This is a genomic window from Streptomyces sp. NBC_00212 (assembly GCF_045206365.1).
GTDB lineage: Bacteria > Actinomycetota > Actinomycetes > Streptomycetales > Streptomycetaceae > Streptomyces.
Genome location: NZ_CP108115.1, coordinates 2,040,174 through 2,096,662 on the forward strand (window position 1 = coordinate 2,040,174; position 56,489 = coordinate 2,096,662).

Genomic DNA, 56,489 nt, shown 5'->3' on the forward strand with positions numbered 1-56,489 from the left:
TCCGCTGAGCGCCCACAGCAGGCGGTACCGCGAAGGGTCCGCCACCGCCTTCAGGACGGTGACCGCCCGGTCGGCCCGCTCCGCGTCCCAGCTCTCCATTTGCGCTCCCATGCAAATAGCGTAACGGAGCCGGGCCGCGCCCCCGCAGGCAAGCCGCAGCCCACACGGGAGCCAACCCCTCCCCTCCAGGTCGCCAAACCTTGTCAAAGCCCGCGATCCGCTCGTAACCGGAATCCGGCCATGGCCGGTTGTGCCGGGCATGAGTCTGCTGCGCAAGATCCGTGAGACCGGGCGGGTGGCGGAGGACGCCCCGCCGCGCCCCACTCCCGGCGACTTCCCCGCGCTCGCCGGATCGGCGCAGGTCCGCTGCGTGGACGCCGGGTCGTGCAACGGCTGCGAGATCGAGATCGCCGCGGCCTTCGGGCCGGTGTACGACGCCGAGCGGTACGGCGCCCACCTCGTGCCGTCCCCGCGGCACGCGGACGTCGTCCTGGTGACGGGCCCGGTCACGCGGAACATGAAGGTGCCGCTGCGCCGCACGGTGGCCGCGATGGCGGAGCCGAACGTCGTCGTGGCGGTCGGCGACTGCGCCCTCGACTGCGGGGAGTTCAGCGGGGGTTACGGGGTCGAGGGGGCCGTCGCCGATGTCGTGGACGTCGATCTCACGGTGCCCGGCTGCCCGCCCCGGCCGGAGCAGATCGTCGCGGCGCTGCGCACGGTGACGGGCCGGTGAGCGCGGCCAGCGGCACACTGACCGCCGGGGTGGGAGTCGCCGGTCTCGTCGCGGGCGTGACAGCGCTCGACGGCGGGCACTGGACCGCCGAGCTGCCCTGGCTGCTTCCGCTCGGCGGGGTGCGCCTGGCGGTGGACGCGCTGTCGGGCCTGTTCATGGCCGTCGCGGGCGCGGTGGTGCTCGCGGTCGCGGTGTACGCGGCCGGGTACGGGCGCGCGTCGCGGACCGCGAGCTGGGTCCTGCCGGGGTTCGGCGCGGTCCTTGTGCTCGTGCCGGCCGCCGGTTCCGTCTCCACGTTCCTGCTCCTGTGGGAGCTGATGGCGGTCGGCTCGCTGGTCCTGGTGCTCGGCGAGCACCGATGGGGGCACCTCCCTGTTCATGGGGGTCCCCCCTGTTCGAGCGAAGCCGAGAACTTGGGGGAGGAGTCGAGACCTTGGGGGAGGCGCGCGGTGCGCGAGGCGGGGGTCTGGTACGCGGTGCTGACCCAGCTCGGCTTCGTGGCCCTGCTCGCCGGACTCGCGCTGTTCGCCGCGCTGGCCGGCGGCCAGACCTTCCCCGAACTGCGCGCCGCGGCAGGCTCGTTGGGCCCGGTGTGGCGCGGCACGGTCTTCGCGCTGCTCGCCGTGGCGTTCACCTCGAAGGCCGGAATCGCCCCCCTGCACGCCTGGCTGCCCCGCGCCTACACCGAAGCGCCCGACCCCGTCTCGGCGCTGATGAGCGCGACGATGGTCAACCTCGGCGTGTACGGGATCATCCGTTTCGGGCTCGACCTGCTCGGCGGGGGCTCGCCCTGGTGGTGGCTCGGGCTGATGGGCGCGGGCGGGGTGTCCGCCGTGTACGGCATCCTCCAGGCCGCGATGGCACCCGACCTGAAGCGGCTGCTCGCGTACTCCTCCAGCGAGAACATGGGCCTGGTGCTCATCGGGGTCGGCGCGGGCGGCCTGTTCGCGGCCGACGGCGACCGGCGCCTGGCCGGCCTCGCCCTCGCGGCGGCCCTGCTCCACCTCGTCAACCACTCCGCTTTCAAGGGCCTGTTGTTCTGCGCGGCCGGCTCGGTGGTCCGCGCGACGGGCGTACGGGATCTGGACAAGTTGGGCGGGCTTCGCGCCCGGATGCCGGTCACGGCCGCGCTGTTCGCGGTCGGCGCGCTCGGCGCGGTGGCGCTGCCGCCCGGCAACGGGTTCGCCGGGGAGTGGCTGCTGCTCCAGTCGCTGATCCACGGGCTCGCGGTGCCGGGCATGGCGACGGCCGTGGTGCTGCCGCTCGCGGTCGCGGTGATCGCGCTGAGCGCCGGGCTCTCGGCGGCCGTCTTCGTGAAGGCGTTCGGCGTCGGGTTCTTCGCCCGGCCGCGCGGCGAGGCGGCGGCCGGAGCCCAGGAGAGCCCGCCCGCGATGCTCGCCGGAATGGGGCTGCTCGCCCTCGCCTGTGTCGGACTCGCCCTGTTTCCAGGGGAGTTGGGCCCCGCGCTCGACCGGGTCGTGACGGTCGCGGGCGCCGAGCCGACGGTCGGCGGGGGCGCCGGGGTGCGGCTGCGGACCTTCTCGGGGGCGCTCGCCCCGCTGTGGATCGCCGTGGCCCTGACGCTTGCCGCGCTGGGCACGGCCGCCCTCGTACGCCTGCTGGCACGGCGGCCCCGGCGCACCGGCGCCAGGCTGTGGGACTGCGGGGGCGGCGCGCCGACGGCCCGGATGACGTACACGGCGACATCGTTCGCCGAGCCTCTGCAACGGGTCTTCCAGCAGGTGCTCGCGCCCGAGCAGGACGTCAGCGTCACGCCCGTACGGGAATTCGCCTATCTGGAGGAGCGGGTGCGGTTCCGGCACCGGGTGCCCGACCGGATCGAGCACCGGCTCTACCGTCCGGTCCTCACAGCACTGTCCGCCGTCGGGCAGTCCGCGCGGCGCCTGGCCACCGGGTCGATCCACCTCTATCTCGGCTACGGCTTCTTCGGCCTGGTCTCGCTGCTCCTCGTCCTGGCGGTGGGCTGGTGAACGTCATCTCGGCGGCCGCGGTGGCCGTGCAGGTGGGCGGTGTCGCGGCCGGTGCGCCGCTGCTCACCGGGCTGATGCGACAGGTACGGGCGAGGCTGGAGGGACGGGCCGGGGCCGGTGTCGGCCAGCCCTGGCGGGATCTGCGCAAGCTCCTGCGCAAGGAGGCGGTGACCTCGCTCGGCACGGGCCCGGCGTTCCGCGCGGCCCCCGTGCTCCTGGTCGCGACGACCGCCGTGGTCGCCGCACTCGTACCACTGGCCTCGACCGACACGGTGGTGAGCGGGAGTTCGGACCTGATCGTGGTGGTGGCGCTGCTCGCCCTCGGCACGGTCACGCTCGCGCTTGCCGGGCTCGACAGCGGGACGGCGTTCGGCGGGATGGGCGCATCCCGCGAGATGACCCTTGCCGCGCTCGTCGAACCGACCATCCTGGTCTCGGTGTTCGCGCTGTCGCTGCCGACCGGCTCGACGAACCTCCCCGCGATCGTGTCGGGCGCGCTCCTGGACCCCGACCGGCTCGTCTCGCCCGCCGGGCTGCTCGCCACGGCCGCCCTCGCGGTGGCCGTACTCGCCGAGACCGGACGCCTGCCCGTCGACAACCCCTCCACCCACCTCGAACTGACCATGGTGCACGAGGCGATGGTCCTGGAGTACGCGGGCCCCGACCTGGCGCTCGTCGAGCTCGGCGCCCAGATGCGGCTCACCGTGCTGCTCGGCCTGCTCGCCTCGCTGTTCGCCCCCTGGGGCATCGCCACGACCGCCTCCGCGGGCGCGCTGGTGATCGGCCTCGCGGTGTGCGCGGGCAAGGTGGCGCTGCTCGGGGCCGCGCTCGCGGCGGCGGAGGTGTTCTGGGCGAAGCTCCGGCTCTTCCGGGTGCCCGAACTCCTCGCCGGTTCCTTCCTGTTGTCGCTGCTCGCGGTGACGGCTTCGTACTTTCTGAGCGGGGCGTGAGCCGGTGCTGAACGACACGCTGTTCACCAAGCTGCTCGACCTGTGCTGCGGGGCCTTCCTGCTCGCGGCGGTGGTCATGCTGTGGCGGCGCGAACTGGCCGCGGAGGTGCGGGCGTTCACCCTGCAAGGGGTGGCTCTCGCGGGCGTCGCGGCGCTGCTCGGGCTGCACGAGACGCGCTGGGACCTGGTCTCGGTGGCCGTCGGCATCGGACTGCTCCGGGCCGGGGCACTCCCCTATCTGCTGCGCCGCGCCCTCGCGGGCGGCGGCGTCCCCGAGGAGACACAGCCCCTGGTCAAGGGTGCGGGCTCGCTCCTGACCGCCGCCGCCCTCACCCTGCTCGCGTACGTGGTGGCCCGGCCGCTGGTGGCGCTGAACCCGAACCCGGTCACCCGGGCGCTGCCGGTGGGCCTCGCGGTCGTCCTGATCGGCTTCTTCGTCCTGGCCACCCGGCGGCACGCGGCCGCCCAGGTCATCGGGTTCCTGCTGCTCGACAACGGCATCACGGCGATCGCGTTCCTCGCAGCGTCCGGGGTGCCGCTGATCGTCGAACTCGGGGTGTCCTTCGACCTGTTGCTCGCGGTGCTCGTACTGCACATCCTCACGACGCGGATGCGGGACGTCTTCGGGTCGGCGGCGCGGATCGACGACCTCCAAGAGCTTCACGACTGAGCGCCGCCCCCGCCCCTTCCCTCAACCGGGGCGCCGCCCCGGACCCCGCTCCTCAAACTCCCCCAGGGCCCCAAGGGCCGGGGAGCGGCCCCCATGAGAGGCACACACATGCTGACCACCCTGCTGCTCGTCGCCCCCGTCGCGACTCCGCTCAGCGTCAGTGCCGGGCATGCGCTGCGTGCCCGGCGGGCCGACATCCGGGTCAGGATTCCGGCCGCCCGCACCGCGCCGGCCGACGTCCTCGTACCGGTCGGGGCGGGCGGGCCCGCCGAAGCCGTGCCGCTGGACACCCACCCACCCGAACCACCGACACCGACGCGGAGCCGCGGCTGGGCAGGGCTCGTCTCCCCCGCCGCGATGCTCGCCTGCGGGGCGGCGCTCGCCGCCCAAGTCCCCCGCACCGGGCCCGTGTCGGCCTTCGGGGAGGTGTTGCGGGCCGACGCGCTCACCGTGTGGATGCTGCTCGTCGTGGGAGCCGTGGCAGCCCTCGCCGTCGCGGCGGGGCCCGCGCACCTGGCCGGGGAGCGGGCGGCCGGACGGGCCGCCGACCGGACCGTGCACCGCTACCACCTCCTGGTGCACGCCTTCCTCGCCGCGATGTGCCTGGCCGTACTCGCCGGAAATCTGGGGGTGCTGTGGGTGGCGGTGGAGGCGACCACCGTGGTGACCGCGTTCCTCGTCGGCCACCGCCGCACCCGTACCTCCGTCGAGGCGGCCTGGAAGTACGTGGTGATCTGCTCGGCGGGGATCGCGCTCGCCTTCCTCGGCACCGTGCTCGTCTACTACGCCGCCCGCCGGGCCGGAATCCCCGAGACGGGCGCGCTCGACTGGCGGGTCCTGGTCGCCCACGCGGGCAGCCTCGACCCGAACGTCACCCGGCTCGGCATCGCCCTGGTCGTACTCGGCTACGGCGCCAAGGCCGGGCTCGTGCCGCTGCACGCCTGGCTTCCGGACGCGCACAGCCAGGCGCCCTCGCCGGTGTCGGCCCTGATGTCCGGGGTGCTGCTCGCCGTGTCGTTCTGCGCGGTGCTGCGGTACAAGGTGATCGGGGACCTGGTGCTCGGCACCGGCTTCGCGCGCGGGCTGCTCGCCGCCATCGCGCTGCTCACCCTCGCGCTGGCGGCCGGGCTGCTGCTCGCGCAGCGCGACTACAAGCGCATGCTGGCCTATTCGAGCATGGAGCACATGGGGCTCATCGCGCTGGGCGCCTCGTTCGGCGGGCCGCTCGCCCTGTCCGCCGTACTGCTGCACATCGCCGGGCACGGGCTCGCCAAGACGGTGGCGTTCTGCGCGTCCGGGCAACTGCTCCAGTTGCGCGGGACCTCGCGGATCGGCCGGATCCGAGGGCTGGTCGCGCTCTCGCCGGTGCTCGGCGGAGCGCTCGCGCTGTCCGTCGTGGCGCTGCTCGGGCTGCCGCCGTTCGCCCTGTTCGCCTCCGAGCTCGGCCTGGCACGCGCCGGGTTCGCGGCCGGCCTGGGGTGGCCGCTGGCCGTCGGCCTGCTCCTCGCGCTCGTCGCGTTCGCGGCGCTCGCCGCGCGCACCGCCAAGATGGTGCTCGGCCCGGCCCCGGCGGGCCTCACCGCGCCGGTGCGGATCGGCGCGGCCCGCGGGCTGCCCCTTGGCGGGGGCCTGCTGTGCTGCGCCGCGCTCGGCCTGACCGTACAACCGCTGCTGCCGCTGCTCACCGCGGCCGCGGACATCGCCGCGGGGGCCGCCCGGTGAACCGCAGGACCGAGGAGATCGGGGCGCCCGAACTCTCTTGTCAGGCACGGAAGTTGCTTGACTCGGGGCAGCGTCTCGCGCTGGTGGCGGCGCACCACGACGAGGGCGCCGTGCGCGTGGTGTACCTGTTCGTCTCGGGGCCGCCGGACACCCGTACCGAACTCCACGTACGCCTCGACCCGGACCACCCCTCGGTCCCGACCCTCGCCCAACTCTCCTTTCCCGCAGGGCGGTTCGAGCGCGAGATGCGGGATCTGCACGGCGTGGTGCCGCGCGAGCACCCGCTCCCGCACCGGCTCGTACGCCACTACCACTGGCCGCGCGGCTGGTACCCGATGCGGCCCGACGCCGGGGCCGCGCCGCCGTTCGGCGAGCAGGAGGGGCCGTATCCGTTCCTCGCGGTCGAGGGGGACGGGGTGTACGAGATCCCGGTGGGTCCCGTGCACGCCGGGCTCATCGAGCCGGGGCACTTCCGGTTCTCGGTGGTCGGCGAGACCATCATCCGGCTCAAAGCGCGGCTGTGGTTCGTGCACAAGGGCATCGAGAAGCTCTTCGAGGGGCGGGACGCGGCGGGCGGGCTGCGGCTGGCCGAGCGCGTCAGCGGGGACACCGCGATCGGGCACGGGCTCGCGTACTGTCTCGCGGTCGAGGAGGCGTACGGCGTCGAGGTGTCCGAGGAGGCCCGCCGCGCCCGGGCGCTGCTGCTCGAACTGGAGCGACTGCACAACCACGTCGCCGATCTCGGCGCACTCTGCAACGACGTCGGCCACTCCATCCTCAACTCCCATGCGCTGCGCATCCGCGAGCAGTTGCTGCGGCTGGCCGACGCGACGACGGGACACCGGCTGCTGCGCGGCGCGGTCGTGCCCGGCGGCGCCCGCCTGGCCTCGCTGCCGGACCCGGCGCAGCTGGCGCGGATCGCCGTCGACCTCGGGGAGACCACGGAGCTCGCCCTCGGCCACGCGACGGTGCGCGACCGGTTCACCGGCACGGCCGTGCTCAGCGCGCAGGCGGCGCGGGACCTGGGGTGTCTGGGCTATGTGGCGCGGGCGAGCGGCCTGAGCGCCGACGCCCGGTTCGGCCATCCCTTCACCACCGAGGGCCATCCGCGGGTGCCCGCGACGCAGGCCTCGGGCGATGTCCTCGCCCGGTTCCTGGTGCGGGCCGAGGAGGCGCAGGCCTCCCTCGAACTCGCGGCGCGGCTCGCAGCTGAGCTGCGGCCCGGCGACATGACGGTGCCGCTGCCGAGGCGCCCCGCGGGGTCGAGCGGAACCGGCATCGTGGAGGGCTGGCGCGGGGCGATCACCACACGAGTCGAACTCACGCCCGCCGGCACGCTGACCCGCGTGAAGCCGGTGGACCCGTCGTTCTTCAACTGGCCCGCCCTGCCGGTAGCCCTGGTGGACACGATCGTCCCGGACTTCCCCCTGGCCAACAAGAGCTTCAACCTGTCGTACGCGGGCAACGACCTTTGAGGGCCGCCGCGTGTCCGTTTCGTACAAGACTCCCGTCGGGGCCGCTGCCTACGGTGAGGCCATGACTCCACGACTCGACGCCATCGGCCTGGTAGCGGCCGACATGGCCGCATCGCTCGCCTTCTACCGCCGCCTGGGCCTCACCGTTCCGGCCGACGCGGACACCCAGCCGCATGTGGAGTGCACGCTCCCCGGTGGCACCCGGGTCCTGTGGGACACCGAGGACACCGTCCGCTCCTTCGACCCGGACTGGACGCGCCCCGAGGGCGGCGGCCGTACGGGACTGGCCTTCGCCTGCGACTCGCCCGCCGAGGTCGACGCGACGTACGAGGCGCTCACGGCGGCCGGGTACGACGGCCGCCTCAAGCCCTGGGACGCCTTCTGGGGGCAGCGCTACGCGGTCGTCCACGACCCGGACGGCGTGGAGGTCTCGCTGTTCGCCGCGCTCGCGTAGTCGGTCAGCGTCATCCCGGCCAGCGAGCGCATCTCGCGGGCGAGGTGGGCCTGGTCGGCGCAGCCGGCGCCGAGCGCGGCCTCGGCGTACGGCACGCCCTGGCGTACGAGGCCGAGGGCACGCTGGAGGCGCAGGATGCGGGCCAGGGTCTTGGGTCCGTAGCCGAAGACGTCGAGGCAGCGGCGGTGCAGCTGGCGGGCGCCGAGGCCGGCCTCGGCGGCGGTGGCCCACACGCTCCACCCGGCGGCCAGCCGGTCCGCCACCGCGCGGGTCAGCGGGTCGGGGCGGGGCGCCTTCGCAAGGGCCACGGCTTCGAGGGCGGCGGCCGGGTGGGCCGCCTCGCCGACCCGTTCGGCAAGCGAGCGCACCTCGGCGCCGGGCCAGATCCCGTCGAGGTCGACCCGGGTGTCACACAGTTCGTGCGCCGGGACGCCGAGGACTGCGGGCCCGGCGCCGGGGGCGAAGCGGATCCCGGCGTAGCGCGTGCCGGGGGCCGCGTCGGGCACGTAGGCGTGGGTGTCGGGGCCCGCCACCAGGAGGCGGCCCTCGCACCAGAGCAGATCCATGCAGCCGTCCGGAAGGACGGGCCGCGCGTCGTCGCCGGCCACGGTCCGGGTCCACACGAAGGCGCCGGACAGCCGGGAAGGCCGCTCTCGGTACATGCTTCGAGGGTAGTCCGGCCTCCCGGCGGTGGGCCCGTCAGTCGTGGTCGCGCGGGGACTTCTCGTGGTCGCGTGGGGGCTTCTCCTGGGGCTTGTCCTCGGGCTTCTTCGTGGTGTGCAGGCGGGACTTCACGTCGTCCGGCGGCAGGAACTTCGACCAGCGCTCGGGGAACTCGGAGGGCATCCCGGGGTCGCCCGCCTCGTCGCCGTCGTCGTCGCCGTCGTCGAAGAGCATCGGCTGGACCGGCTGTGCCCGGGCCACGAGCTGGGCGGCCTGTGCGGTGCGCACCCGGTCGCTGGACGCGCGGGCGGCGGCCGTCGCCACCGACGGCCAGACCCGGTCGATGGCCGCGTTGACGGCCGCGCCGACAAGCACCGCGAACGCCGAGATGCCGATCCACAGCAGCACCGCGATGGGCGCCGCGAGCGAGCCGTAGATGGTGGGGCCCTCGACCGTGCTGGTCAGGTAGATCCGCAGCAGGAACGAGCCGAGCACCCACATCGCGAGGGCCACCAGGGCGCCCGGCACGTCCTCGATCCACGGCGAGCGGACCGGCACCGAGACGTGGAAGAGGGTGGTCAGGAACGCGATGGACAACAGGATCATCGTCGGCCAGTACAGGAAGCTGATCACGTTCGTGCCCCAGGGGATCAGCTCCACCACCCGGTCCGGGCCGACCACCGCGAGCGGCAGCACGACCGCGCCGATCAGGAGCGCGACGATGTACAGGAGCAGCGAGAGCAGCCGGGTCTTGACGATGCCGCGGTGCCCGTCGAGCCCGTACATCACGGTGATGGTGTCGATGAAGACGTTGACCGCGCGCGAGCCCGACCACAGGGCGATGGCGAAGCCGATGGAGACGATGTCCGGGCGTTTGCCCTTGGTGACGTCTTCGAGGAGCGGCTGGGCGAACTCGTGCACACCCCGGTCGGACAGTACGGTTCCGGCCGCGTTCAGGATGTTCTGCTCGATGCTGGCGACGGTGTGGGTGCTGGTCCAGCCGTCCACGTAGCCGAGCAGCGCGATGACACTGAGCAGCAGCGGAGGCAGCGAGAGGAGCGTGAAGAACGCGGCCTCGGCGGCCAGGCCCAGGATGCGGTACTCGACGCAGGAGTTGACGGTGTCCTTGAGGAGCAGCCAGCCCAGTTTCCGCTTCGAGACGTTGCGGTAGAGGACGCGGGCCCGATGAAGGCGGCCGGATGTCCGCTCGGGTGTTTCATTTGCTGGCTGCACGTCCTTACCGTATCGGCATGGCAGCCACCACCCACACAGTGACCAACCAGGCTCCGCCCCTGGTGGGGTACGACGTCTTCACCGCCGACCGGGCCCTGTCCGAGGCGGTCGAGCGGCACACCGCGCCGGAACTCGTCGACGAGGTACGAGAGGAGCTCGCGGGCCTCGGACGGACCGCGGGATCGGCCCAGGCCCAGGAGTGGGGTGTGCTGGCGAACGAGAATCCGCCGAAGCTGCGCACCCACGACCGGTACGGCAACCGCATCGACGAGGTCGAGTTCCATCCCAGCTGGCACCGGCTGCTCGGCAAGGCGGTGTCCGCCGGGCTCACCGACGCCTGGGGGCGGCCCGCCGGGCACGTGCGGCGGGCCGCCGGCTTCCTGGTGTGGACGCAGGCCGAGGGCGGGCACGGATGCCCGGTCTCGATGACGCACGCGGCGGTGCCCGCGCTGCGCACCGACCCGGCGCTCGCCGCCGAGTGGGAGCCGCGGCTCACCTCGCACGTGTACGAGGAGGGGCTGCGGCCCGCCGCCGAGAAGGGCGGGGTGCTCTTCGGGATGGGCATGACGGAGAAGCAGGGCGGCAGCGACGTCCGGGCGAACACGACGTCCGCGGTGCCGCTTTCCGCCGACGGCGAGTACGTCCTGACCGGGCACAAGTGGTTCTGTTCGGCGCCGATGAGCGACGGGTTCCTGGTCCTTGCCCAGGCATCCCCCTCCAAAAAGGACAGCCTGACGTGCTTCCTGGTGCCGCGGGTTCTCGCCGACGGCACGCGCAACACGTTCGCGATCCAGCGGCTCAAGGACAAGCTGGGCAACAGGTCGAACGCGTCGAGCGAGGTCGAGTTCGACGGAACGTGGGCGCGCCGGGTCGGTGAGGAGGGGCGCGGGGTGCGCACCATCATCGAGATGGTGGCGGCGACCCGGCTCGACTGTGTGATCGGCTCGGCGGCGATCATGCGGCAGGCCGTGGCGCAGGCCGTCCACCACGCCTCGTACCGAAGTGCGTTCGGTGGGTTGCTCGTCGAGAAGCCGCTGATGCGCAACGTGCTCGCCGATCTGGCCCTGGAGTCGGAGGCGGCCACCACGCTGGCGCTGCGTCTCGCGGCCGCCTACGACGCCGATACGGAGGAGGAGCGGGCGTTTTTGCGGCTCGCGGTGCCGGCCGCCAAGTACTGGGTCACCAAGCGGTGCACGCCGGTGGCGGGCGAGGCGCTCGAATGCCTCGGCGGCAACGGGTACGTCGAGGAGTCCGGGATGCCGCGGCTGCTGCGGGAGGCTCCGCTGAACTCGATCTGGGAGGGCTCGGGCAACGTCCAGGCCCTGGACGTCCTGCGGGCGCTCCAGCGCGAGCCGCAGGCGATCAACGCGTTCCTCCAGGAGGTCGGCAAGGCACGCGGCGCGGACCACCGCCTCGACGCGGCGATCAAGGACCTGCTGACCGAACTCTCCGACCTGGACGGCATCGAGGCGCGGGCGCGGCGGCTTGTGGAGCGGATGGCGCTGGTGCTCCAGGGTTCGCTGCTCGTGCGCTGGGCGCCGGCACAGGTCGCGGACGCGTTCTGCGCGTCGCGGCTCGGCGGCGACTGGGGGGCGGCGTTCGGGACGCTGCCGCACTCGCTGGATCTGGCGTCGGTGGTGGAGCGGGCCCGCGCCGAGGTGTGAGCGGAGGGCCGCCGCGGCCGAAAAGGTCCGTCAGGGGTGGTGCTGCGCCGACACGGCACCACCCCCGCGCTCATGCGTCCGTGGAGGGAGCATGACGACCGGACTTCCGGTGCTCTCCCACCTTCGTACACGCGCACGGCCGTTCGCGAGCGTTGCAAAGGGTTGCAACCATGTGCGGCATATCGCCCCGCGCCAACTCCCGGACGGGCAGGATGAATTCAGGACACGCGGGGCTCAGTACGTGACGGACGCCGGTGTCGACAGCAGGAGGATTCCGTGGAGACCAACACGCTCGACGTGGCCCGGCTGGCCGCGATGGACTCCCGGGAGGCGACCCGGCTCCTGAAGAGCATGCGGGCGGCCGCCCTTGAGGGCCGGCGCACCAAGGTCGTGCCGCGTACGGACATCGGGGAGTCCTGGCGGCGGATGCTCAGCAGCGGGCTCGACCCGGACGGGGAGAACCGTGCCGGGCTGCTTCCGCTCGCCGAGGTCGAACGGCGCAGGCGGCACTCGCGGTTGACCGAGGTCCTTCCGGTGCTGCGGGACGCCCTGGTGTCGGTGGCGGACGCCGCACAGCACATCATGGTGGTCTCGGACGCCGAGGGGCGGCTGCTGTGGCGCGAGGGGCACCCCTCCGTCCTGAAGCTCGCCGACACCCTGGGCTTCGAGGTCGGCGCCGACTGGAGCGAGACGGCCGCCGGCACCAACGGGGTGGGCACCCCGCTCGTCACCGGCCGACCGGTGCAGGTGTTCTCGGCCGAGCACTTCGTGTCCGCCCACCACACCTGGACCTGCGCGGGCGCGCCCATCGTCGACCCGCGCGACGGGCGGCTGCTCGGCGTCGTCGACATCAGCGGGCCGCTCAGCACGATGCACCCGGCCACGCTGTCCTTCGTGACGTCGGTGACCCGGCTCGCCGCGGCGGAGTTGCGCAACCGGCACTTCGCCGCGCTTGAGCGGCTGCGTACGGTGGCCGCGCCGGTGCTCTGCCGGATCGGCGGGCGGGCCCTTGCCGTCGACGACAACGGCTGGGTGGCGGCGGTCACCGGCATGCCGCCCACCGACCGGCTCGCGCTGCCGAAGGCGCCGCGCTCGGGCCGGGTGTGGCTGCCCTCGCTCGGCATGTGCACGGTCGAGCCGCTGCCCGGCGGCCGGCTCGTCCAGGTCGACGGAGAGGGCGGCGGCGCGGGCCCCTCGACGGCCCGGCGGGTCGTGCTCGACCTCAGCCGGCCGCGGCGCTGCTCGGTGACCGTCTCGGGCGACGCGGGCAGCTGGACGCAGGAGCTCAGCCCCCGCCACGCGGAGCTGCTGTTCGTCCTGGCGCAGAACCGGGAGGGCCGCAGCGCGGCCCAGCTCGCGCAGGACATCTTCGAGGACCCGACGCGCACGGTGACCGTACGGGCCGAGATGTCACGGCTGCGCCGCCACCTCGCGGAGGTGCTCGCGCACCGCCCGTACCGCTTCAGCGAGGACGTGCGGGTGGAGGTGGTCGGGCCGGACCGCCCGGCGGACCTGCTCCCCCACTCCTCGTCCCCAGCGGTGAGACTGGCCCGGGGCCGCCACCCCTGACCTGCGTTGGAAGCATCGCGCGCCGCATGATTGCCTGAGCCGCATGAGTATCACCGTGACCACCTGGTCCCTTGAGCAGACCTCCCTCGCCGATCTGCGCCCGGCCGCCGAGCCGTCCGGCGACGTCACGATCGTGCGCGCCGAGGTCCCCTCGCCGGAGTTCAGCCGCTTCCTCTATACGGCGGTCGGCGGCGACATCAAGTGGATCGACCGCCTGGGCATGTCGTACGCCGAGTGGGAGCGGGCGCTCGCCGGGCCGGGCACGGAGACCTGGGTGGCCTACGACCGGGGCACCCCCGCGGGCTACGTGGAGCTGGAGGCCCAGCCCGGCGGCTCGGTCGAGATCGTCTACTTCGGTCTGATCCCCGCCTTCCGCGGCCGGCGGATCGGCGGCCACCTCCTGTCGTACGGGATCCGGCGGGCCTGGGACCTGGCCGAACGCTGGCCGGAACTGCCCGCCACCGAGCGGGTGCGGCTGCACACCTGCTCGCTGGACGGGGAGCACGCCATGGACAACTATCTGCGCCGCGGCTTCAAGCTCTTCGAGACCAAGGAGGAGCAGGCCGAGGACGTCGCCGCGCCGGGGCCCTGGCCGGGGGCGTTCTGAGGGGCGGGCGAACGGCCCTCGGGCAGCTTCAGGTGGCTTCGGACGGTTTCCCGGCGGGGGAACCGCCGCGTCCGCCCGTGACCCGGGACACAGCGTCCCACCATTCGGGACACCAATGTCCACATTATGGATAGTGGTGGACTGGGTCTAAAGTCCCGTGACACGCTTCCGTCATGTCTGGAACTGGAATTGCCTTGGTGAGTCGGCGGCACGTCGACCTCGGCCGCATGTCCAGCGCCATCTGTCCGGCACGCTGACGCCTCCAGCAACGCCGCGATCTCTTTCCTCTTTGTCCTGACTGCGCACCGCCGCGCCGAAGCGCGAGTGTGCAGGTCAGAGCCGCCCACCTGCAGTCCCGAAGGACATATGCCATGGCCGCCACCCCAGAAAACCCTGCCCCCGCGACGCCCCGCCGCAAGCCGGGCCGCCACCGTGGTGAAGGCCAGTGGGCCGTTGGCCATTTCACGCCCCTCAACGGGAACGAGCAGTTCAAGAAGGACGACGACGGTCTCAATGTGCGGACACGCATTGAGACGATCTACTCCAAGCGCGGCTTCGACTCGATCGACCCCAACGACCTGCGCGGCCGGATGCGCTGGTGGGGGCTCTACACCCAGCGCCGGCAGGGCATCGACGGCGGCAAGACCGCGATCCTGGAGCCGGAGGAGCTGGACGACGAGTACTTCATGCTGCGCGTCCGCATCGACGGCGGCCGGCTGACCACCGAGCAGCTGCGCGTGATCGGCGAGATCTCGCAGGAGTTCGCGCGCGGCACCGCCGACCTCACCGACCGGCAGAACATCCAGTACCACTGGATCCGCATCGAGGACGTCCCGGAGATCTGGAACCGGCTCGAAGCGGTCGGCCTGTCCACCACCGAGGCCTGCGGCGACACCCCGCGTGTCATCCTCGGCTCGCCGGTCGCCGGGATCGCCGCGGACGAGATCATCGACGGCACCCCGGCCATCGACGAGATCCAGCGCCGCTTCATCGGCAACCCGGCCTTCTCCAACCTGCCCCGCAAGTTCAAGTCGGCCGTCTCGGGCTCCCCCCAGCTGGACGTCGCGCACGAGATCAACGACATCGCGTTCGTCGGCGTGGAGCACCCCGAGCACGGGCCGGGCTTCGACCTGTGGGTCGGCGGCGGCCTCTCCACCAACCCCAAGCTCGGCGTGCGGCTCGGCGCCTGGGTGCCCCTGGACGAGGTGCCGGACGTCTTCGAGGGCGTCATCTCGATCTTCCGCGACTACGGCTACCGGCGCCTTCGCACCCGCGCCCGCCTGAAGTTCCTGGTCGCCGACTGGGGCCCGGAGAAGTTCCGCCAGGTCCTCCAGGACGAGTACCTCAAGCGCGAGCTGCTCGACGGCCCCGCGCCCGAGCAGCCCAGGGACGTCTGGCGCGACCACCTCGGGGTGCACCGCCAGAACGACGGCCGCTTCTACGTCGGCTTCGCGTCCCGCGTCGGACGCGTCGACGGCGCCACCCTGAGCAAGATCGCCGAGCTCGCCGAGACGCACGGCTCGGGCCGCCTTCGCACCACCGCCGAGCAGAAGCTGATCGTGCTCGACGTCGCGGAGGACCGCGTGGACTCGCTCGTGTCCGGTCTGGAGGCGCTCGGCCTCAAGGTCAACGCCTCGCCGTTCCGGCGCGGCACCATGGCCTGCACCGGCATCGAGTTCTGCAAGCTGGCCATCGTCGAGACGAAGGCGCGCGGCGCCTCGCTCATCGACGAACTGGAGCGCCGCATCCCGGAGTTCGACGAGCCCATCACCATCAACATCAACGGCTGCCCGAACTCCTGCGCCCGCATCCAGGTCGCCGACATCGGCCTCAAGGGCCAGCTGGTCCTGGACGGCGACGGCAACCAGGTCGAGGGCTTCCAGGTGCACCTGGGCGGCGCGCTCGGCCTGGAGGCCGGCTTCGGCCGCAAGGTCCGCGGTCTGAAGGTCACCTCGGCCGAGCTGCCCGACTACGTCGAACGCGTCCTCAAGCGCTTCCAGGCGGAGCGCACCGAGGGCGAGCGGTTCGCCGCCTGGACCGCCCGCGCGAGCGAAGAGGCACTGTCGTGAGCGGCGGCGAACGGCAGCGAGAGGAGCAGCCATGAGCGAGCGTGCGGCCCCCTTCCACTGCCCGTACTGCGGCGACGAGGACCTGCGTCCCAACGAAACCGGACACGGCGCGTGGGAATGCGCGGCGTGCAACCGGGCCTTCCAGTTGAAGTTCCTCGGGCTGCTCGCCCGCGGCGTTCAGCACAACGACCGTGGAGGGGAAGCGATATGACGGCCACTCAGACCGACGAGCGCACCGCCGAAGACCTCAAGGCGCTCGCCGAGCAGGCGGGCCGGGACCTCGAAGAGGCCTCCCCGCTGGAGATCCTGCGGTGGGCGGCCGACACCTTCGGCAAGCGGTTCTGCGTCACGTCCTCCATGGAGGACGCGGTCGTGGCCCACCTCGCCTCGCGCGCGATGCCCGGTGTGGACGTGGTGTTCCTCGACACCGGCTACCACTTCCCCGAGACCATCGGCACCCGCGACGCGGTCGCCGAGGTGATGGACGTCAACGTCATCACGCTGACCCCGCGCCAGAGCGTCGCCGAGCAGGACGCCGAGTACGGCCCGAAGCTGCACGACCGCGTCCCCGACCTGTGCTGCGCCCTGCGCAAGATCAAGCCCCTTGAACAGGGCCTGGGTTCGTACTCCGCGTGGGCCACCGGGCTGCGCCGCGACGAGTCGTTGACCCGGGCCAACACCCCGGTCGTCGGCTGGGACGAGAAGCGGCAGAAGGTCAAGGTGTCGCCGATCGCCCGCTGGACGCAGGACGACGTGGACGCCTACGTCGCGGAGCACGGTGTGATCACCAACCTCCTCCTCATGGACGGCTACCCCTCGATCGGCTGCGCGCCCTGCACCCGCCGGGTCGCCGAGGGCGAGGACGCGCGGGCCGGACGCTGGGCCGGACGCAACAAGACCGAGTGCGGGCTGCACGGATGACGGACCGTCAGAAGAATGATCAGGAGACTTCGATGAGCGTGACGGAGGCGGGAGCCACCATCTGGCTGACCGGTCTGCCGAGCGCCGGCAAGACCACCATCGCGTACGAGCTCGCGGGCCGCCTGCGCGAGGGCGGCCACCGCGTCGAGGTGCTCGACGGCGACGAGATCCGCGAGTTCCTCTCGGCGGGCCTCGGCTTCAGCCGCGAGGACCGGCACACCAACGTGCAGCGGATCGGCTTCGTCGCCGAACTGCTCGCCGCCAACGGCGTGAAGGCGCTCGTCCCGGTGATCGCCCCGTACGCCGACAGCCGCGAGGCCGTCCGCAAGCGCCACCAGAGCGAGGGCACCGCCTATCTGGAGGTGCACGTCGCGACGCCGGTGGAGGTCTGCTCCGTACGCGATGTGAAGGGTCTGTACGCCAAGCAGGCGGCGGGCGAGATCAGCGGCCTGACCGGCGTCGACGACCCGTACGAGGCGCCCGAGGCGCCGGATCTGCGGATCGAGTCGCACACCCAGACCGTGCACGAGTCCGCGGCCGCGCTGCATGCGCTGCTCACCGAGAGGGGCCTGGCATGACGTCGGCAATCACCGTGAGCGAGGGCACCGACACCCCCTACGCGCTCAGCCACCTGGACGCCCTGGAGTCCGAGGCGGTGCACATCTTCCGTGAGGTGGCGGGTGAGTTCGAGCGGCCGGTCATCCTTTTCTCCGGCGGCAAGGACTCCATCGTCATGCTGCACCTGGCGCTGAAGGCGTTCGCCCCGGCGGCCGTTCCCTTCACGCTGCTGCACGTCGACACCGGGCACAACTTCCCCGAGGTTCTCGCCTACCGCGACCGGGTAGTGGCCGAGCACGGCCTTCGCCTGCACGTCGCCTCGGTGCAGGACTACATCGACGCGGGCAAGCTGCGCGAGCGCCCGGACGGGACGCGCAACCCGCTCCAGACCCTCCCGCTGACCGAGGCCATCCAGGAGCACCGGTTCGACGCGGTGTTCGGCGGCGGCCGCCGTGACGAGGAGAAGGCCCGCGCCAAGGAGCGCGTGTTCTCGCTGCGCGACGAGTTCTCGCAGTGGGACCCGCGCCGCCAGCGCCCCGAGCTGTGGCAGCTCTACAACGGCCGGCACGCCCCCGGTGAGCACGTCCGGGTGTTCCCGCTGTCCAACTGGACCGAGCTGGACGTGTGGCAGTACATCGCCCGCGAGGACATCGACCTGCCCCAGATCTACTTCGCGCACGAGCGCGAGGTGTTCAAGCGGTCCGGGATGTGGCTGACCGCCGGCGAGTGGGGCGGCCCCAAGGCCGACGAGAGCGTCGAGACCCGTCTGGTGCGCTACCGCACGGTCGGCGACATGTCCTGCACCGGCGCCGTCGACTCCGACGCGACGACGCTGGACGCCGTCATCACCGAGATCGCCGCATCGAGGCTCACCGAGCGGGGCGCCACCCGCGCCGACGACAAGATGTCCGAGGCCGCGATGGAAGACCGCAAGCGCGAGGGGTACTTCTAGAATGTCCAACTCCGTTGACAACGCAGTGCAGTTGGCCGACCTGTCGGCCACCACCCTGTTGCGCTTCGCGACCGCCGGGTCCGTCGACGACGGCAAGTCCACCCTGGTGGGCCGGCTCCTGCACGACTCCAAGTCGGTCCTGACCGACCAGCTCGAAGCCGTCGAGGCGGCCTCGCTCAAGCGCGGTCAGGAGGCCCCCGACCTGGCGCTGCTCACCGACGGCCTGCGGGCCGAGCGCGAGCAGGGCATCACCATCGACGTGGCCTACCGCTACTTCGCGACCCCGCGGCGCCGGTTCATCCTGGCCGACACCCCCGGGCACGTGCAGTACACCCGCAACATGGTGACCGGCGCCTCCACCGCCGACCTCGCCGTGGTCCTGGTCGACGCCCGCAACGGCGTCATCGAGCAGACCCGCCGGCACGCCGCGGTCGCCGCCCTCCTGCGCGTCCCGCACGTCGTCCTCGCCGTCAACAAGATGGACCTGGTGGCGTACGAGGAGAAGGTCTTCGCGAAGATCGCCGAGGAATTCACCGCGTACGCGAGCGAGTTGGGCGTCCCGGAGATCACTGCCATCCCGATCTCGGCGCTTGCCGGGGACAACGTGGTGGAGCCCAGCGCCAACATGGACTGGTACGGCGGCCCCACCGTCCTGGAGCACCTGGAGACGGTCCCGGTCAGCCACGACCTGACCTCCTGCCACGCGCGCCTTCCCGTGCAGTACGTGATCCGGCCGCAGACCGCCGAGCTCCCGGACTACCGCGGATACGCGGGCCAGATCGCCGCCGGCACGTTCCGGGTCGGCGAGCCGGTGACCGTGCTTCCCTCCGGGCGCACCAGCAGGATCGTGGGGATCGACCTGCTCGGCGAGTCCGTCGACATCGCCTGGACTCCGCAGTCCGTCACCCTCCTCCTGGAGGACGACATCGACATCTCGCGCGGCGACCTGATCGTGCCGAGCGGGGACGCCCCCGCCACCACCCAGGACGTGGAGGCGACCGTCTGCCACGTGGCCGACCAGCCCCTGACGGTGGGTCAGCGGGTGCTGCTCAAGCACACCACCCGCACGGTCAAGGCGATCGTCAAGGAGATCCCGTCCCGGCTGACCCTGGACGACCTCTCCCAGCACCCCGAGCCGGGCCAGCTCGTCGCCAACGACATCGGCCAGGTCTTGGTGCGCACCGCCGAGCCGCTCGCGCTCGACTCGTACGCCGACTCGCGGCGCACGGGCTCGTTCCTGCTGATCGACCCGGCGGACGGCACCACGCTCGCGGCCGGCATGGCGGGCGAGTCGTTCGCCACCCACAAGGTGCTCAACACCGTTGCGGACGAAGCGGGTTGGGACTTCTGATGCCGGGACTCCTGATGCACAGTCACGACGTGTACTCGACCTTCGCGAAGGAGGGCGGCCGCGTGGGCAGCGGCGCCCTCGGCAGCGGCCAGGGCGGGGTCGCCCGATGTGCGCGATGACGTACGCGCACCGCTCGCGCGCCCGGATGCACCACCAGCACCGCCCGCACCGCCGAAGACCTGCCGACTTCCCGGCCGCGTCCCGGAGTTGAGACTCCGCCGGACGTAAGCACCGGGCCTCCGAGAGGACACCCTCCCGTGCCTGCCAGCTCCACTTTGCGGCGCAGCCTGACAGCCGCCGCCACCCTGCCCCTGCTGTTCGGGGCGCTCGCCGCCTGCGGCTACGGCTCCTCCGCGAACAAGGACGACGCCGGGAAGGCCGCGCCCGCCGCCGACGGCAAGAAGCTCTCCGCCGACTCCGTGAAGATCGGCTACTTCCCGAACCTGACCCACGCCACGCCGCTGATCGGCGTCCAGGAGGGGCTGTTCCAGAAGGAGCTGGGCGGCACGGCCGTCAAGACGGCCACCTTCAACGCGGGGCCCTCCGAGATCGAGGCGCTCAACGCGGGCTCGATCGACATCGGCTGGATCGGCCCCTCGCCGGCCATCAACGGCTTCACCAAGTCCAAGGGCCAGAGCCTGCGCATCATCGGCGGCTCGGCCTCCGGCGGTGTGAAGCTGGTGGTCAACCCGAACAAGATCAAGTCGGTGGACGAGCTCAAGGGCAAGAACATCGCGACCCCGCAGCTCGGCAACACCCAGGACGTGGCGTTCCTGAACTGGCTGGCCGACAAGGGCTGGAAGGTCGACGCGCAGAGCGGCAAGGGCGACGTCAACGTGGTCCGCACCGACAACAAGATCACCCCGGACGCGTACAAGTCCGGCTCGATCGACGGCGCTTGGGTGCCCGAGCCGACCGCGTCCAAGCTGGTGCAGGAGGGCGGCAAGGTCCTCGTGGACGAGTCCGACCTGTGGCCGGACCACCAGTTCGTGATCACCAACATCATCGTGTCGCAGAAGTTCCTCAAGGAGCACCCCGATGTCGTCGAGGCGGTCCTGCGCGGCTCGGTGAAGACCAACGAGTGGATCGTCACCCACCCCGACCAGGCGAAGGCCTCGGCGAACGCCGCGCTCAAGAAGCTCTCCGGCAAGGAGCTGCCGGCGGACATCATCGACCCGGCGTGGAAGTCCATCCAGACCCTGGACGACCCGCTGGCGGCCAGCCTCCAGGCGCAGGCCGACCACGCGGTGAAGGCCGGCCTCCTCAAGAAGCCCGACCTCAAGGGCATCTACGACCTGGACCCGCTCAACAAGGTCCTCAAGTCCCTGGGCAGGCCCGAGGTCGGCGACGCCGGCCTCGGCGTCAACTAGTCCCCGTATCAAGCTGGTTCACAGGTTTCCCAGGAGGTGACGACCATGGCCACCGCACTCGCCAAGGCCACGGACCGCACGGCGGCGGCGCACGAGTACGCCGCCCGGATCGGGCACGTCTCGAAGTCCTTCAACGGTCCCGCGGGACCGCAGCTCGTCCTCGACGACATCTCGCTCGATGTCGCGCCGGGCGAGTTCGTCACCCTCCTGGGCGCCTCCGGCTGCGGAAAGTCGACGCTCCTCAACCTGGTGGCGGGCCTGGACGCGCCGACCGCGGGCACCATCGAGACGCCCGGCGGGCGGCCCGCCCTGATGTTCCAGGAGCACGCCCTGTTCCCGTGGCTGACCGCGGGCAAGAACATCGAGCTCGCCCTGCGGCTGCGCGGGGTGCCCAAGAACGACCGGCGCGAGCGGGCCGAGGAGCTCCTGGCCCTGGTCCGCCTCCAGGGCGCGTACGGCAAGCGCGTGCACGAGCTGTCCGGCGGCATGCGCCAGCGCGTGGCGATGGCCCGCGCGATCGCCCAGGACTCCCAACTCCTCCTGATGGACGAGCCGTTCGCGGCGCTCGACGCGATCACCCGCGACGTCCTGCACGACGAGCTGACCCGCATCTGGCGGGAGACGAACCTGTCCGTGCTCTTCGTGACGCACAACGTGCGCGAGGCGGTCCGGCTCGCCCAGCGCGTGGTGCTGCTCTCCTCGCGGCCCGGCCGGGTGGCCCACGAGTGGACGGTCGACATCGACCAGCCGCGCCGCATCGAGGACGCCGAAGTGGCGGAGCTCTCCGTCGAGATCACTGAACAACTGCGTGGGGAGATCCGCCGCCATGGCCAGCACTGAGACCACTGACGTCAGGGACTCCCCCGACCTGGGCAGCCTCGAAGCGGGGCTCGACGCGCTCGAAACCGTCCAGACCCACCGCACCCCGGTGCGCGAGGTCCTGGTCAAGAAGGTGCTGCCGCCACTGACCGCGGTCGCCCTGGTCCTGGTGGTGTGGCAGGTCCTGGTCTCGGCGAAGGTCACCGACTCCTACAAGCTGCCCGCGCCGTCCGCCGTGTGGTCGAGCCTGACCGACATGTGGCTCCAGGGGACCCTGCTCGACGTCGTGTGGACCAGCGTCTCGCGCGGTCTGCTCGGCTTCCTGCTCGCCCTTGCCATCGGCACGCCGCTCGGCCTGCTCGTGTCCCGGGTCAAGTTCGTGCGGGCCGCGATCGGTCCGATCCTGTCCGGGCTCCAGTCGCTGCCGTCGGTGGCCTGGGTCCCGCCGGCCGTGCTCTGGCTCGGCCTGAACGACTCGATGATGTACGCGGTGATCCTGCTCGGCGCGGTCCCCTCGATCGCCAACGGCCTGGTCTCCGGCGTCGACCAGGTGCCGCCGCTGTATCTGCGGGCGGGCCGCACGCTGGGCGCGACCGGGGTGCGCGGCGCCTGGCACATCCTGATGCCGGCCGCGCTGCCCGGCTACCTCGCCGGCCTGAAGCAGGGCTGGGCGTTCTCCTGGCGTTCGCTGATGGCCGCCGAGATCATCGCCTCCTCGCCCGATCTCGGGCTCGGGCTCGGCCAGTTGCTGGAGAACGGCCGCAACAACTCGGACATGCCCGGCATCTTTCTCGCGATCATCCTGATCCTGCTCGTCGGCATCGCCATCGACCTGCTGATCTTCAGCCCGCTGGAGCGCAGGGTGCTGCGCGGCCGCGGTCTGCTCGTGAAGGGCTGAGCCGCCCGTGCACCGCCCGGTCCTCCTCGTCATAGCCCACGGCAGCCGCGACCCCCGGCACGCCGCGACCGTCCACGCCCTGGTGCGGCGGGTGCGGTCGCTGCGACCGGGGGTGCGCGTGGAGCTCGGATTCCTGGACTTCAACGCGCCGTCGGTCCCGCAGATCCTGGACCGCCTCGCGCTGGAAGGCGTACGGGACGTAGTGTCCCTCCCTCTCCTCCTGACCCGCGCCTTCCACGCCAAGGCGGACATCCCGGCGGTCCTCGGCCGGGCCCCGGCCCGCCTGAACATCCGCCTGGCCGACGTCCTCGGCCCCTCTCCCCTGCTGCTCGACACCTTGCAGCGGCGGCTGTACGAGGCGGGCCTCACCCCCGCCGACAAGCGCTCGACCGGGGTCGTCCTGGCCTCGGCGGGCTCCACCGACCCGGAGGCGATCGCAGTGATCGCTGAAATTGCGCGGGAGCTGCGGCACACCGGTTGGTGCGCCGTGCGGCCTGCGTTCGCCTCCGCGGCCCTGCCCCGCACGGAAGACGCCGTACGGGAACTGCGAGCCCTGGGCGTGCGCCGGGTGGCCGTCGCCCCGTACGTCATCGCCCCCGGCTTCCTGCCGGACCGGATCGCCCGGGGCGCGGCGGAGGCGGACGTCCTGGCGGAAGTGCTGGGCGCGGCACCGGAGTTGGCGCGGTTGCTGCTGTCCCGCTACGACGAGGCGAAGACCCGCCCTCGCAGCCCCGCGCTGACGGCTTGAGCCCGGCTCGCGGGTGCCGCGTTACTGGCTCAGCCTTCCGCCGTGTTGCAGGACGCGCACTCGACGTTGAACGGCTTGCCTGTCCGAGCATCGACCGTGAGGGTCACCCCGAACCCGTGCGGGCAGAAACGACGGGGGCACCTTCCGGGACGCCTTTCAACCCGAAGACGCCGCCAGCTCGCCAGTACCTGGCTGTACCGAGGGTCGTCCCACGTGCGGGGCACTCCGCACAACAGAGCCCCCTTCGGGCTGGCGAGGGCTCTCCACCATGATCCGGGTCAGCGGCTGCGCCGAGCCCGTACCGCGTCGGTGTACAGCTCCGTCGTCAGGTCGTCGGCCCCGATCCCCAGGTCCGCCAGGACTGAGCGGACGTCGTCCAGTGCGGCCGTCACGTCGGTCTCGTCAACGAGGGTCTCCACCTCGATGAACGTGCCGTCGAGCTCCGGGACCCGGACCAGGGTGGCGAGCATCTGCCGGCCGTAGGCCTTGAAGTCGTAGTTCCTGCACCGCTTCTCGAACGCGATGACCGGCACATAGCCGAGCTGGCGGAGCATGGCGTGCACGGCCTCCGCATCACTGACGCGGGTCTCGTACTCGGGCTTGGACCCCGACGCCTCATCGACCTTGGCAGCCTTGAACGTCAGGACGGTGCGAATGCCGTCCGCCCCGCGCACAGTTCGCACCCGCAGCTCCTGGTCCTTCTCCCCAAGGCCGCCCGCCCGGTCGTCGTAGTAGGTGTCGCGGTACACCTCGGCCCGGCCGGTGGCTCGCTCATCGAGACGGCGCAGCACCGCCTCGGGAGCATGGACGCGCGCCTTCAACTCGGCCTCGATCACCAGCGATCCCCTTTCACGCCGTGCGCTCGGCTCCATCGATGATCGCCTCGACCATGCGCCGGAAGCCGCGGTACAGCGGTCCGTGCGGCGTCTCCATCACCTTGTAGCACGCCGACTCATGGCCTTCCCAGCCTGCGTCGAAGGCACCCACGAACATCGTCGTATCAGTGCGGATGACGCGCCAGGTCGGAAGCATGCGGTACCGATACACCTGCACATCGCAGGTGCCTGTAAGCTCCCGCAGCCTCGCCTCGGCCAGGCGTACCCCGCTCGCCAGGGACTCGACCGATTCCCCGACCTCCGCCGCTCGTTGGGCGATCGCGACCGACTCGGGGTCGAGGAGCAACAGGCGCACCCGCAGGCCGTGACCACCCTGTTCGCGAGGAAGGCAAGCCCGCAGGAGCGAGTCGTTCAGTCCGATCAGGCCGAGTCCTCGAACCGCCAGCACATCCAACTCCCTTGCAGTGCCGGCTTGTTGACGGATCTCTTCACTGGCTGAGGCCTGCGAGGCGTACACGCGGACGACCTCAGGGAATGCGGCCAGGTCAAAGGCCGCGCCGCCCGAACGCCTCTCCCTGCTGGCCGCCGACCGAGGAGGTGGCGGGCGTCGTCGGGCATGTCCAGGCCGTCGGCGATCCGCTCGTACACGTCCAGGCGGGACACCTCGCGGCGGCCGTTGATGATTTCGTTCACGCGCCCCTGCGCCATGTCGATGGCCGCGCCGATCCTCGCCTGACTGGCCCCTGAGTACTGCTGTACGCACCGGAATACCGCACCCATGTCCCGACGACGCAGCGCCTGCCGCAGTTCGGCCGTCTCCCAGGCCCAGCCGGGAAGTTCGATCGCTGTCGGTAGTCCGGCCACCCTCCACCTCCCCTATCCGCAGGTGGGATACCAATCCATCTCACGGTGAGATTACCGCTCGGGTATCGAGATGCCTGCCGCTTCCCCGAGATCCTTGCCGCTCGAAGCAGCCCACTGCGGAGGCACCCATGAGCACCCTCGGAACCCCCCTTGCCCACCCCCTCACCGAGGCAGAGAGAGCGATCTCCGGCTGGCTCGCAGGCAGCCTCAACAGGCCCCAGGAGGCGTGGAATCAGTGGAAGGGCGGGCCCATCGCCCTACTGGCGCTCGGGCGCCAGTTCTCCGCCGTCCGCCTGGCCGAGGAGCTGGTGTACGCCATGGCTGTCGGCCAGGGGGCGACCGCGGTCCTGCGTGCGTGCCTGCGCGGGCCCGTCATCCACGACCCACGCGGGCGCCGGTTCTACGCGCTGGTCCCGCCGTCACCGTCACCCCCGAGCCTTGGCCCGTACGCCAGGCACCTCGGCCTCGGCCACTACCTCGGCGTGCCCCGCATCGGGGACAACGAGCCGGACGGGACCCACGCGAGCTACTGGGCCATCCCCATGTCCTCCCCCGGCGCCCTGTGCGATGCGATCCGGCTCGACGAAGTGATCGAGGCGGGCACGACCGCACTCGACAGCCAGGCCGAGTCATGACCGCGAAGCAGGCGCCGAGCACCTATGTGACTCCCGAGTGCCGAGAAGCCCGCAACCTCTGCTGGCCGGTCGGACACACGCACTGCCCCGGCCCATTGGAGGTGCGCCGTTGGCAGGGTGAGGCACCCCTTGAAGTGCTGAAATGCGCCTGCCCCTGCCACCCCAAGAATTCCCGAGCCAGCCGGCCCCTCAAGGTGCCGCCATGACCGATACACGGCCCGTCGCTCCTGCGCATCCGCTTGCGTCCGCTTCACGACTGGGTCAGAGATCCAGCCGCGACCCCCGGCCCCACCCCCGCCGCCGTGACGGCCGCGACCGTGAACGTGTAGCGCTTCCCCGGCACAAGACCCCCCACCACCCGGAACATCCCCTTCGCCGTCGGCTGGGTGACCAGGGCGTCCCGCCCGGTGACCTCCACGACCCGCCCGTCCGACACGGTGATCCGGTAGCCGATGACCTTGGCGTCGCCCATGGCTGCGGGCGGCGTCCACGCCACTGTCACCGCCCCGGCGCCGGCCCGCACCTTGACCCCGGTCGGCGCCCCCGGCAACACGACGGCCGTGCTCGGCGCGAGCGGCGCCGAGGCGAGCGACGGGGCGCTCTCGCCGTGGGCGTTGCGTGCGGTGACGGTCACCCTGAACGGCCCTTCCGACATCGCGAGTTGGGCAATGCGCACATACGCCTGGCGCGCGAAGTCCGCCGCCGAAATGTCAGCCCGCGCGGCTTCGGTTCCGTCGGGGCGCAGGGCCTTCGCGGTGTAGCCGGTCAGTGGTGAACCGCCGTCCACATAGGCCGGGTTGAAGGTCACGTACAACGCGTCCGCGCCCGCCGTGCTCGTGCCCACGCGCGCCGGGGCCTCGGGCATGGAGACCGCCTGGCTCGTACGGTCGAGGACCGAGCGGTACGCGGGCTCGATCCCGGCGTTGGCGAGGATGTCCGGGGGCACGTCGGCGAGGCCCGCCATGATGCGGTTGCCCGTGGTCACCAGGCCCTTGCTGTTGCCGTCGGCGGTGCCCTCCTCCCACCAGTTGTCCTTGATCAGCGTCGGGTCGCTGTTGCCGAGCTTGTCGCGGTAGTCGGTGTGACGGCTGGCCACATTGGCGTACGCGGCGCCGTACAGGACGTTGCCCTGGACGGTCTCGTACGTGCAGCCGTTGTCGGTGTAGACGCTCTTGCCCAGGCCCCACTGGTCGTGGATGACGTTGCCGGTGACCTTCTCGCCGTCGGCCATCGACGTGCCGGTCAGGCCCTGGGTGTAGACGCCTCCGCCGTCGTCGAGGAGCTGCATGTAGTCGAAGATCAGGTTGTCGCGCACCGCGTTGTCGTGGCTCGGGTTGGGGGTCGCGGGCGAGCCGATCTTGTCGGGCCAGCCGCCCCAGCCCATCGAGATCGCGCTGTAGCCGAGGTGGTCGAGCTGGTTGTGCGCGATGGTGTTGTGCTGGGTGTAGCCGTTGAGGATGCCGACCCCGCCGTGGAACTCCCTTGGCAGCGCGTAGAGATGATTGTCCGTCACCTGGATGTCGGAGGCGACGGGCTTCCCGTCCACGCCGCCGATCTCCATCCCGTTGCCGGAGATGTCGGTGAACACGCTTGATCTGACCGTGGAGTTGGTCGTGCCCGTGCCCAGTTCGAGACCTGCGGCGCCGAGATGCGCAAAGGTGCTGTCGCTGATGTCGATGCCGCGCGCGTACGAGAAGGACACGTTGCCCGGCATCTTCGTCCAGGAGGCGAAGGGGCAGGTGCCGCCCGGGGTGAAGCCGCACAGGCCCTGGGTCGCCCAGCCCTTGGCGCCGGTGATGGTGTAGCCGGCCTGGATCTCGGAGAAGCCCTCGGGGCCGGACGGCGTCAGCCAGGTCGCGTAGCTGAACTGGAGACCCTGGAAGGCGACATCGTGCAGCGGCGCCTTCGCGGTGCCGTGCCCGTCGAGCAGCTTCTCGGCGGAGGCCGCCTCGATGTCGGCGCTCCTCGGGTCCTCGCCCTGGCGCGGCAGGTAGTACACGGTGTTCGCGGCGCGGTCGAGGTACCACTCGCCGGGCTGGTCGAGGAGTTCGTAGGCGTTCTCGACGTAGGAGGCCTCGCCGTTGTTGGTGAGCTTGCCGGGGCCGACCATGCTCACCGTGCGGCCGGGCCGGTCGGGGAACTCGACGCGCTTGTTGGAGTTGTCCCAGCACGGCTGGGCCATGGTGATCGCGGTGCCCTTGGCGGCGGCGACCTTGCAGCGGGGTTCGGTCCACTGGCCGAGTCCGTTGCGCTCGACGTTCCAGAGGGCCTCGCCGCTGGTGTACACGAACTCGGCGTCGGAGGGACGGCGCCAGCGCGCGATGGCGTCGGAGGTCGCGGTGTAGCCGGTGGACGTGGCGGCGAGGCCGACCGGCACCTCGCCCCTGGCACGCTGGCCGCGCACGCCGTCGACGTACAACTGCCGTGTGTCGCCGAGCCCTTGGGGTGCGGGTGCGGACCACAGCCCTGGGCGTCCGGACACCGGCTGCCAGCCCTCGACCTTGCGGCCGCCGCTGATGACGGTCGCCCCGGCGCCCGCACCCTGCCAGATGATGCGGTGGCCGTTCCGGCCGGAGTCGCGGGCGTCGAGTTCGAGCGGCTGGTCCATGCGGTACGTACCGGCCGCGAGGTGGACCGTGAGGTCGGCACTCTGGTGCGCCGCCCTGCCGCGCGCCACGTCGCGGGCGCGCGGCAGGCCGCGCACGGGGTGCTGGGCGGTGCCGTCGGCCAAATCGCTCCCGGTGGGGGACACATACACATCGGCCGAGGACGCGTGCGGCGAGCGTGCCGCAGCCGACGGCGCGAGGCCCGGGACGCCCAGGGCCAGGGCGGCCGCGAGTGCGAGGATCGGGGCGGCTCTTCGGGGCGCCGTCCGCGGCGCGCTCCGGGATGCGGGCATGTTCCCTCCCAGTGGGAGCTCATGGGACCGGCCCCCTGAGCCACTGGAAAGGTAGGAGCATTGACGCACCACGGTCAACACATCGAGCCGGATTCCTCGGGATTCCTCGCCAACTCTCCCTAGTCATCGGATCACTTGAGTGTGCATTGCCGTCAGGCGACCCAGTGCGGATCGCGGCCGGAGGCGGCCAGGGCGCGCTCGAAGGCGGCGGCCGCGGACGGCAGGTCAACCGGGTCGGCGAAGCCCTGGTACTGGCGGTAGAGCTCGGCGTTGTCCTCGACGACCTTCAGGACGAACGCGGCGGACTCCTCGGAGATCCGCACCTCCTGCCCAGTGGCGCGCGCGACGTCCCAGCCGTGGACCACCATCTCCTTGACGACCATCGAGGCGATGTGCGCAGCGGCCAGCGCGGTCCCGCCCAGATCGACCTCGCCCTCCCAGACGGCCGGGTCGGCCCACGCGGCGACGGCCCGGTCGAGCTGGGCGGCGTACCGCTCGGGCCAGTCGGCGTCGGCGGTGAAGTCGCACGCGGCGAGCTCGTCCGGGAGCGGCTTGCGCAACGCCCGGTGCTCCAGGCCGTGCGAGGTGTACAGGACCCAGTGGTTGACCAGCGCCCGCACGTCCCACTCCCCGCAGGGAGTGGGCCCGGCGAGCTGCCCGGGAGTGACGCCGCGCGCGATGCGGGCGGCCTCTGCTGCGCATTCGGTCATGACACGGTGTTCGTTCTTCATGCGCCCAGCCTGCCGTCGCAGCCCTCCCCCGGTATTGAAGAAACGCGACAAGATCGCTGACCTCAGTCGAAGCGGAGGGAGCCCGTCCGGGTCCGCTTCAGCTCGAAGAAGTCGGGGTACGCGGCGATCGTGCGCACGCTGTCGAAGAGCTGGGCCGCCTCCTCGCCGCGCGGGATCGAGCTGAGCACCGGGCCGAAGTAGACCTTGCCGTCGAAGTGCATGGTCGGCGTGCCGACGTAGCCGTCCTCCGCCGGGTCCTTGCCCGCGTCGTGGCTGCGGCGCACGGCCTCGTCGTGCGCCGGGTCGTGGGCGGCTTCGGCGAGCGCGGCGGGCAGGCCGAGCTCCGCGAGCGACTGGGCGATCACCTCGTTGAAGTCCTGGTTCTTGTCCTGGTGGATGCGGGTGCCGAAAGCGGTGTACAGATCGCGCAGCACGCCGTCGCCGTGCGCCTCGGCCGCCGCGACGGCGACCCGGACGGGGCCGATCGAGCGGTCGACCAAGTCCCGGTACCAGTCGGGCAGTTCATTGCCGACGTTGTGGAAGTAGAGGCTCATCGGCCTGAATCTCAGCTCGATGTCGCGGTGCCGCTCGACCTCCAGCATCCAGCGGGAGGTGATCCAGGCGAAGGGGCAGGCGGGGTCGAAGTAGAAGTCGACGGTGGTGCGCTGCGCGAGGTCTGTCGTGGTGTCCGTCATGGGTCGAGCGTAGCCCGGCAATGGCCCCCACCACTGGTCCAATCATGCCTGCGATCACTGGGCCATTTTGACGCCGGACGGCTCGGCCCTTCCCCTGGCCGTCGCCCGGAACCCGCCCTGTCGGCCGGAGCGCGGCGGGCGGTCGTATACGGTCCGGCCATGATCTCTGAGACCTTCGTACTCGGCGGCGACCGGCCCCTGCGGCGGCTCGGCTTCGGCACCGCGCAGCTCACCGGGCCCGGCTACTGGGGCCCGCGCGGCGAACGGGCGGACGCCCTCGCCGTGCTGCGCCGGGCGGTGGACCGGGGTGTCACGCTGATCGACACGGCCGACAACTACGGCCCGGACCTCGCCGAGGAACTCGTCGCGGAGGCGCTCCACCCCTACCGGGCCGATGTGGTGATCGCGACCAAGGGCGGAGTCGTACGGACCAGCGACAGTGCCTGGCACATCGCGGGGCGGCCCGAGCAGTTGCGGGCGATGTGCGAGGCGAGCCTGCGCCGGCTGCGGGTGGAGACCATCGACCTGTACCAGTTGCACCGACTCGACCCCGACGTCCCCATGGCCGAACAGCTGGGCGCGCTCGACGAGTTGAGGCGGGAGGGCAAGATCCGGCACATCGGTCTGGACAGCGTCTCGGCCGAGCAGGTGGAGCAGGCGCTCCGGCTGACCGGCATCGCCTCCGTGCAGAACCGCTTCAACCTCCTCGACCGGGAGTCGGCGGCGGTCCTCGCCCTGTGCGAGGCGCACGGCCTGGCGTTTCTGCCCTGGTTGCCGCTGGCCAACGGCGCACTCACCGGCGAGGCGGCGGCCGACCTCGACCGGATCGCCCGGCAGCACGGCGCGACCAGGGGCCAGATCGCCCTGGCTTGGCTGCTGCACCGCTCCCCTGCCCTGTGCCCGACGCCGGGCACCGGCTCACTTGCGCATCTGGAGGAGAACCTGAATGCGCCCCAACTCGACTTGTCCGACGCCGAGTTGAACACATTGGACGCGCTTCAGGCGTCCTGAGCCGACTAACTCCCCTGGTGGAGGCGGCCGTGAACGGGCTCGCCTGACGGAAGGGGAGCAGCCGTCCGTCCTCGGTGCGACGCCACAGCGGACTGCGACGGGTGGGCATGGCGCCTCAGGCGTCGGCCGCCTCCGTCATCCGCACCAGCGCCTTGACGGTGTTCCAGTTGCGGGAGGTCGCGTCGATGCCCTTGAGCAGTCCGGGCCGGGACAGGGCGGCGCCGAGCTGCGACTTGCCGAGGCCGTCGGGCGCGTACAGATAGAGCACCTGGTCGCCGAGCCGGAACTCCTCGGGGAGGAAGGCTGCCTGGTCGATGGAGGCGAAGCGGTCGGCGGTGACGGGCGGGCCCGCGAAGAAGGTGGCGTGCAGCTGCTTGCCCTCAAGATCGTCGGCCGGGAAGGGACAGCCGTCGAGGACGGACCGCAGATAGGGGCCGCTGCGCACCATGCAGGCGACGCGGAAGCCGAAGTGCTTCTCGATGGCGGCCTCCAGGCCGGCCGCAAGCGCGTCCTGATCGCGGGAGGTGCTACTGAAGACGGCGTTTCCGCTGTTGAGGTACGTCTTCACATCGCCGTGGCCCAACTCGCCGAGGATTTTCCGGAGGTCGGCCATGGGAACTTTTTTGTTCCCGCCCACATTGATGCCGCGCAGCAGTGCGGCGTACGTCGTCGTCATGGGGTCACCCTAAAGCGGCCCCCGCGCCCCGTGGGGGACGGGCGCGGGGGTCGCCGTTCGGTGCTGCTGAACGGTGTCTACTCGACGATCTTCAGCAGCTTGTTCGGGGTGCCGGGGCTCGCGTTGGAGATCTTGTCGGCCGTGGCGCCCTTGGTGAGGGCGTCGGAGACCTGGGCCGGGGTGGCGTCCTTGTGGCCGGCCAGGTAGACGGCCGCGGCGCCGACGACGTGCGGGGTCGCCATGGACGTACCGGAGATGGTGTTGGTGGCCGTGTCGCTGGTGTTCCAGTCGGAGGTGATGTCCGAGCCGGGGGCGTAGAGGTCGACCACCGAACCGAAGTTGGAGAAGTCGGACTGCTTGTCGTCCTTGGTGGAGGAGGCGACGGTGATGGCTTCCTTCACGTGGGCCGGCGAACTGTTGCCCGCGTCGGCGGACTCGTTGCCGGCCGCGATGCCGAAGGTGACGCCGGAGGCGATCGCCTTCTGGACGGCCTCGTCCAGCGCCGGGTCGGCGGTGCCGCCGAGGCTCATGTTGGCGACCGAGGGGCCCTTGTGGTTCTTGGTGACCCAGTCGATGCCCGCGACGACCTGTTCGGTGCTGCCGGAGCCCTGGTTGTCGAGGACGCGCACGGCGACGATCTTCGCCTTCTTGGCCACGCCGTGCTCGGCACCCGCGATGGTGCCCGCCACGTGCGTGCCGTGGCCGTTGCCGTCGTCCGCGTTGTCGTTGTTGTCGACCGCGTTGAAGCCGTAGGAGGCCCGCCCGCCGAAGTCCTTGTGGGAGATGCGGACTCCGGTGTCGATCACATACGCGGTGACGCCGTCCCCGGCGCTGTCCGGGTAGGTGTACTTCCCGTCGCCCTTGGTGTCGGCCTGGTCGATCCGGTCAAGGCCCCAGGACGGCGGGTTCGCCTGCTCCGCGTTGATGTGGAACTTCTTGTTCTGTACGACCTTGCCGACGGACGGGTCGGCGGCGAGCCGCTTGGCCTCGGTCTCCGAAAGCCCGCTGGCGGAGAAGCCGTTGAGGGAGGAGGAGTAGTCGCGCTGGAGCTTGCCGCCGTACTCCTCGGCGAGCTTGCGCTTGGAGTCGGACGTGGCCGACTTGTCGAGCAGGACGATGTAGCTTCCGTCCACCGCGTTCTGGGCGTGCAGTCCGTAGACCGTGCCTTCGGCGGGGGCGGCTCCGGCGAACGGAGAGTTCAGTGCGGTCACTCCGGCCGCCGCAACGACGGCGGTTATGGCTGCGGTGAGCTTGATCTTCTTGCTCGCGCGCTTGTGAGTTGCCATGAAGAGGGGTCTCCTCGTCACTATTTGTGGGGGGTTTGCCTACCGGACGGAAACTTTCCGGGGCTGGTTCGAAACCCTTGCCGATTGACGCGCGCAGATCAAGGACTTCATGCAGCTGTGACTTACCCAACAAGCTTTCGTAATCAGATACCGGCCAGGAACGGGCAACTCGGGCTTCGTGAAGGGGCGATGAACACTCTGTGTGAACACGTCGACCTTTCCCTGGGCCCAACTCCCTTTACGTGTAAGGGGCTTCGGTACGCCTCGCCGGGGATGCCTCCACACCACAGGGATGAGTCCGGACCCGACGGGCTCACCTGAGAGCACGACGAGACGGCCGGATCGCACCCCTAACGTCGAAGGGTGGTCCGACGGCGCCGGGTCGTCGGCCACTGCCCAGGCGGCTGCCTGGCCTCACGCACGACGAGGCCGTCGAACCGCCGCCGGCCGAGACCGCCCCGGCCCGTTCGGGGGACGGGCCGGGGCAACCCGCAGGGCTCCCCTTTCAGAACTCACCGCTGATAGCGCGCGAGCACCCGGTTCCCGTCCTGGACCAGGCGTTTCTTCAACTCGGCCGCGTCGATCGCCCCGCTGTAGTACTCCTGCAGGGCGGGCGCGGCCACCTTGTCCTTCCATTCCGGGTAGCCCCGCACGGACTGCGCGGGGGCCGAGCGCAGATGCGGGGCGAGCGCCGCGCCGGTCGCCCAGCCGTCCTTGGCGGTGTGCAGGGCCGGGTCCTTGAGCGCCTCGGTTCCCGTCGGCAGCATCCAGTCGCCCTTGGCCAGCCGCACCATGTTCGCCGGGCTCAGCATGAAGTCGATGAACTGGGCGGCCTCCTTCTTGTGCGGGCTGTCCTGGGCGACCGACAGGGTCTGCGGGCTGACGCCCTGGTCCAGGCCCGCGCTGCCCGCCGGCGCCGGAAGTACCGTCCACTCGAAGCCGGGCGGGGCCTGCTGCACGATCTGCTGGCGGTAGGAGAACCCGAGCGGCACCATCGCGTACTTGCCGCCGAAGAACCCGGGCAGGGTGTCCGAACCACCCATGCCGAGGGTGCTGCGCGCCCCGCTCTTGTCGGTGTTGACCTGGTCATGAATGGTGTCGGGGACGACCGCGTCGCCGGCCGCGAACTCCACCTTCGCCTTGCCGTCGGCGCCTCGCGCGAAGAGCCGGCCGCCCGCGGAGAGCCCCAGGTTGAGGGTGACCGAGACGGGCTCCTTGAGCGGCCAGGCCACGCCGAACTTTCCGCCACCGCTCAGCCTCTTCGTCACCTGCCTGAACTCGGCCCAGCTCCAAGGCTGTTCGGCCGTGGGGATCCGAACCCCCGAGGACGTGAGGATCTTCGTGTTGGCGATCAGAACCCTCGGCTCCTGGAGGAACGGCACCCCGTACACCCCCTTGTCGAAGGTGGCCGTCTCCCAGCTCTGCGCCGGGATGTCGTCCTTGAGCCGCCGCGGGAGCAGACCGCCCAGGTCCGCCAGGTAGCCGCCGTACGCGAAGTCGGCCAGGTCGTCCGAGGCGTCGTGGATCACATCGGGCGCCTCGCCGCCCTCGAACGCGGTGAGCAGCTGGTCGTGGACCGTGTCCCAACTGCCCTGCACGTACTGGACCTGAATGCCTGGATGTGTCGCGTTCCACTCCTTGACCAGGGCCTTCGTCGCATCCACGGACTCCTTCTGCCAGGCCAGGGACTGGAAGCGGAGCCTGATGACTCCCCCGCTTCCCGAGTCGCCGTCCGAGCACCCGGCGAGCAGCGGCACGAGGAGGGCCAGCACGGCGGCCAGCGTCAACAGCCGTACGGATCCGGCCTGTTCACGAGCCCGCATCAGCTCTTCACCGCCCCGGTGAGCATGCCGCCGGTGATCCGCTTCTGGATGATCGCGAAGATCACCAGGGAGGGCAGGGTGGCGAGGAAGGCAGCTGCCGCGAGCGGGCCGAGGTCGGCCACTCCCTCCGCGCCGAGGAAGTGGGTGAGGACGACGGGCAGGGTCTGTTTCTCGGGGGTCTTCAGCAGAACGAGCGCGAAGAAGAATTCGTTCCACGCCGTGATGAAGGCGAAGAGCGCGGTCGCCACGATCCCGGGGGCGAGGAGGGGCGCGGTGACCGAGACGAGGATGCGCAGCCGCCCCGCACCGTCGACGGCGGCGGCCTCCTCCAACTCGGGTGGCACGGCGCGTACGTAGCCGTTCAGCATCCAGAGCGCGAACGGCAGCGACCAGACCACGTACACCATGACCAGACCGCCCACCGAGTTGATCGCGTGCAGGCTCTTGAGGACCAGGAACAGCGGAATGATCAGCAGCACGAACGGGAACGCCTGACTGATCACCACCCAGCCCGTGGCGGCGGCCGCGAGCCGGCCCCGGTGGCGGGCCATGACGTACGCCATCGGCGTCGCGATCACCACCGCGATGAGGGAGGCGGAGAGGGCCGCGATCAGGCTGTTCAGCCCCGCGTGGAGCAGGGGTTGTTCGTCGAAGGCCTGGCGGAAGTTGGCGAGCGTGGGGTGCCGGGGAATCCAGGTGGGGTGGAGCGAGCCCAGCTCGCGCGGTGGCTTGAAGGCGGTCGAGATCAGCCACAGGAACGGGAAGGCCAGGAAGACGAGATAGGCGAGCAGCGCCAGGTACTGTCCTGCGCGCCCCAACCTCCTTGTGCGCGCGGTCACTTGCCGTCTCCTTCCCTGAGACGGCCCACCAGGAAGACGGCGAGGCATACGGCGATCACGGCGACCATCACGCAGCCCATGGCCGCCGCGTACCCGAACTGACCGTAACGGAAGGCCTCTTCGTAGGCGAAGAGCATCGGCAGCCGGGTGCGGCCGCCCGGCCCGCCGTTGGTCAGCACGTAGACCAGGGCGAACGAATTGAAATTCCAGATGAAGTTGAGCGCCGTGATCGCGAGGGCCACCGGTTTCAGGGCGGGCCAGGTGACGGTGGTGAAGCGGCGCCAGGCGCCGGCCCCGTCGATGGCGGCGGCCTCGTGCAGTTCCCTCGGGGTGTTCTGCAGCCCGGCGAGGAGGGCGACCGTCGTCTGCGGCATGCCCGCCCAGACGCCGACGACGATTACGGCGGGCAGGGCGGTGGCGAGGCCGGTCAGCCAGTCCCGGCCGTCCCCGAGCCCCAGGTTGCGGACGGTTTCGTTGAGGATGCCCGCGTCGGGCTGGTAGACGAGGCGCCACATGATGCCGACCACGACCTCCGGCATGGCCCAGGGGATGATCGCGAGCGCCCGGGCCAGCCAGCGCAGCCGGAGTTTCTGGTTGAGGAGCAGCGCGAGCCCGAGGGCGAGCAGGAACTGGGGCACGGTGACGCCGACCGCCCACAGCAGCCCGATCCTGAACGACTCCCAGAACAGGCCGTCGTGCGCCAGGTCCCGGAAGTTGAGCAGCCCGACCCACTGGGTGGCGGCGGTGCGGCCCGACTGGGCGTCGGTGAAGGCCAGCGCGATGCCGTAGAGCAGCGGGCCCACGCTGAGCACCAGAATGGGGATGAGCGCCGGGAGCACCAGGAACCAGGCCCCGCCCGCGCCTGCGGCCCCGCCCCTGCGTCTGTTCGTCGGCTTTCGGGTGGCTGACCGTGCGCTGACGGTCGTCGATGTCACTGTTTCGACCCCTTTGTCCAGTAATGCCGAACAGCCTCCGTCATCGTGCTGACGGTCCGTCCGTTCGTCAAGACGACCTCCGTGAATGCGAGACTTGGCCGGTAGGAAACGATCACCGGGAGACGATCATGGACGAGGCACGGGCACGCGAACTCCTTGCCGGAGCGGCACTGAGCGACCCCGACGGGCTCGCCGGAGTTGCCGACGCCGAGCTCCTTGCCCTGGGCGAGAACGCGGTCTTCGCTCTGCCCGGCGCCGCACACGCCATGGCGGACGGCCTGGTCGTCAAGGTCGGCCGCGACGCCACCGACCACCCGGAGCTCCTTGAGCGCGCCGAGCGCGAGGTGGCCGTCGCGACCTGGCTCGCCGAGACCGGGGTGCCCGCGGTGCGGGCCGCCGAGCCGAAGCCGAGGCTGGTCGAGGGCCACCCGGTGACCGTGTGGCACCGGCTGCCCCCAGCCGAACGCCCCGCGGGCCCGACCGATCTGGCCGATCTCCTGCGCCGCGTCCACGCCCTGGAGGCGCCCGCCTTCCCGCTGCCCCGCCGTGAACTCCTCGGCGGTGTCGAGCGCTGGCTACGCCTGGCCGGCGACGCGATCGACCCGGCCGACGCCGCATATCTGCGGGCCCGCCGGGACGGCTTCGCGGAAGCGGCCGCGTCGCTCACTCCACATCTGCCGCTCGGTCCCATCCATGGCGACGCCCTCCCCCGCAATGTCTACATCGGCCCCGAAGGGCCGGTCCTGGTCGACCTGGAGACCTTCTCCGCCGACTTCCGTGAGCACGACCTGGTCGTCATGGCCCTGTCCCGCGACCGGTACGGGCTGCCCGCCGAGCAGTACGACGCGTTCGTCACCGCCTACGGCTGGGACGTGCGCGCATGGGACGGCTGCGCGGTCCTGCGCGGCGCCCGCGAGACGGCCAGCTGCGCCTGGGTCGCCCAGCACGCCCCGACCAACCCCAAGGCGCTCGACGAGTTCCGCCGCCGAGTCGCCTCGCTGCGCGACGACGACCCCGAAGTGCGCTGGTACCCGTTCTGACCGCCGGACCTCAACCCCGGGCCGGGGCGGCCAGTTCGCGCAGCGGCCAAGAGCCGTCGATCACCGCGTCCGCCGTGCCCTTCTTGCGCAGGAACTGCTGGAAGTCGGCCGCCCACTCCGCGTACCAGCCGATCTGACGGTCATGCAGTTCCGCGAGGTCGAGCCGCGCCACCTGAGGGTGGCGCTCGGCTATCGCCACGGCCACCCGGGCCGCCGCCAGCGCATCCGCCCCCGCGTCGTGCGCCGCCTCCAGGACCACTCCGTACTCGACACACACCGCTTCGAGGGTGCGCTTCCCCTTGCGGTAGCGGTCCACGGAGCGGTCGATCGTATACGGATCGACGACGGGCCCTATGGCGGCGCCGTCCAGCCGGTCGCTGAGCGAGGGCAGTTGGTGGCGGCGCAGTTCGGCGGCGAGCAGCGTCAGGTCGAAGGCCGCGTTATAGGCGATCACGGGCACGCCCCGGCGCCAGTGGCCGGCCAGGGTCTCGGCGATCTCGTCGGCCACCTCGGCGGCGGGCCGGCCCTCGGCCGTGGCCCGCTCACTGCTGATCCCGTGGACCGCGGACGCCTGCGCCGGGATCCGTATCCCCGGATCCGCCAGCCAGCTACGCTGCCCCACCACGTCGGCGCCCCGCAGTTCGACGATCGCGGCCGTCACGATGCGCGCCTCGCGCGGCTCGGTGCCGGTCGTCTCCAGGTCGAAGCCGACCAGCGGCTCCAGGTGCCAGCTCATGCTGCCCCTCCTTCGTGGTGCTTTCCCCCAGTTGACGACCACCCTCGCACGCGGCACTGACAATCGGCCGGGCGGCCGGAATCCACCCGGGAAAGCTCACCACAATTCAGGACACAGGGCGCGAATCAACCCAGACCGACTCGAACTCCTCGCGGTACGTCTCGAAGAGCCCGTGCTCCACGTCCTGCCCGGGCCGCACCACGCCCCGCCGCCCACCGCCGCGCAGCACGAGCACCGGCGCTTCCATCCCCCGCGCGCGGCGCAGGTAGGACTGGACGACCGCGACGCCGTCCGCACCGTCGCCGTCCACCAGGTAGGCGGTGAAGCGCGGCGTCTCGTCGAAGACCTGGATCTCGAAGGCCCCCGGGTCGCGCAGCCGGGCCCGCACCCGCCGCATGTGCAGGATGTTCATCTCCACCGAGCGGCTCAACTCGCCCTTCTTCAGACCGAGTTCACGCTCGCGGCGCTTGACCGCGCTGCTCGCCGGGTTGAGGAAGAGCAGCCGGACGCGGCAGCCCGACTCGGCGAGCCGCACCAGGCGCCGGCCCGAGTAGTTCTGCACCAGGAGGTTGAGGCCGATGCCTATCGCGTCCAGGCGGCGGGCCCCGCCGAAGAGGTCCTCGGCGGGCAGCTGGCGTTGCAGACGCACCCGGTCGGAGTGGACGGAGACGACATCCGCGTACCGGTCGCCGACCAGGTCCTCCACCGCGTCGATGGGCAGGCGGTGCGCGCCCGGCGCTCCGCCGGCGCCGCCGAGCACGTCCAGGAGCCGCGCCGAGGCCCGCTCCGCCTGGGCGAGCACGGCCTCGTTCAGCGCCCGGTTGCGCGAGACGACGTTGCGGGCCACTTCCAGCTCGTCCAGGGCGAGTTCGACATCGCGCCGGTCGTCCACGTAGGGCTCGAAGCAGGGCCAGTGCTGCACCATCAGCTCCCGCAGCTGCGGGAGGGTGAGGAAGCTGAGCACGTTGTCGTCGGCGGGGTCGAGCAGATAGCCCTTGCGGCGCGAGACCTCGCGCACCGCGACGGCCCGCTGCACCCACTCCTGACCCGCGGGGCCTGCCGCGGCGACCACCCAGTCGTCGCCGTGGACCGGCTCGTAGATCGGCCGCAGCACGGCCGCCACCACGGCACGCAGCCGCTGCTCCACCAGGTTCAGCCAGATATAGGCGCGCCCGGCCCGCTGCGCGCGCGTACGCACCTCGCTCCAGGCGTCCGCGCCCCAGTCCAGCTCCGCCCCGATCTCCATCGGACGTGCGAGGGAGACCGCTCCGGGCGGGATGTCGCCGGACTCCCCCTCATGACCCGTGTCACCAGGGGGCAGCTCAAGACCTCCCGAGCTCACCCACGCACCGCCTTCCGCCCCCCGGCAACCCCAGCGGGTCCGGCCCGCCCTGTACGCCCTTCAACGATCAAGGAAGGGTACTCCGGGAGCAGGAGGCGCTGCAGCCCGATGGCGAGTCGAGTTTCCCAACTGGGCCGAGGATACGGCCTGTTCTGCTGGGCACTATCTGTCGGGGTGAGCTGATTCATAGCGCTTGCGCCGCGTCGCCCGGAGCCGGGTCACCCATTGGCGCACGCGGACGTCCTGGGTGACCGTCGTCTTTTCGGGGAGGATCTGGCCGAACAGCCCCTCAGCACCCCGAGCGGAAGTGGAAGAGTCTTGCCCATGCAGGTATGGCCGGGACAGGCTTACCCACTCGGTGCCACGTACGACGGCGCCGGGACCAATTTCGCGGTCTTCTCCGAGGCCGCCAGTCGGATCGAGTTGTGTCTGCTGCACGACGACGGCTCGGAGACGGCCGTCGAGCTGCGCGAGTCCGACGCGTTCGTACGCCACGCCTATCTGCCCGGCGTGCTGCCGGGCCAGCGGTACGGCTTCCGGGTGCACGGACCGTACGAGCCGCAGAAGGGGCATCGCTGCAATTCGGCGAAGCTGCTGCTCGACCCGTACGCGCGCGCCATAAGCGGGCACGTCGAGTGGAACGAGGCGGTCTACGGCTACCACTTCGGGCGCCCCGACAGCCGCAACGACCTGGATTCGGCGCCGCACACGATGGCCTCGGTGGTGGTCAATCCGTTCTTCGACTGGGGCGACGACCGGCCGCCCCGCACCGAGTACCACCACACCGTGTTCTACGAGGCTCATGTCAAGGGCCTCACCATGCTGCATCCGGAGCTGCCTCCGGACCAGCGCGGCACCTATGCGGCGCTCGCGCACCCGGCCGTCATCGAGCACCTCACCCAACTGGGCGTCACGGCCCTTGAGTTGATGCCGGTGCACCAGTTCGTCAACGACCACCGGCTCGCGGACGCCGGGATGTCGAACTACTGGGGCTACAACACCATCGGCTTCTTCGCCCCGCACAACGCATACGCCTCGTGGGGCGACCGCGGCCAGCAGGTCCTGGAGTTCAAGCAGGCCGTGCGGGCGCTGCACGAGGCGGGCATCGAGGTCATCCTCGACGTCGTCTACAACCACACGGCGGAGGGCAATCACCTGGGTCCGACCCTGTCCTTCCGGGGCCTGGACAACACGCAGTACTACAGGCTCGCCGACGACCTCCGTTACTACGAGGACACCACAGGGACCGGCAACAGCCTCCTCATGAGGTCGCCGCACGTCCTGCAGCTGATCATGGATTCGCTGCGCTACTGGGTGACCGAGATGCATGTGGACGGCTTCCGCTTCGACCTCGCCGCGACGCTGGCCCGCCAGTTCCACGAGGTGGACCGGCTCTCGTCCTTCTTCGACCTGGTCCAGCAGGACCCGGTGGTCAGCCAGGTCAAGCTGATCGCCGAGCCGTGGGACGTGGGCGAGGGCGGCTACCAGGTCGGCAACTTCCCCCCGCTGTGGACGGAGTGGAACGGCAAGTACCGCGACACCGTACGGGACTTGTGGCGCGGCGAACCGCAGACCCTGGCCGAATTCGCCGGGCGGCTGACCGGCTCGTCGGACCTGTACCAGGACGACGGGAGGCGGCCGCTGGCCTCCATCAACTTCCACACCTGCCACGACGGCTTCACCCTCAACGACCTCGTCTCCTACAACGACAAGCGCAACGACGCCAACGGCGAGGGCAACCGGGACGGCGAGAGCCACAACCGGTCCTGGAACTGCGGCGCGGAGGGCTCCACCGACGACGACGAGGTCAACGAGCTGCGCGCCCGCCAGATGCGGAACTTCATCGCCACCCTGATGCTGTCCCAGGGCGTGCCGATGCTCAGCCACGGCGACGAGTTCGCCCGCAGCCAGGGCGGCAACAACAACGCGTACTGCCAGGACAACGAGCTGTCCTGGGTGCACTGGCCGGATCCCGGCGACGACCCGGACGGCACGCTCCTCTCGTTCACCCGGGCCATGGTGGGGCTGCGCCGGGACCACCCGGTCTTCCGGCGCAGGCGCTTCTTCCACGGCCGCCCGGTGCAGGGCACGCACGACGAGCTCTCCGACATCGCCTGGTTCACCCCCGAGGGCGAGGAAATGGCCGACCGGGACTGGCAGTCGGCGAGCGCGAAGGCACTGTCGGTCTTCCTCAACGGCAACGCGATCTCGGAGCCGGGACCGCGGGGCGAACGGATCGGCGACGATTCGTTCCTGCTGATGTTCAACGCCAGCGCGGAGGCGATCGACTTCGTCGTGCCGGTCAATCACGGCCGGCAGTGGCAGGTGGTCGTGGACACCGCGCGGCCCGAGGGGGTGCCGCCGGGCGAGGGTCCGAAGGCGGCGGCGGGCGAGCGGGTCGGGCTCATCGGCCGGAGCATGACCGTGCTGCGGCGGCCCGCGTAGCGCGCCCACGGGGCCCCTCAACCGCCCTGACCTGCGCCGGAGTTCGATTGTCAGTGGGCTCCGGCACAGTGGGGGCCATGAACGCGACCACTGTCCGGTCAGCTGTCGACGCAGCTGTCGACCGGAGTCCTCGGGGCCGCCGCGACGCCGGTGACGGCATCCGCGGTGGCCGCCTGTGCCCGCCGTCCGCCGAGCCCGCGCACGGACCACGAGCACACCGCGCAGAGCGCCCCAGCCACCACCATCACGGCGAACGCGGCGACCGCGCCGTGGTCCTGCGCGAGCCGTCCCGACAGCGCGAGCGCGAGCGCCTGGCCGCCGACGACACCGCTGGTCAAGAACGCCATCGACTCGGCGAGCCGGTCCCTGGGCACCAGGCGCTCGGTCAGCCCGAACACGGTGATCAGATGGGGCGCGTACGCCACCCCGAGGACGATCACTGTGGCGTACAGGCCGACCAGTGTGTTGACGAAGAGCATCGGTACGGAGAGCACGACCAGCGCCGCGGTGGCGATCCGCCACCGGACCGGCAGCGCGAGCCGCTCCGGCACGGCCACCATGGCGAGCCCGGCGGCCGCGCTCATCACGCCCATGGCCGCGTACACGAGCCCGGTCTGCGAGGGCCGGCCGAGCTGCTCGGTCAGGGCCGTGATGCCCGCCTGCGAGGCGCCGAACATGGCGCCCTGGAGGGCCATCGTGGCGCGCAGCGCGTACACCGCGCCGGGCAGCCGGGTGCGGGCGGCCCCGGTGCGCCGTGCGGCGGTCACCTGACGCGCCGTCGGGTGCAGCGCGAAGGCCGTGCCGCAGACGGCGAGCAGGGCCGCGGCCGTCAGCAGTGCGGCGGCCGGGTGGGCGAGGGCGGCGGCCAGGCCCACGAAGGCCGGGCCGAGCACGAAAGAGATCTCGTCCAGGGTGCCTTCGAAGGAGAGCGCGCCGGCCACGGTCCGCTCGTCGGCGCCGGCCCGGTGCGCGAGGGCCACGGTCCGGCTCCGGGCGAGCGGCCCGACCTGCGGGACGCTCGCCCCGGCCAGGGCGCCGAGCAGGGCCAGCCAGCCGGTCGCGAGGTGAGAGAGAGCGGCAAGCACCAGGCCGGTCACGGCGCCGGCATTGGCGAGCGCCGCCGCGAGCACCACGACGCGCTGTCCGTACCGGTCGGCGGCGCGCCCCAGGAGCGGGCCCGCGACGGTCTGCCCGGCGGCCAGCGCGCCTCCGGCGAGCCCGGCGGTCGCCAGGCTGCCGCTGGTCTCGGCGACCAGCAGGACGCTGCCCAGCTGGCACATGGCGGTCGGCAGCCGTCCGAGGAAGGAGATCACTGGCAGTACGGGCCCCGTCAGGGCGAGCACCTTGCGGTAAGTCTGAGCGGATCCGGCCATCAGGCGAAGCTAACGCGGCCGACCGGGGCATACGCATGGGCCGAAGGCACAGAAGCCGCCCGCCGGGGTACGTACGTTCATATGACGCCGCCCATCGCGACTTACCGGCTCCAGCTCCAGCCCGGGTTCCCGTTCGCCGCCGCCGAGGAGGCGCTGCCCTACCTGGCGGAGCTCGGAGTCTCGCACCTCCATCTGTCACCGGTCCTCGAAGCCGTGCCCGGCTCGACGCACGGATATGACGTCACCGACCACGCGAAGGTACGCGAGGAACTGGGCGGCGAGTCCGGGCTGCGCCAACTGGGCGCAAGGGCAGGAGAGTTGGGGCTCGGCCTGATCCTCGACATCGTGCCGAACCACATGTCGGCGGCCGCGCGCCACAACCGGCAGCTGTGGGACGTGCTGCGCGCCGGCCCCTCCTCGCCGTACGCCTCATGGTTCGACATCGACTGGGCGGCGGGCGACGGCCGGGTCCTGCTGCCGGTGCTCGCCGGCCCGCTGGGCGCGGAGCTGGACCGTCTGACGGTGGACGGCGGCGTACTGCGCTACGGCGAGGAGTGCTTCCCACTGCGTGCGGGCACGGCGGGCCTGCCTCTGCCGGAGCTGCTCGACGCGCAGTTCTATCGGCTCGGCTGGTGGCGGCTTGCCAGGACCGAGCTCAACTACCGGCGCTTCTTCACGATCGCGGAGCTGATCGGCCTCCGGGTGGAGGACGAGAGCGTCTTCGACGCGACACACGCCAAGATTCTGGAGCTGGTCCACGACGGCGTGGTGGACGGGCTGCGGGTCGACCATCCGGACGGTCTCGCGGACCCCGAGGCCTATCTGCGCCGGTTGAACGAGGCTACGGACGGCCGCTGGACGGTCGTCGAGAAGATCCTCACCGGCGACGAGCGGCTGCCGGCGGGGTGGGCGGTCGCCGGGACGACCGGCTACGACGCGCTGCGCCACATCGACGGCCTGTTCACCGATCCGGCAGGTGTGGATCAACTCCTTTCCATATATGGAGAGTTCACCGGGATGAGCGGTGACCGGGGCGGGCGCTGGGGGCCGACGGTGCGGCGCGCGGCGTACCGGGTGCTGACCCATGAGCTGGTGGCCGAGACCGAGTACCTGGTGCGCCTGGCGCAGCGGATCTGCTCGACGGGCGGCCCCGAGCTGCGCGACCACGCCCCGTGGGCGCTGCGGCTCGCCCTGCGGGAGCTCCTTGTCCGCGTCCCGGTCTACCGCCCCTACCGGTTCGGGGCGGAGCTGGCGCTTTCCGCCCCGGCGGCCCTGGAGGCGAAGGCGGCCTTCCCCGTCGCGGAGGAGTCCGCCGCGGTGGACCTGGTGCGGGACCTGGCCCTCGGCCGGCTCGGCGACAGCCCGGAGCGGGACCGGTTCCGTACGCGCTTCGCGCAGACGTCGTCGGCGCTGCACGCCAAGTCCGTCGAGGACACGGCCTTCTACCGGTACACGCCGCTGCTCTCGGTGAACGAGGTGGGCGGGGATCCGGGGCGGCCTTCGGTGGAGCCGGACGAGTTCCACGCGTTCTGCGCCCGGCTCGCCCGCGACTGGCCGAGCACCGGCACCGTCCTGTCCACGCACGACACCAAGCGCAGCGCGGAGGTGCGGTCTCGTATCGCGGTGCTTTCCGAGTGTCCGCAGCGGTGGGCGGCGCTGCTCGACCGGGTCGCCGGGGTGCGGGCGCCCGATCCGCATCTCGCCTGGGTGACGTGGCAGACCTCGCTCGGGCTCGGCGGGCTGCCGGAGCCGGACCGGCTGGCGGCGGCTCTGCTCAAGGCGGTGCGGGAGGCCGGTCTGCACACGGGCTGGACGGAACAGGACCCGGGCTACGAGAAGGCGGTGAGCGACTTCGTCGAGGCCGGGCCTGGCGGTCAACTCGCCTCAGTCGTAAGGCAGTTCACGCAGGAAGTCGAGGCCGCAGGGCGGGCCAACAGCCTCGGGGCCGCGCTGCTGCATCTGACGATGCCGGGGGTGCCGGATCTCTACCAGGGGACGGAGGCCGAGTACGCGGCGCTGGTGGACCCGGACAACCGGCGCCCGGTCCGGTTCGACCGGGCCGCTCTGGCCGACCCCGGCGACAAGCTCGGGGTGACCCTGGCGGCGTTGCGGCTGCGGCGCGAACTCCCCGAAACATTCGGCGAATCCGGCACCTACGGGGAGCTGGCCGCACACGGCCCGCGCGCCGGTCACTGCGTGGCGTTCTGCCGCTCGGGCGAGGTGGTGACGGCGGTGACCCGGCTCTCGCTGCGGCTCGCCGAGGCGGGCGGCTGGGCGGGGACGGAGCTGCGGCTTCCGGAGGGCCGATGGGCCGATGTCCTCAGCCCGGGGCGGCAGTTCAGCGGGGCGGTGGCGCTGGGCGAGCTGTTCGCACCGTTCCCGGTCGCCCTGCTCAGGCGGGCCGTACGAGGAGGCGGTGAGGGGACCGGGTGAGCAGTCCGCTCTCGGCCGGCGTGAAGGCGTCGGCCCTGCGCAGCCCGGGCATGGCGGTGAGCAGGGCGTTCACGGCGCACTCCGCCTGGAGCTCGGCGACCCGGGCGGCCGGGCAGTCGGCGGGTCCGAGCGCGAGCCCGCCGGTCGCGGTGCGGTGCAGATCGAAGCGGTCGGGGTCGGGGAACCGGTCGGGGTCCCGGTTGGCGGCCCCGACGAGCAGCGCGACGGAGGCCCCGGCCGGGACAGTGCCGCCGGATATCGCCAGGTCACGGACGGCTCGGCGCAGCACCACATGGACGGGAGGATTGCGCCGAAGCGATTCGTCCCAGGCCTGCCCGATCAGCGCCGGAACCGCCTTCACCAGGTCCAACTGCTCAGGATTGTCCAGGAGGTTGGCCATGAGCGAGGCGAGCGCCCGGCCGGTGAGCGCGGCCTGGTCCGCGCTGCGCGCCGCGAGCAGGGCGACGCCGGTGCCGCCCCGGCGACGGCCGAGGTCGGTCGCGGCGGGGGCCTCGGCCCGACTGCGGTCCGGGACGGCGCCGGAGCGGCCCGTCACCGCCCCGTAGGAGAGTCCGGTCGCCGCGGCGATCGTGCCGGTGGGCAGCCAACGGCAGAACTCCTCGACCAGATCGGCCTCCTCGCGCCCGGCGAGCCGGCGGGCCAGCACGTACGCGGTGCGGGCGCACACCTCGCGCAGCAGCGCGAACGCGCTCTCGGGCGCCGCGTACTCCTGGGCGCAGCGCACCGTGCCCGGTCCGCAGCAGGGCCCCCCGCGGGGTCCGACGAGGCCGGGGTCGCCGAGCGCGGGGGCGACGTCCGCGTACCGGCTGACCAACCAGGCCCCGAGCCTGCCGTCCCACAGCAGGGGGTGCTCCTCGCGCAGGGTCCGGTAGAAGGCGTACGGGTCACGGCAGGCGACGGACCCGAGCAGCGAGAGCGTCTCGGGTGACGAGGCGAGGGCGGGGGCGAGGGCCGAGGCCGCTGCGGGCGAGGAGAGGAGGGCCGGGGCCAGTGCCGCCTCGGGTGAGAGCGCGAGGGTCGCGGTCGGCGCGGCCTCGGGAGGCTCGACGGTCGTCATGGCGCGCCTCCCCGGTCGGCGCCCGGCGGGCGCGCGGTCGTGCGGCTTCGAGAGGTCCCGCCGGGCGCCGCCGGGCCCGGTGACTGCTCTCAGCGGACCACCTCCGCCGGGCAGTCGCGATCGGCGTTGGGCCGTACGGGTGAGATGTCGCCGGTGCCGTACGGCGCTGACCTGCGCAGCAGCTCGGTGAAGTCGGCCGCGGCGCCGGCCGGCTCGACCCGCGAGAACACGGTCAGGGCGCGCTTCCAAGTGGGGTCGACGGAGAGCAGCACGCAGTCCTCGCCGATCCCGCCGCGTACGACGTGGGTGGGCACGGCGACCACGCCGACCCCGGCCGCCGCCATCCGTACCGCCGTCGAGGTGTGTTCGGTGCGCACGACGGTGCGCGGGGTGAAGCCGGCCCGCTCGCAGACCAGGTCGAGGAAGGGGCGGCCCTCGATGACGGGCTCCATCGCGCACCGCACCCAGGCGTGGTCGGCGAGCTCTTCGAGGCGCACCGTGGAGCGGCTCGCCAGCGGATCGTCGAAGGCGACGACGAGCCCGATCTCCTCCTCGCCGACGGGGATGACGGACCCCTCCCAGTGCTTGGGTGGCGGGCCGACCGCCAGGTCGGCGGCGCCGCGTTCGAGCGACTCCTCAAGGGCCTCGGTGGTGGCGTACTCGTGGAGGAGCAGCCGCACGCCGGGGTGGGTGCGCCGCCAGCGGGCGAACGCCTCGGGCAGCACGCCGACGGCGACCGAGTGCACGGAGGCGATGTGCAGTTCGCCGCCCTCGGAGCCGGCCGCCGCGCGGGCCGCGCGCCGGGCCTGGAGCGCGCTGCGCACCGCGAGCCGGGCGTGCGGCAGGTAGGCGCGGCCCATGGGGGTGAGCCGCACTCCACGCGGCAGCCGTTCGAGGAGCTCGCCGCCGACGGACTTCTCCAGCGCCTTGATCTGATGGGACAGCGCGGGCTGGGTGACGTGCAGCAGCTCGGCGGCGCGGGTGAACGACGTCTCCTCGACGACCGTGACGAAGTACTCCATCTGCCGCAGGCTCACGCCGGGCCCCCCTGATCAGACCGGTCTCGCGCGCCCCCTGCACGCCATAAGCATTGTGCATCGCCCTCACAAGAACATTGCCTTGGACTTATGGCAGAGGCCGGACGGAGGCTTGCCCCATGACGACGCATGTGACTGAGCCCCAGGATGAACTCGTGACCGACAACGCTGTGGCCGATGTGATCGTGATCGGTGGCGGCACCGGCGGGTATTCGACCGCTCTGCGGGCCGCCGCCCTCGGCCTGAAGGTCGTGCTCGCCGAACGCGACAAGGTCGGAGGCACCTGTCTGCACCGCGGCTGCATCCCCAGCAAGGCGATGCTGCACGCCGCCGAGCTGGTGGACGGGATCGCCGAGGCGCGGGAGCGGTGGGGGGTGAAGGCGAGCGTGGACTCGATCGACTGGCAGGCCCTGGTGGCGACCCGCGACGACATCGTCTTCCGCAACCACAAGGGTGTCGAAGGTCATCTGGCTCATGCGAACGTCGAAGTGCTGCGCGGCGGCGCCCGGTTGACCGGGCCCCGAAGCGTATTCATCGAGGGGTACGGGAACTTTGTGGCCCGGCGCGGCATTGTGCTCGCCACGGGTTCGAGGCCCCGCATGCTGCCGGGCCTCGAAGCGGACGGACGGCGCGTGGTCACCAGCGACGACGCCCTGTTCGCCCCGGGACTTCCGCAGTCCGTACTGGTCCTGGGCGGCGGCGCGATCGGCGTCGAGTACGCCTCGTTCCACCGGTCGATGGGCGCCGAGGTCACGCTGGTCGAGGCCGCGGACCGGCTCGTACCGCTCGAAGACGCCGATGTCAGCCGCCACTTGACGCGCGGCCTCAAGAAGCGCGGCATCGATGTGCAGACCGGCGCCCGCTTCCTGGACGCGAGTGTCCTGGACGACGGGATACGCGCCTCGGTGCGCACCGCGCGCGGTGAGATCCGCGCCATCGAGGCCGAGCGGCTCCTGGTCGCGGTGGGCCGGGCGCCGGTCACCGACGGGCTCGGCCTGGCCGCGGCCGGACTCGCCGTCGACGAGCGGGGCTTCGTCGCCCCGGCCGACTGGGCCCGGCTCGAAACCGCGGTCGCCGGCATCCACGTGGTGGGCGATCTGCTGCCGCCTCCCTCCCTCGGTCTGGCCCACGCCTCGTTCGCGGAGGGCCTGTTGGTCGCCGAGACGCTGGCCGGGGTGGCCTCCGCGCCCGTCGACTACGCGGCGGTGCCCCGGGTCACGTACTCCTCTCCGCAGACCGCGTCGGTGGGGCTGACCGAGGCGGACGCCCGCAACCGCGGGCATGACGTCGTGGTCAACACGATGCCGCTGACGGCCGTCGCCAAGGGCATGGTGCACGGGCAGGGCGGAGTGGTGAAGGTGGTCGCCGAACGCGCGGGGCAGGTGCTCGGCGTCCATCTCGTCGGCCCGAACGTGTCCGAGATGATCGCCGAGAGCCAGCTGATCGTCGGCTGGGACGCCGAGCCATCGGACGTGGCCCGTCACATCCACGCCCACCCCACGCTCTCGGAAGCCGTCGGCGAAACCTTCCTGACGCTGGCCGGGCGCGGCCTGCATCAGCAGTGAGGGCCCCAACTCCCGCCCATGACAGCCCAGTTGTCCGGCCGGTGGGACGGGCATGACGCACCCGGGGTTGATCGTTCATACCCGCCATGATGGGCCGCCCCACTGACAACGTCCTTTGCGAACGGTATTCGCCCAGGTCAAAGGGGGGTGCAAGAGGACAGCAGGGCTCAGTGCGTGGCGAGCCGGAAGGCCATCCGGCCGAAGCTGACCTGGTCCCCGTCGGCCACGGCGACCGCCCCCGTCACCCGGCGCCCGTTGACACAGGTCCCGTTGGTGGAGCCGAGGTCGCGCAGCTGCCACATCCCGGACTGGAAGACGAGCTCGGCGTGCACGCGCGACACCGTCTCGTGGCTCAGGCGGAGCCCGTTGGAAGGGTCACGGCCGATCCGCAGCGGATACGGGCCGGGCACCGGGAAGAGGAGCTTGGGCAGCCGCTCGGTCTGCCAGGCCCTGCGCAGCGAGACGGAGAACTCGGAGACCCGGCTGACCGCGCCGAACACCGCCTTCGACCAGCGGTTTCCGCCGCTGTCCAAGTCGGCGGTGAGGGCGACCAGTTCGTCGGAGCGGCGGGCGGCCAGGGCCAGTTCCATCCGGCGCAGGAAGGTGTCGTGCGACAGCTTGCCCTCGGCGGCGCCCTCGCGCAGCACCTCCAGCACCCGGTCGCGCTCCGCGTCGGAGAGCCGCGCGGGCGCCGAGGAGGTCTGGAATTCGAAGGAGGGCGTCACATCAGCGATTGTCCTTCCACAAGGCCATGAGTGTCCAGCAGACGGTCGCCCTCCCAAGGAGGCTCGCGGTTCACCACCGCCCCAGCTCTGACCTGGGACGCAGAGGCATCGGTCGCCGCAATTCCCTTGTCGGGCGGCCCTCGAATTCCCTTGTCGGGCAGCCCTCGTGCCCTGTTAGGGTCTGCCGACTCGTCAAACCTCTGAGGGGACCCTCTTGCAGAATTCCGCGTCGGACATAACCCTGCGTCCGCTCGCCGGGCCCGAGGAACTCGGGCTCTTCCAGCAGCTTTCCTACGTCCTGGACCACGAACTCCAGGACGATCTGGCCACCGGCCGCCGCATCCCGGCCTGGATGTGGGTGGCCCTGCGCGACGACCGCGTACTGGCGCGCATCGCCTGGTGGGCCCCGAAAGACGGCGATGCGCCGCAGAGCCTCGACTTCTTCGACGTCGACGACGCCCTGCCCGCGGCCGAGCGGCACGAGATCGGCCTGCGCCTCCTTGAGACCGCGACCGCCGAGGTGGTGCCCGCAGATGCCGAGCGCCCCGAGTACGGCCGCTTCGTGCCTGGCAACTGGCGCGAGGACCCCGCCGCCCACGAGGTCGTCGAGACCCGGCTGAACATCGTGGCCGCCTCCGGTGCGACCCCGCTCGTCGAGCGGCTGCGCCTGGAGTGGCGGCCCGGCACGCCGCTTCCCGCGGCCTCCACGCGGCTGACGTTCCGTCCCGCCACCGACCGCGAGGAGCTCATCTCCCTGATGACACTCGTCGTGGAGGGCTCGCTCGACGAGCACACCCGCGAGGAACTGCTCACCATGACCCCGCGCGAGTCCGCGGAGCTCATGTACGAGGAAGAGTTCGAGTCTTTCAGGACGCCGCGCGAGTGGTGGCGGATCGCCGAGCTCAAGGACGGCGGCGAGCCCGTCGGATTCGTGATCCCGGCCCGCAACAGCTACAACCCGATCATCGCCTACATCGGGGTGCTGCCCGCCCACCGCGGCCACGGCTACATCGACGACATCCTCTCCGAGGGGACACGCGTCCTGGCCGAACAGGACGTGCCCCGGATCCGCGCTTCCACGGACCTGCCCAACGTCCCCATGGCGAACGCGTTCGCCCGTGCGGGCTACGTCGTCTTCGAGCGCGCGATCAACATGATCTGGAAGTAGTCACGAATTGCGGGCGTGTCCCCCTCGTCTGTCGCACCATGGTCGCAACCAGCTACGACAGGGGGACACACCCGTGCTGTTCGAAGTGTGGGCGCCGAACGCCGACCGGGCCGCTCTCCTCCTGGAGGGCGCGACCCATCCCATGAGCCGCCATCCCGTGCGCGCCGGCTGGTGGCTGGCCGAGGCCGAGGGACACCCTGGCAACCGCTACGGATACGTGCTGGACGACGGCCCAGTGCTGCCCGACCCGCGATCGCGCCGACAACCTGACGGCCCTGACGGCCTCAGCGCGGTCGTCGTCCACGAAACCTTCGGCTGGCAGCATCCCTGGGAGGGGCGCCCGCTCCAGCGGGCCGTCCTGTACGAGCTGCACATCGGCACCTTCACCCCCGAAGGAACCTTTGACGCGGCCGTCCAACAGCTGCCCCATCTGGCCGAGTTGGGGATCACACACATCGAGCTGATGCCGGTGTGCCCGTTCCCGGGCCGGCACGGCTGGGGGTACGAGGGCGTCTCCCTCTGGGCGGTGCACGAGCCCTATGGCGGACCCGAGGCGCTGAAGAGGTTTGTCGACGCTGCGCACGCCCATGGTCTCGGCGTCGTCCTGGACGTCGTGCACAACCACCTGGGCCCGTCCGGCAACTACCTGCCCGCCTTCGGCCCGTACTTCACGGACACCCATCACACGCCCTGGGGCTCGGCCGTCAACCTGGATGCCGCCGGCTCCGGCGAGGTACGCGCCTTCCTCCTTGAGAGCGCGCTGGCGTGGCTGCGCGACTACCGCCTGGACGGGCTGCGCCTGGACGCGGTGCACGCGCTGGCCGACACCCGCGCGCTCACCTTCCTCGAAGAGCTCTCGACGGCCGTCGACGTGCTCGCCGCCGAACTGGGCCGGCCGCTCTTCCTCGTCGCCGAGTCCGACACCTGCGATCCGCGCACCACCAGGCCGCGCGGCGAGGGCGGCCTCGGCCTGCACGCCCAGTGGAACGACGACTTCCACCACGCCCTGCACACCGCCCTCACGGGCGAATCCCAGGGCTACTACGCCGACTTCGCGCGCGCCCCGCTCTCCGCGCTCGCCAAGACCCTGACCCGCGTGTTCTTCCACGACGGTACGTATTCGAGCTTCCGCGGCCGTGTCCACGGGCGGCCCGTAGACCGCGCCCGCACCCCCGCCCACCGCTTCCTGGGCTACGCGCAGACCCACGACCAGATCGGCAACCGGGCCCAGGGCGACCGCCTCTCAGCCACCCTGTCCCCCGGCCTGCTGGCCTGCGCGGCGACGCTGACGCTGACGAGCCCGTACCCGCCGATGCTCTTCATGGGCGAGGAGTGGGGCGCCCGCACCCCCTGGCAGTTCTTCACCGACCACACCGACCCCGCGCTCGCCCGGGCCGTACGGGAGGGCAGGCGGCGGGAGTTCACGTCCCACGGCTGGTCCGCCGAGGACGTCCCCGACCCGCAGGACCCTGCGACGCGCCGGCGCTCCTGCCTGGACTGGACGGAGCCCACGGGCGAACCGCACGCCAGGCTGCTTGCCTGGTACCGCGAACTCATCGCGCTGCGCCGCGACCGGGCCGACCTGACGGACCCCGACCTCGCGGCCGTCAAGGTGGCGTACGACGAGGAGGCGCGCTGGCTGACCTATAGGCGCGGCGACCTGAGGGTCGTGGTCAACCTCTCCAAGGAGGCGGTGCGGATCAAGCTCGGTGGCGGCGGCCGGGTCCTCGCGGCCTGGGATCCGGTCGGGGCGCCGGGCCCGGACGGCCTGCTGCTGATGCCGCCCGAGTCGTGTGCGGTCCTCGGCAGCTGAGACCCGGGCCACTCAACGCCTGTACTACTGAGGGCGGTTACTCGACGATCGCCATGGCGCGGTCGGTGTTGTTCAAACGCCGGCCGCCGTCATCTGTAACGGTGACGATGTCCTCGATGCGGACCCCGAACCGGCCGGGCAGATAGATGCCCGGCTCGATGGAGAAACACATCCCGGGCACGAGCGGCCGGTCCTCGCCCTCGATCATGTACGGCGGCTCGTGGGTGGTCACGCCGATGCCGTGGCCGGTGCGGTGGATGAAGTACTCGCCGTATCCGGCGTCCGCGATCACGGCGCGCGCCGCGCGGTCGACGTCCTGGCAGGCGGCGCCGGGCCTGACCGCCTCGAAACCGGCCTGCTGGGCCTCGCGCACCACGTCGTGGACGCGCTGCTCGGCGACGTCGGGCTCGCCGACGTGGACGGTACGGGTGGTGTCGGAGCCGTAGCCGTGCTTGAGCCCGCCGAAGTCGAGGACGACCATGTCGCCCTGTCCGATGGTGCGGTCGCCGGCCTCGTGGTGCGGGTTGGCGCCGTTGGGCCCGGAGCCCACGACGGTGAAGTCCACTTGTGAATGGCCGTACTTCATCAGGAGGGCGGCGAGATCGGCGGCGACCTCAGTCTCCTTCCGGCCCGCGAAACGTACCTTCACGATCTCGCCGTACGCCTCGTCCGCCGCCGCGCCCGCCGCCTCCAGGCGGGCCAGCTCGTGCTCGTCCTTGACGGCCCGCAGCATGGGCAGCGCCTCGGTCAGCGCGACGTACGAGGTGCCGGGCAGTTCCTTCTGCAGTCCGAGCAGGTGCATCGCCCAGGCGTTGTCGCTGACTCCGAAGCGCCCGTCGACGTCGAGGAGCGGGGCCGTCACGGCGTACGGGTCCTTGCCGTCGGTCCAGTCCCGCAGGGTCAGCGCGGCGGCTCCCGCGGCGTGTTCGGCGTCGGGTGCCTCCAGGGTCGGCACGACCAGGACCGGGTCCTGACCGGCCGCGAGCACAAGGACGGTGAGCCGCTCGGTGATCGCGGTCGGCTGGTAGCCGGTGAGGTACACGAGGTCGGGGCCGGGCGCGACGAGCACGCCGGCCAGTCCGGCGTCGGCGGCGGACTGCGCGGCGCGGGCCATCCGGGCCCGGTAGTCGTCGGCGGTGAAGGGCGCGGGGGCGGGCTTCGTAGGCATGGCCACATCCTGCCCGGACGCCCGTTGGCGCGCGAGTGGGCCGGGGCCCGTTCCGCACGCCTCCTCTTAAGGCCGACTCAGCACCTCAGAACCCATCGGTCTCGTCGTCGACAAGCCGCTCAAGAAGCTCACCGAAGTCCTCGCCGACAACGATGCGCAGCCCCTCGCCGTCCCGGTCGCTGAGCTGGGTGAGCGTGCCGCCGCGCCACCAATAGACGTACGGGCTGATCGACCCCGGAGTGTCCTCGTACCCCGAGGCCGCGAACGAGGCCATGGCGTTGAGGGCGAGGACCATGCCGGAATCGCGGATGACGTGGAAGGCGAGCTGGTGGCGGAAAGGCATCGCCACGAGCGCGCCCTCCGGAGGGACCTCTCGGCCGGTGACCTGGCGTACGACGGCCTCCAGGGCGAGCACCCGGCTCGCCGTGTAGAAGGAGTCGCCGACGACGATGTCGAAGCGCATCCCGTCGTCGCCCTTGACCGTCTCGTGTCCCTCGACGGGCAGTTCACGCAGATTACGCAGGGCTTGTTCTCGCAGGTCAGGGACCTTGCCGAGGGGTTCGAGGGCCTCGTCGGTGAGCATCATGACGCTCTCGGGGAGGTCGAGAGCGAGGATCTCGTAGAGGCCCGGCGCCACACTGCGCGCATAGCCGAAGCTCTGCGGGTCGAGTCCGTCGCCGCTGATCACCCGGGGATACAGCTGGGCCCGGATCTGTTCGGGCGGCAGGGTTTCAAGTGCGGAAGGCGCGTCCATGGTGCGCAGCACCATTCCGACGTGCTTACGGATCAATTCCGGCCACACGCGCGGGCCGCGCGGCTCGTTGTGGCAAACGGCGGCGAGATTGCCCAGGCCGAACTGGCGCCCGCCGCTGTCCTTCACCATGTCCGCGTAGACCGTGACCTCCAGGCCCAGCTCGGCGAACGCTTCCCTGACCACCGCACGGAACCGGACGCCCTCGTCGTTCGAGAAGAAGCCGAACTCGGGGTCCCTCGGAACGTCGCTCGCGTCCCGCCTGGGCCCTCGTCGGAATATCCCCACGTCTGCTGCCTTCCCCTTGCACGGTCGCCAGAGCTGCGAGCCTACCCAGTGTGCGCACCCGTGATGACAAGATCCGCCCGCGCGCGGCCGGCGGCCACGAGACGTGCGTTGACCTCGTCGCACTCCTCGACCCACCGCTCGGCGTACGGTCGGGGCTTCCCGTGCCGCACATGCCGCTCGACCAGTCTGCGCACCCGCTCCCCGTTGTCGACATGGAGATACCAGATCTCGTCCACGAGATCCCTGACCTGCGCCCAGGCCCCCTCGTCATGAAGCAGGTAGTTGCCCTCGGTCACGACGAGCGGCACCTGAGGTGCGACGGGAATGCTCCCGGCCAACGCCTCCTCCAACGACCGGTCGAAGTCCGGCGCGTATACGACCGTGCCGGGATCGGGCGAGCGCAGCCTGCCAAGCAGCGCGGCATATCCGGCAGCGTCGAAGGTGTCGGGCGCACCCTTGCGTTCGGTACGTCCGAGCCGACGCAGCTCCCCGTTGGCGAGATGGAACCCGTCCATGGGCACGAGCACGGCCTGCCCATCGAGGCGCCTCACCAACTTCCCGGCCAGCGTGGACTTTCCGGCACCGGGCGGCCCCGCGATGCCAAGAATACGGCGACGCCCGGGAACGACGAGGCTGCGCGCGCGGCGCACGAGCCCGTCAAGGTCGAGATCCATACCCCGCATTGTTCCACCGCCCTCTCCGGAGTCACGTAGTACGTATAACTTCGGTACGTATAACCTGGGTGGTATGCCGCACATTGCACTGATCACGCTCGTCGTGCGCGACTACGACGAGGCCATCAAGTTCTACACTCGGGCCCTGGGGTTCGAACTGGCCGAGGACACCGACCGCGGGGACGGTTCGCGCTGGGTGGTCGTCC

Annotated in this window: 53 protein-coding genes (2 of these 53 cut by a window edge); 30 read left to right on the top strand and 23 right to left on the bottom strand. The window is 71.4% G+C overall.

Going from position 1 to position 56,489, the window contains the following annotated elements; genetic code table 11:
* On the bottom strand, positions 1–111 hold the 5' end (the start) of the coding sequence (locus OHA17_RS09410; RefSeq protein ID WP_406505768.1) for an ArsR/SmtB family transcription factor. It extends 291 nt beyond the left edge of the window; the window shows 111 of its 402 coding nt (coding positions 1–111); it begins with the start codon at positions 109–111; its stop codon lies off the left edge, out of view.
* 148 nt (positions 112–259) lie between these two features.
* On the opposite strand from OHA17_RS09410, the gene OHA17_RS09415 reads away from it, so the two are divergent.
* From OHA17_RS09415 to OHA17_RS09445, 7 genes are all read left to right on the top strand, one after another.
* Positions 260–733, top strand: coding sequence for an NADH-quinone oxidoreductase subunit B family protein (locus OHA17_RS09415; protein WP_398877353.1), 474 nt, complete (start codon positions 260–262; stop codon positions 731–733).
* A complete protein-coding gene (locus tag OHA17_RS09420) occupies positions 730–2,724 on the top strand; it encodes a proton-conducting transporter membrane subunit (protein ID WP_406505770.1) in 1,995 nt (664 codons plus the stop codon). The genes OHA17_RS09415 and OHA17_RS09420 overlap by 4 nt, the downstream gene beginning before the upstream one ends.
* Positions 2,721–3,674 carry a respiratory chain complex I subunit 1 family protein gene (locus tag OHA17_RS09425; RefSeq protein ID WP_406505772.1) on the top strand — a complete coding sequence of 318 codons (954 nt, stop codon included), beginning with the start codon at positions 2,721–2,723 and terminating at the stop codon, positions 3,672–3,674. Before OHA17_RS09420 ends, OHA17_RS09425 begins: the two co-directional genes overlap by 4 nt.
* 4 nt (positions 3,675–3,678) lie before the next feature.
* Entirely contained in the window at positions 3,679–4,344 is a 666-nt protein-coding gene (locus OHA17_RS09430; protein WP_406505774.1) for a hypothetical protein, read from the top strand.
* Positions 4,345–4,437: 93 nt separating this feature from the next.
* Complete coding sequence (locus OHA17_RS09435; RefSeq protein WP_406505776.1) at positions 4,438–6,066, top strand: proton-conducting transporter membrane subunit; 1,629 nt, start codon at positions 4,438–4,440, stop codon at positions 6,064–6,066.
* Positions 6,063–7,541: an NADH-quinone oxidoreductase subunit C gene (locus tag OHA17_RS09440; protein WP_406505778.1), complete on the top strand. Its 1,479-nt coding sequence runs from the start codon at positions 6,063–6,065 to the stop codon at positions 7,539–7,541. The genes OHA17_RS09435 and OHA17_RS09440 overlap by 4 nt, the downstream gene beginning before the upstream one ends.
* Positions 7,542–7,602: 61 nt before the next feature.
* Positions 7,603–7,995, top strand: coding sequence for a VOC family protein (locus OHA17_RS09445; RefSeq protein ID WP_406505780.1), 393 nt, complete (start codon positions 7,603–7,605; stop codon positions 7,993–7,995).
* Here OHA17_RS09445 and OHA17_RS09450 read toward each other — a convergent pair.
* Both OHA17_RS09450 and OHA17_RS09455 read right to left on the bottom strand, forming a co-directional pair.
* The gene (locus tag OHA17_RS09450; RefSeq protein WP_406505782.1) at positions 7,935–8,657 is read right to left on the bottom strand and encodes a helix-turn-helix domain-containing protein; all 723 of its coding nucleotides are present in this window, start codon (positions 8,655–8,657) and stop codon (positions 7,935–7,937) included. The two genes, OHA17_RS09445 and OHA17_RS09450, sit on opposite strands and share 61 nt — an antisense overlap.
* A 37-nt stretch (positions 8,658–8,694) precedes the next feature.
* Positions 8,695–9,891, bottom strand: a complete 1,197-nt coding sequence (locus OHA17_RS09455) for a YihY/virulence factor BrkB family protein (protein WP_406505784.1) — start codon at positions 9,889–9,891, stop codon at positions 8,695–8,697.
* 17 nt (positions 9,892–9,908) lie between these two features.
* Here OHA17_RS09455 and OHA17_RS09460 point away from each other — a divergent pair, with 17 nt between their 5' ends.
* From OHA17_RS09460 to OHA17_RS09525, 14 genes are all read left to right on the top strand, one after another.
* Positions 9,909–11,555, top strand: coding sequence for an acyl-CoA dehydrogenase family protein (locus OHA17_RS09460; protein ID WP_406505786.1), 1,647 nt, complete (start codon positions 9,909–9,911; stop codon positions 11,553–11,555).
* Between the two features lie 276 nt (positions 11,556–11,831).
* On the top strand, positions 11,832–13,124 hold the full coding sequence (locus tag OHA17_RS09465) for a GAF domain-containing protein (RefSeq protein WP_406505788.1): 1,293 nt from the start codon (positions 11,832–11,834) through the stop codon (positions 13,122–13,124).
* 43 nt (positions 13,125–13,167) lie between these two features.
* Positions 13,168–13,731: a GNAT family N-acetyltransferase gene (locus OHA17_RS09470; RefSeq protein WP_406505790.1), complete on the top strand. Its 564-nt coding sequence runs from the start codon at positions 13,168–13,170 to the stop codon at positions 13,729–13,731.
* 173 nt (positions 13,732–13,904) lie between these two features.
* Complete coding sequence (locus tag OHA17_RS09475; RefSeq protein ID WP_310591794.1) at positions 13,905–13,988, top strand: putative leader peptide; 84 nt, start codon at positions 13,905–13,907, stop codon at positions 13,986–13,988.
* A 114-nt stretch (positions 13,989–14,102) separates the two neighbouring features.
* Positions 14,103–15,800 (top strand): nitrite/sulfite reductase, encoded by a 1,698-nt coding sequence (locus OHA17_RS09480; RefSeq protein ID WP_406505792.1) that lies wholly within the window; start codon positions 14,103–14,105, stop codon positions 15,798–15,800.
* 31 nt (positions 15,801–15,831) lie between these two features.
* On the top strand, positions 15,832–16,011 hold the full coding sequence (locus OHA17_RS09485) for a hypothetical protein (protein ID WP_406505794.1): 180 nt from the start codon (positions 15,832–15,834) through the stop codon (positions 16,009–16,011).
* The gene (locus OHA17_RS09490) at positions 16,008–16,721 is read left to right on the top strand and encodes a phosphoadenylyl-sulfate reductase (RefSeq protein WP_406505796.1); all 714 of its coding nucleotides are present in this window, start codon (positions 16,008–16,010) and stop codon (positions 16,719–16,721) included. The genes OHA17_RS09485 and OHA17_RS09490 overlap by 4 nt, the downstream gene beginning before the upstream one ends.
* A 32-nt stretch (positions 16,722–16,753) precedes the next feature.
* Entirely contained in the window at positions 16,754–17,299 is a 546-nt protein-coding gene (gene cysC / locus OHA17_RS09495; protein ID WP_406505798.1) for an adenylyl-sulfate kinase, read from the top strand.
* Positions 17,296–18,231, top strand: a complete 936-nt coding sequence (gene cysD, locus OHA17_RS09500) for a sulfate adenylyltransferase subunit CysD (RefSeq protein ID WP_053726034.1) — start codon at positions 17,296–17,298, stop codon at positions 18,229–18,231. Before cysC ends, cysD begins: the two co-directional genes overlap by 4 nt.
* A 1-nt stretch (position 18,232) precedes the next feature.
* Positions 18,233–19,582 (top strand): sulfate adenylyltransferase subunit 1, encoded by a 1,350-nt coding sequence (locus OHA17_RS09505; RefSeq protein WP_406505800.1) that lies wholly within the window; start codon positions 18,233–18,235, stop codon positions 19,580–19,582.
* Between the two features lie 257 nt (positions 19,583–19,839).
* Positions 19,840–20,952, top strand: a complete 1,113-nt coding sequence (locus tag OHA17_RS09510; RefSeq protein WP_406505802.1) for an aliphatic sulfonate ABC transporter substrate-binding protein — start codon at positions 19,840–19,842, stop codon at positions 20,950–20,952.
* Positions 20,953–20,997: 45 nt separating this feature from the next.
* Positions 20,998–21,792 (top strand): ABC transporter ATP-binding protein, encoded by a 795-nt coding sequence (locus OHA17_RS09515; protein ID WP_053726031.1) that lies wholly within the window; start codon positions 20,998–21,000, stop codon positions 21,790–21,792.
* Entirely contained in the window at positions 21,779–22,669 is an 891-nt protein-coding gene (locus tag OHA17_RS09520) for an ABC transporter permease (protein WP_406505805.1), read from the top strand. The genes OHA17_RS09515 and OHA17_RS09520 overlap by 14 nt, the downstream gene beginning before the upstream one ends.
* Before the next feature lie 7 nt (positions 22,670–22,676).
* Complete coding sequence (locus OHA17_RS09525) at positions 22,677–23,417, top strand: sirohydrochlorin chelatase (protein WP_406505807.1); 741 nt, start codon at positions 22,677–22,679, stop codon at positions 23,415–23,417.
* A gap of 278 nt (positions 23,418–23,695) precedes the next feature.
* On the opposite strand, the gene cyaB is transcribed toward OHA17_RS09525, so the two are convergent.
* Genes cyaB through OHA17_RS09540 form a run of 3 tightly spaced genes read right to left on the bottom strand, consistent with a single transcriptional unit; the run spans position 23,696 to position 25,033 of the window.
* Positions 23,696–24,253, bottom strand: a complete 558-nt coding sequence (cyaB, locus tag OHA17_RS09530) for a class IV adenylate cyclase (RefSeq protein ID WP_406505809.1) — start codon at positions 24,251–24,253, stop codon at positions 23,696–23,698.
* A gap of 13 nt (positions 24,254–24,266) precedes the next feature.
* The gene (locus OHA17_RS09535) at positions 24,267–24,770 is read right to left on the bottom strand and encodes a hypothetical protein (protein WP_406510947.1); all 504 of its coding nucleotides are present in this window, start codon (positions 24,768–24,770) and stop codon (positions 24,267–24,269) included.
* Positions 24,674–25,033 (bottom strand): helix-turn-helix domain-containing protein, encoded by a 360-nt coding sequence (locus tag OHA17_RS09540; protein WP_406510675.1) that lies wholly within the window; start codon positions 25,031–25,033, stop codon positions 24,674–24,676. Before OHA17_RS09540 ends, OHA17_RS09535 begins: the two co-directional genes overlap by 97 nt.
* A 212-nt stretch (positions 25,034–25,245) precedes the next feature.
* Here OHA17_RS09540 and OHA17_RS09545 point away from each other — a divergent pair, with 212 nt between their 5' ends.
* Complete coding sequence (locus OHA17_RS09545) at positions 25,246–25,752, top strand: hypothetical protein (protein ID WP_406505811.1); 507 nt, start codon at positions 25,246–25,248, stop codon at positions 25,750–25,752.
* A gap of 250 nt (positions 25,753–26,002) precedes the next feature.
* Here OHA17_RS09545 and OHA17_RS09550 read toward each other — a convergent pair whose 3' ends face one another.
* The 3 genes from OHA17_RS09550 to OHA17_RS09560 all read right to left on the bottom strand — a co-directional run bounded on the left by OHA17_RS09550 (position 26,003) and on the right by OHA17_RS09560 (position 30,077).
* Entirely contained in the window at positions 26,003–28,651 is a 2,649-nt protein-coding gene (locus OHA17_RS09550) for a fibronectin type III domain-containing protein (protein ID WP_406505813.1), read from the bottom strand.
* 152 nt (positions 28,652–28,803) lie between these two features.
* Positions 28,804–29,382, bottom strand: a complete 579-nt coding sequence (locus OHA17_RS09555) for a TIGR03086 family metal-binding protein (protein ID WP_406505815.1) — start codon at positions 29,380–29,382, stop codon at positions 28,804–28,806.
* Positions 29,383–29,444: 62 nt separating this feature from the next.
* Entirely contained in the window at positions 29,445–30,077 is a 633-nt protein-coding gene (locus OHA17_RS09560) for a DsbA family protein (protein ID WP_406505817.1), read from the bottom strand.
* Between the two features lie 159 nt (positions 30,078–30,236).
* On the opposite strand from OHA17_RS09560, the gene OHA17_RS09565 reads away from it, so the two are divergent.
* Positions 30,237–31,088, top strand: a complete 852-nt coding sequence (locus OHA17_RS09565) for an aldo/keto reductase (RefSeq protein ID WP_406505819.1) — start codon at positions 30,237–30,239, stop codon at positions 31,086–31,088.
* Positions 31,089–31,203: 115 nt separating this feature from the next.
* Here the strand turns inward: OHA17_RS09565 and OHA17_RS09570 are convergent, their stop codons facing one another.
* From OHA17_RS09570 to OHA17_RS09590, 5 genes are all read right to left on the bottom strand, one after another.
* Positions 31,204–31,764: a DUF1697 domain-containing protein gene (locus OHA17_RS09570; protein WP_406505821.1), complete on the bottom strand. Its 561-nt coding sequence runs from the start codon at positions 31,762–31,764 to the stop codon at positions 31,204–31,206.
* Between the two features lie 77 nt (positions 31,765–31,841).
* Complete coding sequence (locus tag OHA17_RS09575; RefSeq protein ID WP_406505822.1) at positions 31,842–33,050, bottom strand: S8 family serine peptidase; 1,209 nt, start codon at positions 33,048–33,050, stop codon at positions 31,842–31,844.
* Positions 33,051–33,562: 512 nt separating this feature from the next.
* Positions 33,563–34,873 carry an ABC transporter substrate-binding protein gene (locus tag OHA17_RS09580; RefSeq protein ID WP_406505824.1) on the bottom strand — a complete coding sequence of 437 codons (1,311 nt, stop codon included), beginning with the start codon at positions 34,871–34,873 and terminating at the stop codon, positions 33,563–33,565.
* Complete coding sequence (locus tag OHA17_RS09585; protein ID WP_406505826.1) at positions 34,873–35,760, bottom strand: carbohydrate ABC transporter permease; 888 nt, start codon at positions 35,758–35,760, stop codon at positions 34,873–34,875. The genes OHA17_RS09580 and OHA17_RS09585 overlap by 1 nt, the downstream gene beginning before the upstream one ends.
* The gene (locus OHA17_RS09590; protein ID WP_406505828.1) at positions 35,709–36,647 is read right to left on the bottom strand and encodes a carbohydrate ABC transporter permease; all 939 of its coding nucleotides are present in this window, start codon (positions 36,645–36,647) and stop codon (positions 35,709–35,711) included. Before OHA17_RS09590 ends, OHA17_RS09585 begins: the two co-directional genes overlap by 52 nt.
* Positions 36,648–36,775: 128 nt before the next feature.
* Here OHA17_RS09590 and OHA17_RS09595 point away from each other — a divergent pair, with 128 nt between their 5' ends.
* On the top strand, positions 36,776–37,687 hold the full coding sequence (locus tag OHA17_RS09595) for a phosphotransferase enzyme family protein (RefSeq protein ID WP_406505830.1): 912 nt from the start codon (positions 36,776–36,778) through the stop codon (positions 37,685–37,687).
* A gap of 10 nt (positions 37,688–37,697) precedes the next feature.
* Here the strand turns inward: OHA17_RS09595 and OHA17_RS09600 are convergent, their stop codons facing one another.
* Together OHA17_RS09600 and OHA17_RS09605 are read right to left on the bottom strand one after the other, a co-directional pair.
* Positions 37,698–38,423 carry a 3'-5' exonuclease gene (locus OHA17_RS09600; RefSeq protein ID WP_406505832.1) on the bottom strand — a complete coding sequence of 242 codons (726 nt, stop codon included), beginning with the start codon at positions 38,421–38,423 and terminating at the stop codon, positions 37,698–37,700.
* Positions 38,424–38,529: 106 nt separating this feature from the next.
* Positions 38,530–39,765, bottom strand: coding sequence for an SAV2148 family HEPN domain-containing protein (locus OHA17_RS09605; RefSeq protein ID WP_063801980.1), 1,236 nt, complete (start codon positions 39,763–39,765; stop codon positions 38,530–38,532).
* A gap of 324 nt (positions 39,766–40,089) precedes the next feature.
* Here OHA17_RS09605 and glgX point away from each other — a divergent pair, with 324 nt between their 5' ends.
* The gene (glgX, locus tag OHA17_RS09610) at positions 40,090–42,210 is read left to right on the top strand and encodes a glycogen debranching protein GlgX (RefSeq protein WP_406505834.1); all 2,121 of its coding nucleotides are present in this window, start codon (positions 40,090–40,092) and stop codon (positions 42,208–42,210) included.
* A 98-nt stretch (positions 42,211–42,308) separates the two neighbouring features.
* On the opposite strand, the gene OHA17_RS09615 is transcribed toward glgX, so the two are convergent.
* Positions 42,309–43,583 carry an MFS transporter gene (locus OHA17_RS09615; RefSeq protein WP_406505836.1) on the bottom strand — a complete coding sequence of 425 codons (1,275 nt, stop codon included), beginning with the start codon at positions 43,581–43,583 and terminating at the stop codon, positions 42,309–42,311.
* Positions 43,584–43,664: 81 nt separating this feature from the next.
* Between OHA17_RS09615 and treY the strand changes: the two genes are divergently transcribed.
* On the top strand, positions 43,665–46,016 hold the full coding sequence (gene treY / locus OHA17_RS09620; protein WP_406505838.1) for a malto-oligosyltrehalose synthase: 2,352 nt from the start codon (positions 43,665–43,667) through the stop codon (positions 46,014–46,016).
* Here treY and OHA17_RS09625 read toward each other — a convergent pair.
* Complete coding sequence (locus OHA17_RS09625; protein WP_406505840.1) at positions 45,976–47,094, bottom strand: cytochrome P450; 1,119 nt, start codon at positions 47,092–47,094, stop codon at positions 45,976–45,978. The two genes, treY and OHA17_RS09625, sit on opposite strands and share 41 nt — an antisense overlap.
* Positions 47,095–47,183: 89 nt before the next feature.
* A complete protein-coding gene (locus OHA17_RS09630; RefSeq protein ID WP_406505842.1) occupies positions 47,184–48,131 on the bottom strand; it encodes a LysR family transcriptional regulator in 948 nt (315 codons plus the stop codon).
* 155 nt (positions 48,132–48,286) lie between these two features.
* On the opposite strand from OHA17_RS09630, the gene lpdA reads away from it, so the two are divergent.
* Positions 48,287–49,696, top strand: coding sequence for a dihydrolipoyl dehydrogenase (lpdA, locus tag OHA17_RS09635; RefSeq protein WP_406505844.1), 1,410 nt, complete (start codon positions 48,287–48,289; stop codon positions 49,694–49,696).
* A 167-nt stretch (positions 49,697–49,863) separates the two neighbouring features.
* On the opposite strand, the gene OHA17_RS09640 is transcribed toward lpdA, so the two are convergent.
* A complete protein-coding gene (locus OHA17_RS09640; protein ID WP_053726011.1) occupies positions 49,864–50,421 on the bottom strand; it encodes a DUF1707 and FHA domain-containing protein in 558 nt (185 codons plus the stop codon).
* Positions 50,422–50,635: 214 nt separating this feature from the next.
* On the opposite strand from OHA17_RS09640, the gene OHA17_RS09645 reads away from it, so the two are divergent.
* Both OHA17_RS09645 and treZ read left to right on the top strand, forming a co-directional pair.
* A complete protein-coding gene (locus OHA17_RS09645) occupies positions 50,636–51,589 on the top strand; it encodes a GNAT family N-acetyltransferase (RefSeq protein WP_406505846.1) in 954 nt (317 codons plus the stop codon).
* Between the two features lie 28 nt (positions 51,590–51,617).
* The gene (treZ, locus tag OHA17_RS09650) at positions 51,618–53,402 is read left to right on the top strand and encodes a malto-oligosyltrehalose trehalohydrolase (RefSeq protein WP_406510676.1); all 1,785 of its coding nucleotides are present in this window, start codon (positions 51,618–51,620) and stop codon (positions 53,400–53,402) included.
* A gap of 37 nt (positions 53,403–53,439) precedes the next feature.
* Here treZ and OHA17_RS09655 read toward each other — a convergent pair whose 3' ends face one another.
* From OHA17_RS09655 to OHA17_RS09665, 3 genes are all read right to left on the bottom strand, one after another.
* Entirely contained in the window at positions 53,440–54,570 is a 1,131-nt protein-coding gene (locus OHA17_RS09655) for a M24 family metallopeptidase (protein ID WP_406505848.1), read from the bottom strand.
* An 85-nt stretch (positions 54,571–54,655) separates the two neighbouring features.
* The gene (locus OHA17_RS09660) at positions 54,656–55,609 is read right to left on the bottom strand and encodes a hypothetical protein (RefSeq protein ID WP_406505850.1); all 954 of its coding nucleotides are present in this window, start codon (positions 55,607–55,609) and stop codon (positions 54,656–54,658) included.
* 41 nt (positions 55,610–55,650) lie between these two features.
* A complete protein-coding gene (locus tag OHA17_RS09665) occupies positions 55,651–56,283 on the bottom strand; it encodes a nucleoside/nucleotide kinase family protein (RefSeq protein ID WP_406505852.1) in 633 nt (210 codons plus the stop codon).
* A 73-nt stretch (positions 56,284–56,356) separates the two neighbouring features.
* Here OHA17_RS09665 and OHA17_RS09670 point away from each other — a divergent pair, with 73 nt between their 5' ends.
* Positions 56,357–56,489, top strand: partial view of a VOC family protein gene (locus tag OHA17_RS09670; protein WP_406505854.1) — the beginning only. It continues 260 nt past the right edge of the window; only the first 133 of its 393 coding nucleotides appear in the window; it begins with the start codon at positions 56,357–56,359; its stop codon lies off the right edge, out of view.

What these genes read in the sequence shown, in the direction of transcription:
- OHA17_RS09585 (WP_406505826.1), bottom strand. Translation starts at nt 35,760, where the DNA reads ATGCCTCGCCGTCTTCCTGGTGGGCCGTCTCAGGGAAGGAGACGGCAA.
- OHA17_RS09490 (WP_406505796.1), top strand. Translation starts at nt 16,008, where the DNA reads ATGACGGCCACTCAGACCGACGAGCGCACCGCCGAAGACCTCAAGGCG.
- OHA17_RS09595 (WP_406505830.1), top strand. Translation starts at nt 36,776, where the DNA reads ATGGACGAGGCACGGGCACGCGAACTCCTTGCCGGAGCGGCACTGAGC.
- OHA17_RS09600 (WP_406505832.1), bottom strand. Translation starts at nt 38,423, where the DNA reads ATGAGCTGGCACCTGGAGCCGCTGGTCGGCTTCGACCTGGAGACGACC.
- OHA17_RS09655 (WP_406505848.1), bottom strand. Translation starts at nt 54,570, where the DNA reads ATGCCTACGAAGCCCGCCCCCGCGCCCTTCACCGCCGACGACTACCGG.
- OHA17_RS09450 (WP_406505782.1), bottom strand. Translation starts at nt 8,657, where the DNA reads ATGTACCGAGAGCGGCCTTCCCGGCTGTCCGGCGCCTTCGTGTGGACC.
- OHA17_RS09575 (WP_406505822.1), bottom strand. Translation starts at nt 33,050, where the DNA reads ATGGCAACTCACAAGCGCGCGAGCAAGAAGATCAAGCTCACCGCAGCC.
- OHA17_RS09505 (WP_406505800.1), top strand. Translation starts at nt 18,233, where the DNA reads ATGTCCAACTCCGTTGACAACGCAGTGCAGTTGGCCGACCTGTCGGCC.
- OHA17_RS09565 (WP_406505819.1), top strand. Translation starts at nt 30,237, where the DNA reads ATGATCTCTGAGACCTTCGTACTCGGCGGCGACCGGCCCCTGCGGCGG.
- OHA17_RS09485 (WP_406505794.1), top strand. Translation starts at nt 15,832, where the DNA reads ATGAGCGAGCGTGCGGCCCCCTTCCACTGCCCGTACTGCGGCGACGAG.
- OHA17_RS09625 (WP_406505840.1), bottom strand. Translation starts at nt 47,094, where the DNA reads ATGACGACCGTCGAGCCTCCCGAGGCCGCGCCGACCGCGACCCTCGCG.
- OHA17_RS09615 (WP_406505836.1), bottom strand. Translation starts at nt 43,583, where the DNA reads ATGGCCGGATCCGCTCAGACTTACCGCAAGGTGCTCGCCCTGACGGGG.
- OHA17_RS09665 (WP_406505852.1), bottom strand. Translation starts at nt 56,283, where the DNA reads ATGGATCTCGACCTTGACGGGCTCGTGCGCCGCGCGCGCAGCCTCGTC.
- glgX (WP_406505834.1), top strand. Translation starts at nt 40,090, where the DNA reads ATGCAGGTATGGCCGGGACAGGCTTACCCACTCGGTGCCACGTACGAC.
- cysD (WP_053726034.1), top strand. Translation starts at nt 17,296, where the DNA reads ATGACGTCGGCAATCACCGTGAGCGAGGGCACCGACACCCCCTACGCG.
- OHA17_RS09480 (WP_406505792.1), top strand. Translation starts at nt 14,103, where the DNA reads ATGGCCGCCACCCCAGAAAACCCTGCCCCCGCGACGCCCCGCCGCAAG.
- OHA17_RS09415 (WP_398877353.1), top strand. Translation starts at nt 260, where the DNA reads ATGAGTCTGCTGCGCAAGATCCGTGAGACCGGGCGGGTGGCGGAGGAC.
- OHA17_RS09475 (WP_310591794.1), top strand. Translation starts at nt 13,905, where the DNA reads ATGTCTGGAACTGGAATTGCCTTGGTGAGTCGGCGGCACGTCGACCTC.
- OHA17_RS09470 (WP_406505790.1), top strand. Translation starts at nt 13,168, where the DNA reads ATGAGTATCACCGTGACCACCTGGTCCCTTGAGCAGACCTCCCTCGCC.
- OHA17_RS09520 (WP_406505805.1), top strand. Translation starts at nt 21,779, where the DNA reads ATGGCCAGCACTGAGACCACTGACGTCAGGGACTCCCCCGACCTGGGC.
- cysC (WP_406505798.1), top strand. Translation starts at nt 16,754, where the DNA reads ATGAGCGTGACGGAGGCGGGAGCCACCATCTGGCTGACCGGTCTGCCG.
- OHA17_RS09435 (WP_406505776.1), top strand. Translation starts at nt 4,438, where the DNA reads ATGAGAGGCACACACATGCTGACCACCCTGCTGCTCGTCGCCCCCGTC.
- OHA17_RS09515 (WP_053726031.1), top strand. Translation starts at nt 20,998, where the DNA reads ATGGCCACCGCACTCGCCAAGGCCACGGACCGCACGGCGGCGGCGCAC.
- OHA17_RS09460 (WP_406505786.1), top strand. Translation starts at nt 9,909, where the DNA reads ATGGCAGCCACCACCCACACAGTGACCAACCAGGCTCCGCCCCTGGTG.
- OHA17_RS09545 (WP_406505811.1), top strand. Translation starts at nt 25,246, where the DNA reads ATGAGCACCCTCGGAACCCCCCTTGCCCACCCCCTCACCGAGGCAGAG.
- OHA17_RS09445 (WP_406505780.1), top strand. Translation starts at nt 7,603, where the DNA reads ATGACTCCACGACTCGACGCCATCGGCCTGGTAGCGGCCGACATGGCC.
- OHA17_RS09550 (WP_406505813.1), bottom strand. Translation starts at nt 28,651, where the DNA reads ATGCCCGCATCCCGGAGCGCGCCGCGGACGGCGCCCCGAAGAGCCGCC.
- OHA17_RS09555 (WP_406505815.1), bottom strand. Translation starts at nt 29,382, where the DNA reads ATGAAGAACGAACACCGTGTCATGACCGAATGCGCAGCAGAGGCCGCC.
- treY (WP_406505838.1), top strand. Translation starts at nt 43,665, where the DNA reads ATGACGCCGCCCATCGCGACTTACCGGCTCCAGCTCCAGCCCGGGTTC.
- OHA17_RS09540 (WP_406510675.1), bottom strand. Translation starts at nt 25,033, where the DNA reads ATGGGTGCGGTATTCCGGTGCGTACAGCAGTACTCAGGGGCCAGTCAG.
- OHA17_RS09570 (WP_406505821.1), bottom strand. Translation starts at nt 31,764, where the DNA reads ATGACGACGACGTACGCCGCACTGCTGCGCGGCATCAATGTGGGCGGG.
- OHA17_RS09560 (WP_406505817.1), bottom strand. Translation starts at nt 30,077, where the DNA reads ATGACGGACACCACGACAGACCTCGCGCAGCGCACCACCGTCGACTTC.
- OHA17_RS09580 (WP_406505824.1), bottom strand. Translation starts at nt 34,873, where the DNA reads ATGCGGGCTCGTGAACAGGCCGGATCCGTACGGCTGTTGACGCTGGCC.